General features: G+C 72.4%; 48 protein-coding genes, 1 pseudogene and 1 riboswitch (1 of these 50 only partly in view). Of the genes and pseudogenes, 21 read left to right on the top strand and 28 right to left on the bottom strand.

Annotated elements, in window-relative coordinates; translation table 11 throughout:
* Positions 1 to 286: 286 nt before the first annotated feature.
* From ACIHCL_RS02585 to ACIHCL_RS02560, 6 genes are all read right to left on the bottom strand, one after another.
* On the bottom strand, positions 287 to 1,165 hold the full coding sequence (locus tag ACIHCL_RS02585) for an ECF transporter S component (RefSeq protein WP_399856139.1): 879 nt from the start codon (positions 1,163 to 1,165) through the stop codon (positions 287 to 289).
* On the bottom strand, positions 1,162 to 2,886 hold the full coding sequence (locus ACIHCL_RS02580; protein WP_399856136.1) for an ABC transporter ATP-binding protein: 1,725 nt from the start codon (positions 2,884 to 2,886) through the stop codon (positions 1,162 to 1,164). Before ACIHCL_RS02580 ends, ACIHCL_RS02585 begins: the two co-directional genes overlap by 4 nt.
* Entirely contained in the window at positions 2,883 to 4,355 is a 1,473-nt protein-coding gene (locus ACIHCL_RS02575) for an energy-coupling factor transporter transmembrane component T (RefSeq protein WP_399856134.1), read from the bottom strand. The genes ACIHCL_RS02580 and ACIHCL_RS02575 overlap by 4 nt, the downstream gene beginning before the upstream one ends.
* Positions 4,352 to 5,050, bottom strand: a complete 699-nt coding sequence (locus ACIHCL_RS02570; RefSeq protein WP_399856131.1) for an SCO2322 family protein — start codon at positions 5,048 to 5,050, stop codon at positions 4,352 to 4,354. Before ACIHCL_RS02570 ends, ACIHCL_RS02575 begins: the two co-directional genes overlap by 4 nt.
* Entirely contained in the window at positions 5,047 to 6,330 is a 1,284-nt protein-coding gene (locus ACIHCL_RS02565) for a prenyltransferase/squalene oxidase repeat-containing protein (RefSeq protein ID WP_399856129.1), read from the bottom strand. The genes ACIHCL_RS02570 and ACIHCL_RS02565 overlap by 4 nt, the downstream gene beginning before the upstream one ends.
* A 130-nt stretch (positions 6,331 to 6,460) precedes the next feature.
* Positions 6,461 to 6,534: riboswitch (cobalamin riboswitch) on the bottom strand.
* 340 nt (positions 6,535 to 6,874) lie between these two features.
* Positions 6,875 to 7,915: an MBL fold metallo-hydrolase gene (locus tag ACIHCL_RS02560; protein ID WP_399856126.1), complete on the bottom strand. Its 1,041-nt coding sequence runs from the start codon at positions 7,913 to 7,915 to the stop codon at positions 6,875 to 6,877.
* A gap of 249 nt (positions 7,916 to 8,164) precedes the next feature.
* On the opposite strand from ACIHCL_RS02560, the gene ACIHCL_RS02555 reads away from it, so the two are divergent.
* The 3 genes from ACIHCL_RS02555 (at position 8,165) to ACIHCL_RS02545 (ending at position 10,811) form a co-directional block, all read left to right on the top strand.
* Entirely contained in the window at positions 8,165 to 8,839 is a 675-nt protein-coding gene (locus ACIHCL_RS02555; RefSeq protein WP_399856123.1) for a hypothetical protein, read from the top strand.
* A gap of 257 nt (positions 8,840 to 9,096) precedes the next feature.
* On the top strand, positions 9,097 to 10,578 hold the full coding sequence (locus ACIHCL_RS02550; protein ID WP_399856120.1) for an aldehyde dehydrogenase: 1,482 nt from the start codon (positions 9,097 to 9,099) through the stop codon (positions 10,576 to 10,578).
* Positions 10,578 to 10,811 (top strand): ferredoxin, encoded by a 234-nt coding sequence (locus ACIHCL_RS02545; RefSeq protein WP_399856117.1) that lies wholly within the window; start codon positions 10,578 to 10,580, stop codon positions 10,809 to 10,811. The genes ACIHCL_RS02550 and ACIHCL_RS02545 overlap by 1 nt, the downstream gene beginning before the upstream one ends.
* Positions 10,812 to 11,018: 207 nt before the next feature.
* Here the strand turns inward: ACIHCL_RS02545 and ACIHCL_RS02540 are convergent, their stop codons facing one another.
* Entirely contained in the window at positions 11,019 to 11,333 is a 315-nt protein-coding gene (locus tag ACIHCL_RS02540) for a hypothetical protein (protein WP_399856114.1), read from the bottom strand.
* Positions 11,334 to 11,362: 29 nt separating this feature from the next.
* On the opposite strand from ACIHCL_RS02540, the gene ACIHCL_RS02535 reads away from it, so the two are divergent.
* A complete protein-coding gene (locus ACIHCL_RS02535) occupies positions 11,363 to 11,932 on the top strand; it encodes a hypothetical protein (RefSeq protein WP_399856111.1) in 570 nt (189 codons plus the stop codon).
* 336 nt (positions 11,933 to 12,268) lie between these two features.
* Here ACIHCL_RS02535 and ACIHCL_RS02530 read toward each other — a convergent pair whose 3' ends face one another.
* Entirely contained in the window at positions 12,269 to 12,559 is a 291-nt protein-coding gene (locus ACIHCL_RS02530; protein WP_399856108.1) for a transposase family protein, read from the bottom strand.
* 246 nt (positions 12,560 to 12,805) lie between these two features.
* Between ACIHCL_RS02530 and ACIHCL_RS02525 the strand changes: the two genes are divergently transcribed.
* Positions 12,806 to 13,186 carry a peptidase inhibitor family I36 protein gene (locus tag ACIHCL_RS02525; protein ID WP_399856105.1) on the top strand — a complete coding sequence of 127 codons (381 nt, stop codon included), beginning with the start codon at positions 12,806 to 12,808 and terminating at the stop codon, positions 13,184 to 13,186.
* A gap of 757 nt (positions 13,187 to 13,943) precedes the next feature.
* Entirely contained in the window at positions 13,944 to 14,672 is a 729-nt protein-coding gene (locus tag ACIHCL_RS02520; protein ID WP_399856102.1) for a lytic polysaccharide monooxygenase, read from the top strand.
* Positions 14,673 to 14,949: 277 nt separating this feature from the next.
* On the opposite strand, the gene ACIHCL_RS02515 is transcribed toward ACIHCL_RS02520, so the two are convergent.
* Positions 14,950 to 15,396: a hypothetical protein gene (locus ACIHCL_RS02515; RefSeq protein WP_399856099.1), complete on the bottom strand. Its 447-nt coding sequence runs from the start codon at positions 15,394 to 15,396 to the stop codon at positions 14,950 to 14,952.
* Between the two features lie 103 nt (positions 15,397 to 15,499).
* Positions 15,500 to 17,035, bottom strand: coding sequence for a PHB depolymerase family esterase (locus tag ACIHCL_RS02510; protein ID WP_399856097.1), 1,536 nt, complete (start codon positions 17,033 to 17,035; stop codon positions 15,500 to 15,502).
* A gap of 550 nt (positions 17,036 to 17,585) precedes the next feature.
* Between ACIHCL_RS02510 and ACIHCL_RS02505 the strand changes: the two genes are divergently transcribed.
* Complete coding sequence (locus ACIHCL_RS02505; protein WP_399856094.1) at positions 17,586 to 18,497, top strand: 3-hydroxybutyrate dehydrogenase; 912 nt, start codon at positions 17,586 to 17,588, stop codon at positions 18,495 to 18,497.
* A gap of 29 nt (positions 18,498 to 18,526) precedes the next feature.
* Positions 18,527 to 20,632 carry a helix-turn-helix domain-containing protein gene (locus ACIHCL_RS02500; RefSeq protein WP_399856091.1) on the top strand — a complete coding sequence of 702 codons (2,106 nt, stop codon included), beginning with the start codon at positions 18,527 to 18,529 and terminating at the stop codon, positions 20,630 to 20,632.
* A 64-nt stretch (positions 20,633 to 20,696) separates the two neighbouring features.
* On the opposite strand, the gene ACIHCL_RS02495 is transcribed toward ACIHCL_RS02500, so the two are convergent.
* The 7 genes from ACIHCL_RS02495 to ACIHCL_RS02465 form a co-directional block, all read right to left on the bottom strand.
* Entirely contained in the window at positions 20,697 to 21,581 is an 885-nt protein-coding gene (locus ACIHCL_RS02495; protein ID WP_399856088.1) for an alpha/beta hydrolase, read from the bottom strand.
* Positions 21,582 to 21,586: 5 nt separating this feature from the next.
* Entirely contained in the window at positions 21,587 to 22,741 is a 1,155-nt protein-coding gene (locus ACIHCL_RS02490) for a branched-chain amino acid ABC transporter permease (protein WP_399856086.1), read from the bottom strand.
* Positions 22,738 to 23,625, bottom strand: coding sequence for a branched-chain amino acid ABC transporter permease (locus ACIHCL_RS02485; RefSeq protein ID WP_399856083.1), 888 nt, complete (start codon positions 23,623 to 23,625; stop codon positions 22,738 to 22,740). Before ACIHCL_RS02485 ends, ACIHCL_RS02490 begins: the two co-directional genes overlap by 4 nt.
* Positions 23,625 to 24,413, bottom strand: a complete 789-nt coding sequence (locus tag ACIHCL_RS02480) for an ABC transporter ATP-binding protein (protein ID WP_399856080.1) — start codon at positions 24,411 to 24,413, stop codon at positions 23,625 to 23,627. The genes ACIHCL_RS02485 and ACIHCL_RS02480 overlap by 1 nt, the downstream gene beginning before the upstream one ends.
* Positions 24,410 to 25,213 (bottom strand): ABC transporter ATP-binding protein, encoded by an 804-nt coding sequence (locus ACIHCL_RS02475; RefSeq protein WP_399856077.1) that lies wholly within the window; start codon positions 25,211 to 25,213, stop codon positions 24,410 to 24,412. Before ACIHCL_RS02475 ends, ACIHCL_RS02480 begins: the two co-directional genes overlap by 4 nt.
* A gap of 3 nt (positions 25,214 to 25,216) precedes the next feature.
* Positions 25,217 to 26,461 (bottom strand): substrate-binding domain-containing protein, encoded by a 1,245-nt coding sequence (locus ACIHCL_RS02470; protein WP_399856075.1) that lies wholly within the window; start codon positions 26,459 to 26,461, stop codon positions 25,217 to 25,219.
* Between the two features lie 345 nt (positions 26,462 to 26,806).
* Positions 26,807 to 27,424: a TetR family transcriptional regulator gene (locus tag ACIHCL_RS02465; protein WP_399856072.1), complete on the bottom strand. Its 618-nt coding sequence runs from the start codon at positions 27,422 to 27,424 to the stop codon at positions 26,807 to 26,809.
* 230 nt (positions 27,425 to 27,654) lie between these two features.
* Between ACIHCL_RS02465 and ACIHCL_RS02460 the strand changes: the two genes are divergently transcribed.
* From ACIHCL_RS02460 to ACIHCL_RS02440, 5 genes and pseudogenes are all read left to right on the top strand, one after another.
* The gene (locus ACIHCL_RS02460; protein ID WP_399856070.1) at positions 27,655 to 28,989 is read left to right on the top strand and encodes a glycosyltransferase family 4 protein; all 1,335 of its coding nucleotides are present in this window, start codon (positions 27,655 to 27,657) and stop codon (positions 28,987 to 28,989) included.
* Positions 28,990 to 29,085: 96 nt separating this feature from the next.
* The gene (locus tag ACIHCL_RS02455; RefSeq protein ID WP_399856067.1) at positions 29,086 to 29,886 is read left to right on the top strand and encodes a class I SAM-dependent methyltransferase; all 801 of its coding nucleotides are present in this window, start codon (positions 29,086 to 29,088) and stop codon (positions 29,884 to 29,886) included.
* Positions 29,883 to 30,968, top strand: coding sequence for a prenyltransferase (locus tag ACIHCL_RS02450; RefSeq protein WP_399856064.1), 1,086 nt, complete (start codon positions 29,883 to 29,885; stop codon positions 30,966 to 30,968). The genes ACIHCL_RS02455 and ACIHCL_RS02450 overlap by 4 nt, the downstream gene beginning before the upstream one ends.
* Before the next feature lie 333 nt (positions 30,969 to 31,301).
* Positions 31,302 to 32,327, top strand: a pseudogene (locus tag ACIHCL_RS02445) (PHP domain-containing protein); the annotation flags it as partial.
* 262 nt (positions 32,328 to 32,589) lie between these two features.
* A complete protein-coding gene (locus ACIHCL_RS02440; RefSeq protein ID WP_399856061.1) occupies positions 32,590 to 33,297 on the top strand; it encodes a VOC family protein in 708 nt (235 codons plus the stop codon).
* Here ACIHCL_RS02440 and ACIHCL_RS02435 read toward each other — a convergent pair.
* The 8 genes from ACIHCL_RS02435 to ACIHCL_RS02400 all read right to left on the bottom strand — a co-directional run bounded on the left by ACIHCL_RS02435 (position 33,290) and on the right by ACIHCL_RS02400 (position 41,805).
* A complete protein-coding gene (locus ACIHCL_RS02435; RefSeq protein ID WP_399856058.1) occupies positions 33,290 to 34,297 on the bottom strand; it encodes an LLM class F420-dependent oxidoreductase in 1,008 nt (335 codons plus the stop codon). The genes ACIHCL_RS02440 and ACIHCL_RS02435 overlap by 8 nt on opposite strands.
* A gap of 110 nt (positions 34,298 to 34,407) precedes the next feature.
* A complete protein-coding gene (locus ACIHCL_RS02430; RefSeq protein WP_399856055.1) occupies positions 34,408 to 35,265 on the bottom strand; it encodes a hypothetical protein in 858 nt (285 codons plus the stop codon).
* 186 nt (positions 35,266 to 35,451) lie between these two features.
* On the bottom strand, positions 35,452 to 36,327 hold the full coding sequence (locus ACIHCL_RS02425; protein WP_399856052.1) for an N-acetylmuramoyl-L-alanine amidase: 876 nt from the start codon (positions 36,325 to 36,327) through the stop codon (positions 35,452 to 35,454).
* Between the two features lie 208 nt (positions 36,328 to 36,535).
* Complete coding sequence (locus ACIHCL_RS02420) at positions 36,536 to 37,192, bottom strand: class I SAM-dependent methyltransferase (RefSeq protein ID WP_399856048.1); 657 nt, start codon at positions 37,190 to 37,192, stop codon at positions 36,536 to 36,538.
* Between the two features lie 170 nt (positions 37,193 to 37,362).
* Complete coding sequence (locus tag ACIHCL_RS02415) at positions 37,363 to 37,692, bottom strand: prevent-host-death protein (protein WP_399856046.1); 330 nt, start codon at positions 37,690 to 37,692, stop codon at positions 37,363 to 37,365.
* 389 nt (positions 37,693 to 38,081) lie between these two features.
* Entirely contained in the window at positions 38,082 to 39,446 is a 1,365-nt protein-coding gene (locus tag ACIHCL_RS02410) for a M20/M25/M40 family metallo-hydrolase (RefSeq protein ID WP_399856043.1), read from the bottom strand.
* Positions 39,443 to 40,852 carry a cytosine permease gene (locus tag ACIHCL_RS02405; protein WP_399856041.1) on the bottom strand — a complete coding sequence of 470 codons (1,410 nt, stop codon included), beginning with the start codon at positions 40,850 to 40,852 and terminating at the stop codon, positions 39,443 to 39,445. Before ACIHCL_RS02405 ends, ACIHCL_RS02410 begins: the two co-directional genes overlap by 4 nt.
* Complete coding sequence (locus ACIHCL_RS02400; RefSeq protein WP_399856039.1) at positions 40,852 to 41,805, bottom strand: DUF1177 domain-containing protein; 954 nt, start codon at positions 41,803 to 41,805, stop codon at positions 40,852 to 40,854. The genes ACIHCL_RS02405 and ACIHCL_RS02400 overlap by 1 nt, the downstream gene beginning before the upstream one ends.
* 285 nt (positions 41,806 to 42,090) lie before the next feature.
* On the opposite strand from ACIHCL_RS02400, the gene ACIHCL_RS02395 reads away from it, so the two are divergent.
* Positions 42,091 to 42,924: an IclR family transcriptional regulator gene (locus ACIHCL_RS02395; RefSeq protein WP_399856037.1), complete on the top strand. Its 834-nt coding sequence runs from the start codon at positions 42,091 to 42,093 to the stop codon at positions 42,922 to 42,924.
* Positions 42,925 to 43,166: 242 nt separating this feature from the next.
* Positions 43,167 to 43,895 (top strand): dipeptidase PepE, encoded by a 729-nt coding sequence (pepE, locus tag ACIHCL_RS02390; RefSeq protein ID WP_399856035.1) that lies wholly within the window; start codon positions 43,167 to 43,169, stop codon positions 43,893 to 43,895.
* Here pepE and ACIHCL_RS02385 read toward each other — a convergent pair.
* Positions 43,858 to 45,780 carry an MFS transporter gene (locus ACIHCL_RS02385; protein ID WP_399856032.1) on the bottom strand — a complete coding sequence of 641 codons (1,923 nt, stop codon included), beginning with the start codon at positions 45,778 to 45,780 and terminating at the stop codon, positions 43,858 to 43,860. The two genes, pepE and ACIHCL_RS02385, sit on opposite strands and share 38 nt — an antisense overlap.
* Positions 45,781 to 46,287: 507 nt before the next feature.
* On the opposite strand from ACIHCL_RS02385, the gene ACIHCL_RS02380 reads away from it, so the two are divergent.
* The 3 genes from ACIHCL_RS02380 (at position 46,288) to ACIHCL_RS02370 (ending at position 51,699) form a co-directional block, all read left to right on the top strand.
* Positions 46,288 to 48,471: an acyl-CoA dehydrogenase gene (locus ACIHCL_RS02380; RefSeq protein ID WP_399856030.1), complete on the top strand. Its 2,184-nt coding sequence runs from the start codon at positions 46,288 to 46,290 to the stop codon at positions 48,469 to 48,471.
* A 43-nt stretch (positions 48,472 to 48,514) separates the two neighbouring features.
* Positions 48,515 to 49,960: a lipid-transfer protein gene (locus ACIHCL_RS02375; RefSeq protein WP_399856027.1), complete on the top strand. Its 1,446-nt coding sequence runs from the start codon at positions 48,515 to 48,517 to the stop codon at positions 49,958 to 49,960.
* Positions 49,961 to 50,268: 308 nt separating this feature from the next.
* Positions 50,269 to 51,699, top strand: coding sequence for an MFS transporter (locus ACIHCL_RS02370; RefSeq protein WP_399856025.1), 1,431 nt, complete (start codon positions 50,269 to 50,271; stop codon positions 51,697 to 51,699).
* Between the two features lie 242 nt (positions 51,700 to 51,941).
* Here ACIHCL_RS02370 and ACIHCL_RS02365 read toward each other — a convergent pair whose 3' ends face one another.
* Complete coding sequence (locus tag ACIHCL_RS02365; protein ID WP_399856023.1) at positions 51,942 to 52,580, bottom strand: response regulator; 639 nt, start codon at positions 52,578 to 52,580, stop codon at positions 51,942 to 51,944.
* Positions 52,581 to 53,150: 570 nt separating this feature from the next.
* On the opposite strand from ACIHCL_RS02365, the gene ACIHCL_RS02360 reads away from it, so the two are divergent.
* From ACIHCL_RS02360 to ACIHCL_RS02350, 3 genes are all read left to right on the top strand, one after another.
* Positions 53,151 to 54,023: a MaoC/PaaZ C-terminal domain-containing protein gene (locus ACIHCL_RS02360; RefSeq protein WP_399856020.1), complete on the top strand. Its 873-nt coding sequence runs from the start codon at positions 53,151 to 53,153 to the stop codon at positions 54,021 to 54,023.
* Positions 54,024 to 54,120: 97 nt separating this feature from the next.
* Positions 54,121 to 55,197, top strand: a complete 1,077-nt coding sequence (locus ACIHCL_RS02355; protein ID WP_399856017.1) for a Zn-dependent alcohol dehydrogenase — start codon at positions 54,121 to 54,123, stop codon at positions 55,195 to 55,197.
* 222 nt (positions 55,198 to 55,419) lie between these two features.
* The gene (locus tag ACIHCL_RS02350) at positions 55,420 to 56,373 is read left to right on the top strand and encodes a 3-oxoacyl-ACP reductase (protein ID WP_399856015.1); all 954 of its coding nucleotides are present in this window, start codon (positions 55,420 to 55,422) and stop codon (positions 56,371 to 56,373) included.
* 420 nt (positions 56,374 to 56,793) lie between these two features.
* Here the strand turns inward: ACIHCL_RS02350 and ACIHCL_RS02345 are convergent, their stop codons facing one another.
* Positions 56,794 to 56,973: the final stretch of a hypothetical protein gene (locus ACIHCL_RS02345; protein ID WP_399856012.1), read on the bottom strand. 1,167 nt of this gene lie beyond the right edge of the window; 180 of the gene's 1,347 nt are visible here — the last part of the coding sequence; the start codon falls outside the window, past its right edge; its stop codon occupies positions 56,794 to 56,796.

Here is a 56,973-nt window from a genome sequence, read left to right as displayed (position 1 = left end):
GCTCGTCACTGGCACAGAAAGCTTCCGCCAGGACGGCATTCCGATCCCAGTAATCACGAGGTTCCACGTAGGTGACAACGCTTCTGGCGCCGAGGGGAACGGACGTCAGAGGAAAAAGCGCCTATATGGACCAATGGGTAATTAAGTCGTCCAAGTAACAAGAAACCGTTCTTTTTTGAAAGGTTGACGCGGCGTGAGCCGGGCCGAAAGCCCCGAAAATCGGGGGAGTGGTGGCGAAACGGTGGTCGCCACCCCCGATCGTAGCCGTCAAGGCGCCGTGCGGCCCTCACCCTTCGGAGGCGTCGAACGTGCCCCGTGCATCGAAGGCGGCGCGGCGCGTGGCCCGACGCAGCGCCTTCAGCAGCGTCGAGCCGACGGTCAGGGTCAGGACGACGGTGAGGGCGGCCCGGCCCAGGTCCCAGCCGAGCGAGGTCGCCGCGCAGTAGGCCAGGAAGCGGACCAGGTTCTCCGCCAGCGGATCACCCGCGTGGAACGAGATCCCCGATCCGAGACCGGGCACGATCGTCCAGCCGTACAGGTTCATCACCGTGCCGTACGCGAACGCCGCCAGGAACCCGTACCCGGCCAGCATCAGCAGCTCGCCCCGCCCGCGCAGCCGTTCCGGGCCCGGCAGCATCCCCGCGCCCATCGCGAACCAGCCCATCGACAGCATCTGGAACGGCATCCACGGCCCCACCCCGCCGGTCAGCAGCGCGGACGCGAACATGGTCACGGAACCGAGCACGAAACCGAAACCGGGTCCGAGCACCCGGCCGCTCAGCACCATCAGGAAGAACATCGGCTCCAGCCCCGCCGTACCCGCGCCCAGCGGGCGCAGCGCGGCACCGACCGCGGCCAGCACCCCCAGCATCGCCACCGCCTTCGCGTCCAGCCCGGAGTCCGCGATCGTCGCGACGACCACACCGACCAGCAGCGGCAGCAGCGCGGCGAACAGCCACGGCGCGTCCTGGGAGTGCGCGAGACCGGAGTCCGCGTCGGCCAGCAACGGCCAGCCGAACGCGCCCACACCGATCGCGCTGATCAGCACCAGCGCGGCGATCGCACGCGGCCCCAGCCGCACCGGACGCGCCGGCCGCCCGGCCCGTCCCACAGATGTCCCGCGGCCGTCCGCGACGGGGCTCTCCTCCACGGCCCTTTTGCTCATGACGCGGCCCCCAGCGCGTCACGGACCTGCGGCACGGTCAGCCACTCCTGCGGGGCGAGGATCTTCGCGGTCTGCGGGGCGAACGCCGGGGAGGAGACCACCACCTGTCGGGTCTCCCCGTCCGCGACGACCTCGCCGTCCGCGAGGATCACCACCCGGTGCGCCAGCTCGGCGGCGAGTTCCACATCATGCGTGGCCAGGACGATCGCGTGCCCGTCGGCGGCGAGCCCGCGCAGCACCCCGATCAGCCGGGCCTTCGCCGCGTAGTCCAGACCGCGGGTCGGCTCGTCCAGAAGCAGCAGTGGCGGCCGGGCGGTGAGCACCACCGCCAGGGCGAGCGCGAGCCGCTGGCCCTCGGAGAGGTCACGCGGGTGCGTGTCGTCCGACACACCGGGCAGCAGCTCGGAGACCAGCGCCCGGCAGCTTCCCGCCGCGGCGCCCGCGTCTGCGTCGGCGGCGGCGCACTCGGCGGCGACCGTGTCCGCGTAAAGCAGATCGCGCGGCTCCTGCGGTACGAGCCCGACCCGGCGCACCATTTCGCGCGGCTGGGTGCGGTGCGGGGTCCGCCCGCCGACGAGGACGGTTCCCGTGGTGGGCTCCACCATGCCGACGAGCGCGCCCAGCAGCGTCGACTTGCCCGCTCCGTTGCGCCCCATCAGGGCCACGGTCTCGCCGGCGGCGACGCCGAGCGTGACCCGGCGCAGCGCCTCGACACGCCCGCGCCGCACGCCGAGGCCCTCGACCCGGGCCGGGACGTCGACGACGGGCTCGGCAGCGGCGGCGGCCGGGGGAGCGCCGCGTCCCAGCAGCCGGGCCAGGGCACCCCGCCGTACCGGGACGGCGGGCGCCGAGGGCGGCGCGGGCACGGACGTCCGGGCCGGGGACGGCCTGCCGGGCGGCCGTACCGGCTCCAGACGTTCGCGCAGGTCGGAGGCCCGGCGCCGGGCGTCGCGGACCGACAGCGGCAGCGGCTCCCAGCCCGCCAGCCGGCCCAGTGCCACGACCGGGGGGTGCACCGGGGAGACGGCCATGACGTCGGCGGGGGCGCCCATGACGGGGGCGGCGCCCGGCGACGGCAGCAGGACGACCTGGTCCGCGTACTGCACCACCCGCTCCAGCCGGTGCTCCGCCAGCAGGACCGTCGTGCCCAGGTCGTGCACCAGCCGTTGCAGCACCGCCAGGACCTCTTCGGCCGCCGCCGGGTCCAGCGCGGACGTGGGCTCGTCGAGGACCAGCACCTTCGGATGCGGGGTGAGTACCGAACCGATCGCCACCCGCTGCTGCTGCCCGCCCGAGAGCGTGGCGATCGGCCGGTCCCGCAGCCCGGCCAGACCCAGCAGGTCCAGGGTCTCCTCGACCCGCCGCCGCATCACGTCGGGAGCCAGCCCCAGCGACTCCATCCCGTACGCCAGCTCGTCCTCGACCGTGTCGGTGACGAAGTGCGACAGCGGGTCCTGCCCCACCGTGCCGACCACATCGGCGAGTTCGCGCGGCTTGTGGGTCCGGGTGTCGCGCCCGGCGACCGTGACCCGGCCGCTCAGCGTGCCGCCGGTGAAGTGCGGCACCAGACCGGACACGGCGCCCAGCAGCGTCGACTTGCCGACCCCGGACGGGCCGACCAGCAGCACCAACTCGCCCTCGGGAACGGTCAGGTCGACTCCGGACAGGGTGGGGAGCGCCGCCCCCTCGTACCGCACCGAAACCTGCTCGAACCGGATCACTGGCCCTCCTCGGGACTCGGCCGCGTCCGCACGCCGCCGTCTGCCGTGCGGCGTCCGGCACGCCTGTCCGCCGCGTGGTCGGAGCCGTCCGCGTCCGCCCGCCGCGCAGGCGTCCCCCGGTCCCGCCCCCGGCCGCGCCGGACGCCGCACGGCTCGGCCTCCGGCGGGACGGCGCCGGAGCGGCCGGACGGCCCCGGTACGCCCACCGGCGGCGGCACGGGCGCCACCAGCGCGGGCAGCAGCCCCACCAGCACCGCCGCCGCGGGCCACAGCGGAAGCACCGGCGCGATCAGCGGCACGACCCCGGGGTGCAGCGCCTCCGCGTCGACGCCGCCCGCCCAGATCAGCGCCACCGCCACCACGACCCCCGAACCCGCCACCAGCCAGGCCCGCACGCCCCACCGGTCGGGCCGGTAGCGGGTACGGACCGACCGGGCACCGCCCAGGCGCAGCCCGGCCGCCGCCGCGACGAGCCCGGCGATCAGCAGCGGGAGCCCGTACACCGCGCCCTGCGCGGCCAGCAGCCCGTACGTGCCCGCGCAGACCCCAAGCAGCCCGCCGAGCGTGAGCGCGTTGGTGGTGCGCCGGACAGCGGGCGGGACCTCGGCGGTACGCCCGTAGCCACGCGCGTCCATCGACGCCGCCACCGCGACCGACCGCTCCAACGCGCCCTCCAGGACCGGCAGTCCGATCTGGAGGACCGCCTTGACGCCGCCGGTCGGACGGCCCCGCAGCCGCCGCGCGGTGCGCAGCCGCACCACGTCGGCGACCATGTTCGGCGCGAACGTCATCGCGACGACGACGGCGACCCCCGCCTCGTACAGCGCGCCCGGCAGCGACTTCAGCAACCGGGCGGGGTTCGCCAGCGAGTTGGCCGCGCCGACGCAGATCAGCAGGGTGGCCAGCTTCGCCCCGTCGTACAGGGCGAACACCACCTGCTCGGCGGTGACCCGGCCGCCGATCCGGACGCCCTGCGCCCAGTCGGGCAGCGGCACCTCGGGAAGAGTGAACAGCGGATGCGTCCCGGGGATCGGCGAGCCGAGGAAGACGGAGAAGACCAGCCGCACCGCGATGACGAACAGCCCGATCCTGATGAACGCCCCGTAGGAACGGGCCCACGGCGCGTCCGTGCGCCGCGCCGCGACCACATAGCCCGCCACCCCGACCAGCAGCCCGAGCAGCAGCGGGTTGGTGGTGCGGGAGGCGGCGGTGGCGAGGCCCAGCGCCCACAGCCACCACGCCCCGGCGGGCACGGCGTTGCTCCGGTTCGCCTCGGGGGCGCGCAGCGCGCGGAGCGACTGGGCGGGGTGGGGGACCTGGTGCGGCGGTCGGGCGGTGCCGGTGCCGCGGTGGGCCGGGCCGTCGGCCGTCTCGCCCCCGGCCGCCGGGGTTCCGGCGACCGGGGCGCTCGTCGATCGGCCGTCGGCGGCGGGGTCACCGGTCGCCGGGCCGTGGGGCGAGACGGTCATCCCCGGCGGCGTGCCCGCACGGCCGCGGCGGTGCCGAGGACGAGGACGGCGCCGGCCCCGAGGAGCACTCCGGTGGACGGACCGCCACCCTTGGAGTCCTCGGAGCCGCCGGAGTCGCCGGAGGCAGCGGTGGACGCGGGGGCGGTGGCCTCGGCGGAACGGGAGGACGCGGACCGTTCTTCGTCCGACACCTGCTCGCCGCAGCCCGAGGCCGGGTAGCCGGAGATGGCGCAGAGCAGCGCGTTGCTGTCGTAACGCAGCGGCTTGGCGACCGAGGCGAGGGCCTCGGCGGTGCTCGCGTCCGGGGCGACCAGGGCACACGCGGTCCGGAGCGCGGGCGGGCTCTGGCCGTCCGGGGCGTCCGCCGCCGTACCCGGGTCGATGACGAGTGCGACCCGCTTGGACCCCTTCTCGGCCGGGGTGTTTGCGCAGATCTTCGCGAAGTCGGGGGCGTGACGCGGCCGGGCCGCGTCCTCGGAGTCCTCGCTCACCGAGAACCGGAAGCCCTGCACCGTGCCGTCGTCCGGCCGGACCAGGGCGGGCCCCTGGGTGGCGTACGTCCAGCCGCTGCCGGAGCCCTCCCAGAACGACCAGTACCGGTAGCCGACCGCCTGGGCCGGTCCCGCGCCGAGGACGGTCAGTATCGCGCCCAGGACCACCGCCAGCAGCGCCGCGGCCCCTCCCGACCGCCTCACGACTGCCGGTTCTTCCTGCGACCGCTGATCAGGAAGCCGACGCCCGCGCCGACGACGAGACCGATCCCGATGAACCACCACACGCCGCCGATCACGTCGTCGCCGCTGTGGACCTGGTCCTTCTCGGTGGCCTCGTACCCGGTGTCGGCGGACGGGTCCGGTGTCGTGATGGACGCGGGCCGGGGACCGGTCGCGTTCAGCTTGTCGACCAGGTCCACGCCGCCGAAGTCCCGGGCGTCGTTCCCGGTCGCGTGCGCGGCCAGGACCAGTTGTGCGTAGGCGGCGGGGCCGCCGTGCTCGGCCCAGGCGCCGGAGTTCTTCTTCAGCCAGGACACGGCCTTGGCGGCCTTGTCCTGGTGGCCCGCGGCGGACAGCGCGACGACCGCGTCCGCGGTGTTGCCGACGTCGGGCTGCGGATCGGAGTCCTCGGCACCCGGCATCGGGGCCAGGTCGAGGTGCCCCTTCGTGGCGAGGGCGCCGGCGAGGAAGTGGGCGCCGTTCTGGGCGGCCTGCTCGGGGGTGAGATCGGAGCCGTCGGCCGCAGGGCGGCAGTCGGTCCCCTTGGCGGCGGCGTTGTTGCCGGTGGCCAGCGCCTTGCCCATGGTGCCGAGCACGGCGGCGGCGGTGGCGTCCGCGTTGGCCGTGAGCTTCCCCGCCTTGTCCGGCTGGTAGGCGAACGCGCCGCCGTCCTTCTCACCGCACGGGATCGAGAGCGCGGTCAGCGGCTCGTACGGGGTCTTTCCGTCGGGCGTGGTGATGTCCGCGAGCCGCTGCCCCTGCCGGGCCAGGGCGCCGATCACGAGGGAGGTGGAGTTGGCGTCGCTGGGCTCGCCGGCCGCGTAGCCCCAGCCGCCGTCCTCGTTCTGCACGGACTTCAGCCAGTCGACCGACTTCTTCGCGGTCTCCGCGTGCCCGCCGACCTCGGCCAGCGCCTGCACGGCGACCGCGGTGGCGTTGGTGTCCAGCACCGTCTTTTCGCCGCACGGCTTGGAGACGTCGGGCCGGTACGCGGCGTACGCGCCGCTGTCGCACTGCTGGCCGATCAGCCAGTCCACCGCCTTCGCGGAGGGCGTCACGCCCTCGACCCGCTGCGCGAGGAAGGCCAGCGACTGCCGCCAGACCCCGTCGTAGGTGGGGTCCTTCGTGCCGTACAGCCCGTCGGGCAGTGCGGCGGACGGGGTGGGCGACGGGGACGGCGCCGCGACCGCGACCGGGGCGGCCGCGAAGAGCACGGCGGCCGTGGTGGCGGCGAGGGTTGCCGCGCTGCGGCGTACGGTCATGGCGGGCGGGGCCTCTCCTGTGCGGGGAACCGGGCACAGGCACGCTCACGCACCAGACTCCGACTCCGTATACCTCGACGGTGCCGACCACCGGGGGTCCGGTGGTCCGAGCCGGTCACAACCGCGTCCAGGGCATTCCGACTAGCCGTCCAAGGACGGCTCACGGCTGCGTGGTCAGTGCCGGATTCGCACCGGCTTCCCCCTGTACGGGCATGATGACGACCCGCTCACTCTACCGGGCGGTCCCGGACGGCCCCCGGGGTGTCCGGGGCGCCCGGCAGAGGGCCGGTGCTCCGAGGCGGGAGGAGGGGGGCGGTAGCCCGGGCCGGCCCGCGCGATGCGGGACGTGGGATGAGGATTGCGGGATGCGCGGGCGTATGCGACCCGCACCGCGGACGGATAGCACGCTCCCCGCGAGGGGTGTATGCCACCCGCACCGCGATGCGCGTCACCGGCGCTCACAGCGCGGCGCACGCCACAGGCGCTCACACCGCGAGGCACGTCACCGGTGCTCACAGCGCGATGATGTACGCCACCGACGCGCTCACACCGCGATGTACGTCACGGGGTCGCTCCCCGCCACCGCCTCCGCGCGGCCCAGTTTCACCAGCCGCCGCAGGTGCGCCTCCGCCTCCGAGACGGCGATGTTGCGCGAGCCGTGCGGGATCTGCTCCCACGGCCGGTTCCACTCCATCCGCTCGGCCAGCTCCCACGGGGTCAGCGGGGCGGCCAGCAGCCCGAGCAGCCCGGTCAGCCGCTCCTCATGGTGTTCGAGGAGCTCGCGTACCCGCCCGGCCGCGTCCGGGAACGCGTACTGATGGGCGGGCAGCACCTCCGCCACCCCGAGCCGTCCCACGCGTTCCAGGGAACCGAGGTAGTCCCCGAGGGGGTCGGTCACCGTGTCGTCGTCCGGGTCCTCGTAGAGCCCGATGTGCGGGCTGATCCCCGGCAGCAGATGGTCGCCGGAGAACAGCCGCCCTCGCCCGGGCAGACCGGTCGGATGGTTTTCCTCCAGATGGAGGCAGACGTGCCCGGGGGTGTGGCCGGGCGTCCAGACCGCCCGCAGCCGCCGTCCGGCCAGGTCCAGCAGCTCGCCGGGCACGATCTCCCGGTCCGGCAGCGCGGACCGCGCCCCGGGCAGGGTGCCCATCCGTCCCCGGCCCGCCACCGCGGCCCGCAACGGCGCCAGGTGCGCCTCGGGCGCGCCGACCGCGGTGAGCTTGGCCACGAGGTAGTTCAGCCAGGTGCCGGGCTCCGACTCCCGGGTGCGGCGCACGATCTCGGCGTCCGCCGCGTGCATGGCGATCCAGGCCCCGGACGCCTCACGCACCTGGCCGGAGAGACCGTGGTGATCGGGGTGGTGGTGGGTGATGACGATGCCGTGGATGTCGGTGACGTCCATGCCGACGGCGGTCAGCCCGGCGGTGAGCGTGTCCCACGCCTCCGGATCGTCCCACCCGGTGTCGATCAGGACCGGCCCGCGATCGGTGTCGACGACGTGCACCAGGGTGTGGCCGAGCGGGTTGTCCGGGATGGGCACCTTGACGCTGTGGACGCCCCCGCCGTGGTCGGTCACCTGCGTCATGGGTTTCCCCTCTCCCCACCGCCCGGCCGACTCACCGGACGTACGACTGAACGGTGCGTGGTGCGTGGTGCGCGGTGCGCGGTGCGCACGCTGCCCACTGTAACGAGAACTTGTTCCAGTGGTAGCCCCGGTCAACCACCATGAGCTCGCGCTGTGCGTCACACGCGCCGCGCACGGCCGGCAGCAGCGACGATGGACGCGAGGTCCGTCCCGGTTGTCGCAGTGGGCAGGAGAGGAATGTCTCCCGGAATGTATGAAGAACTGGCCGACTCCACAGAATTTCGTGCGCGGCTGCGGCACGTGTACTGGATCGGCGGTGGGAGCGGCGCGGGCAAGTCGACGATCAGTCGCCGAGTCGCCGAGCGCCGCGGTTGGCGCCTCTACGCGACCGATGACGTGATGGGGGACCACGCTCGACGGACCACGCCCCAGGAGGCCCCCTTCCTGCACGAGTTCATCGCCATGGACATGGACGAGCGGTGGGTGAGCCGGTCTCCGGAGACCATGCTCGAAACGTTCCACTGGTTTCGCGGGGAGGGCTTCGGCCTGATCATCGAGGACCTTCTTCGCCTGCCGCGGGAACCATGTGTCCTCGTGGAGGGCTTCCGGCTGCTGCCGCACCTGGTGAAACCTCTGCTCACCGTTCCCGAGCAGGCTGTCTGGCTTCTTCCCACACCGGAATTCCGCCGGGCCGCCTTCCGGAGCCGGGCCGTGCCGGGGGAGGGGTTCGTAGGGCGGACCAGCGATCCGGTGAAGGCGGACCACAACCTCGCCGAACGGGACAGCATGTTCACCGCGCGCCTTCAGTCGGAGGTCGAGCGCCTTCGGCTGCGCGCCATCCGGATCGACACCACCTTGGCCGAGGACGCCCTCGTCGAGCAGGTGACCACGGCCTTCGGGCTCCCGCACCGACCGGCACGATGAAGCCCGGCCCGAGTCCCGGCCCGTGCCCTGGCCTGCGTCCTGGACTGCGTCCCGACCTGCGTCCCGGCCTGTGTTTCGGGCGGGCTGCTCGACCAGGCCGGGGGACCTCACCTGCTCCAGCGGCGCTGTCACGCGGTGAGAGATGCCTGCCATGGCCCGTGGACTCCTGGAACTGGAACTGGTATCAGTTTTGACGCCCCATCAGACACCTGCTCATCAGATATCCTCGTAACGCCGGTTCGCGGGAGGCAGCAGCCATGACCGAGCTTGTCGAACACGGAAAACTGTTCATCGGCGGGGAGTTGGTCGATCCGCTGGGCCGCGAGGTCATCGAGGTCGTATCGCCCCACACCGAACAGGTCATCGGCCGGGTGCCGCACGCCTGCGAGGCGGACGTGGACCGGGCCGTGGCCGCCGCGCGGCGGGCGTTCGACGAGGGGCCCTGGCCGCGCACGCCCCTGGACGAGCGGATCGCGGTGGTGACCAGGATCAAGGACGCGTTCGCCGCCCGGTACGAGGAGATCGCCCGGGTCATCAGCGCGCAGAACGGCACCCCGTACACGTCCAGCGTGATGGTGCAGGCGCTCTCCGCGATGATGGTGTGGGACGCGGCGATCACCGTCGCCCGTACCTTCCCGTACGAGGAACGGCGGGACGGGGCGCTGGGCCCCCTGCTGGTGCGCCGCGAACCGGTGGGAGTGGTCGCGGCCGTGGTGCCGTGGAACGTCCCGCAGTTCACCGCCGCCGCCAAGCTCGCGCCCGCGCTGCTGGCCGGGTGCTCCGCCATTCTCAAGACGTCGCCCGAGTCCCCGCTGGACGCCTATGTCCTGGCGGAGATCGCCGCCGAGGCCGGGCTGCCCGAGGGGGTGTTGTCGATCCTGCCCGCCGACCGGGAGGTCAGCGAGTACCTGGTCGGACACCGGGGTGTCGACAAGGTGTCGTTCACCGGGTCGGTGGCCGCGGGGCGCCGGGTGATGGAGGTCGCCTCCCGCAACCTCACCCGGGTCACGCTGGAGCTCGGCGGCAAGTCCGCCGCGGTGATTCTCCCGGACGCCGACCTGGACACGGCCGTCGCCGGAATCGTCCCGTTCGCCTGGATGATCAACGGTCAGGCGTGTGTGGCCCAGACCCGCATCCTCGTCCCGCGCTCCCGCTACGACGAGACCGCCGAGGCGTTCGCCGCCGCGGCGTCCGCGCTGAAGGTCGGCGACCCGCTCGACCCCGCCACCGAACTGGGCCCCCTGGTCGCCGAGCGCCAGCGGCGGCGCTCGCTCGACTACATCCGGATCGGCCAGGACGAAGGTGCCAAGATCCTTGCCGGGGGCGGCCGTCCGGTCTCCCAGGAACGCGGCTGGTACGTCGAGCCCACGCTCTTCGGGGACGTCGACAACGCCATGCGCATCGCCCGCGAGGAGATCTTCGGTCCGGTCATCTGCCTCATCCCGTACGACGACGAGGACGAGGCGGTCCGCATCGCCAACGACTCCGACTACGGCCTCAGCGGCAGCGTCTGGACCGCCGACACCGAGCACGGCATCGACATCGCCCGCCGGGTCAGGACCGGCACGTACAGTGTGAACACGTTCAGTCTCGACATGCTCGGGCCGTTCGGTGGGTACAAGAACTCCGGCCTGGGGCGGGAGTTCGGGCCTGAGGGGTACGGCGAGTACTTCGAACACAAGATGATCCACCTGCCGGCCGGTTACCAGGCCGCTGGCGGCACCGAGGGAGGCGCGTGATGGGGGACCGTTGGGCCGTGGAGGTCGACCGGGGGGTCTGTATCGGCTCCGGGATGTGCGTGAGCTACGCCCCGGACGCGTTCGCGCTGGACTCCGCCCGGCAGTCGCGGCCCGCCGCTTCGGAGACCGACGCCGATGAACACGTCCTCGCCGCGGCCGAGGGATGCCCGGTCGAGGCCATCATGATCACGCTCGCCGGCTCGGGGGAGGCGGTGTTCCCGCCGGACGAGTAGGGACCCCTGGTCCCTTGCCGCGAGGTGAGGGACGGCGCGGCACCCGCAGGACGTGGACGCCCTGAATCGGTGCGGTCCGGAAGAAGCGACGGGCTTCCGTCCGCTCAGACCTGAAGGTTCTGCATCCACTTCCCACATGGGTGGGCCCGTGCCGGAACGCAACCGGCACGGGCCACTTCGTCCACGCGCTGCCAGGGGCAGGCCGGATCAGCTCAGGGACTGCAAGCTCTGCCATCCCGAAGTACTCACGGAGACTCCGCTGCCCGAGATGTTCGAGTGGAAGCAGAGCTGTGTGTCGCCTCCGGTCGCCCAGATGTCAGCCTTGGCGTCGCCGTCGGCATCCGGGACAGCCGTGAGCAGAGGGCGGTTGGCGCGGGACCAACCGCTCCCGATGACGACGGAGGCCGGGCCATGGCCGAGCCCCTCGCCCGAGTATCCCGTTCCCTCGTAAAGGCGCAGTTCCAGAGCCCCCGCGTCCCAGGGCTTTTCGTGATTGCGAAGGTGCTCCAGGCTGTGGTGCATCGATCAGGGGCTTGCGGGAGGAAACCAGCATGGAGGAGCTGCGCGGCAGCTACAGGGTGCACTTCGGGCTGGCGTTGGTGCTCTGCGGAGTCGATCTTTTGTGTATGGTCTCGACCTGGCTGCCCGGTGAGTACACCGTGCCGAGGTGGCTTGTGCTGGGCTTGTCCGTCGCGGTGTTCCCGGTCTTCGCCGTCGCGTTCATCCGCAGCTTCATCACCGGAGCCGGGGTCCAGCTGATGGGCCAGAGCAATGCCACCCGGTTCATTAGGTATGTCCTGGTACTGCCACCCGCCCTCAAGCTCACCTACGCGTTCGTCATCTGCCTGGCCGCGCTTGGCTTTGCAACCGGTACCGGCGCAGCCGAGGATGTAAAAGCAGACGCGTCAGGCTATTACTACACTTACTGGGACAAGACTGCGGACCCTCAGCACAGCGCCAGGGTGGAGCTCACCGAGCCCGAGTACTACGAGGCGCTGAAGAGCCAACTCCGGGTCTTCAGCGCAGGGGGAGCTGTGTTCCATGCGTTCAGCAGCTTTCTGGTCCTGGCCTCCGCGTCAGCGGCTGCCGGCCATGCCCGAACGGCTGCGGAGCGTTCGTAGGGCTCTGCGGAGCAGCCCAGGTGGACCTGAAGTCCGGACAAACTCTTGCGAGTTCGCTGAATGCCTTGTCGGTGGCGGCACCCGGCAGCGGTTCGGCATGGTCGCTCGACGTCCGTTTGTGATCACGCGAGGCCGAGGAGTGTGAGCGGGTGTTGTGGGTCGCGGGCGTTGCGGCGGAGGGTGGCGGAGATGTTGGTGACTCCTGTTCATATCAGGGCGCCGATGGCCAGGTTGCGCAAGGCCGCCATTGTTCGCGATGCGTTGCCGGTCCGAAGCCGGGAGGCGTCCTCGGCAAACGTGGTGTCGCGGACATGATGCGAGGCCTCGATGTTCCAATTACCGCGGATCAGATGGGCGAGCCGGGCCGGCCTGGTCGGCGGTGATCGCCGCGTCGAGCGCGTCGCCGTCGATGTGCTGCGGTATCCGGCGCACGGTCACCTCGCTGGGTGCTCGGTAGGGCCGGTCCGGATCGCGCAGCGTGGCCCCGCAGCGGAGAAGGCGCAGGTCAGGGGCGTCGACGGCCCACTCGGCGATGGCGGTGAGGGAGTTTGTTCCGGCCAGAACCGAGCAGGCGGCCAGGGCCAGGACGTACGACAGCGGGTGGCGTCGGCTCCGTAGGCGGCGCAACCCTGGGACGGCGGTGGCCCGCCGTATGGACCAGGGGCGTCCCTGAAGAGGCGCTGGAATATCACCTGTTCGTGTTGACCGGTGCCACCTCTTGAAATCCTGAGAAGCCCCTGAAATCAAGAGGAGAAACCTTTATCCGGGGGATGGTCCGCTCCGAGTGAGTATTGCCAGCCGGTCTGCGGCATTCCTACGCTGCCCGCGGTTGACTCTATGCGGTTGACCACGGAAAACGAAACGGAGAAAAGTATGGTCCGATTCAAAAGCTTCTCCTCGCGTCTGTGGACCGCCGCGGCCGTCCTGGCGTTCACTGCGGGCACCGCCTCCATGACCGCGAGCCCGGCGGCAGCCGACTCCGACCAGTGCCCGTCCGGATCTTTCTGTGTATGGGAGCAATCCAGCTATCGGGGCGACTTCCGGCACTACACCTCGTCGAACCCCAACGTCGGCGACTACATGAACGACCGCATGACCTCTTACTGGAACCGCACTGGTAAAACGGTCAGCGTCTACGAGCACTCCAACTACGTCGGGTGCATGTTCACGATTGCGCCGGGAAAGTCCGAAGCGGCCGTGGCCTCGCACTTCAATGACAAGATGACCTCTCTTCGCATCGGCAGCGGCTGCTGACACCGCCCGAAGACGACGGTGTCCACCGAACCGGAACCCGCACCGGTGAGCTCCCCGTGAGCCCGTCGAGCCCCAGTCCGAACCGGGCTGGGGCTCGACGGCCGTGTGGGTTACGACAGCTCTCGTGGATCAAGACGCCGCCGCCGGTGGGGCGATGAGCGCGTCGGCCGCCATGCGATCGGTCCGGGCGGCCCGAAGGTCTCGTGTGATGGACGCCGTGACGACCGCCCCTTCGGCCAGGAGGCACACGGGCCGGCCGGGGCGTCGGTGGCAGCGTTGACGATGCGTGGGCTCCAGGTCGAGGCATGAACGCCGGCTATGTCCCGAAGGGCGGCAAGGGGGTCTGGCGGCGGACTCCCGGGAAGGGCCCGGAGTTCCAGGTCTTCCCCCCTGATGGACCTCGCACGTTCGCGAGGTGAGCCGTCCCGGTGCTTGATCAGAAACGGGGAAAGTTCCCTTGACCTGCGGCGATAGGGCGTGCTGGGGGGCCTGTTGGCGGCTGTCGGCCTGCTTGCCGGCAGCCACGGAACGCGAATCGGTCCGCCGACGCCGTCGGCGGACCGTCATCCAGGGTCGAGGCCAGGTCGGTAGCCTCCGGAAGTTTCGGTCGACGGGGCATTCGCGAAGTTGGTCCGCTCGGGCGGCAGTTCGGTGAGCGCTATCTCTTGACCGGGTCCCGTTCGCGACTATGGTCTAGACCTAGCGCACCTCGGGTCTAGACCAAATCTCGCCAAACGTATCGAAGGAAGTGCATGTCATGAACACGAAAAGACGGGTGGCCGTCGCCGTCGGTGCCCTGGTCGCTCCGCTGCTCGCCGTCAGCCTTCCGGCCAGCTCCGCCAGTGCCCACGGATGGGTGACCTCGCCCAACAGCCGCCAGGACCAGTGCGCCGCGGGTGTCGTCCAGTGCGGTCAGATCAAGTATGAGCCGCAGAGTGTCGAGGGGCCGAAGGGCCTCAAGAGCTGTAGCGGCGGCAACGCACAGTTCGCCGAGCTGGACGACGACAACAAGGGCTGGCGCGTCACCCCCGTCAGCTCCACGTACACCTTCACGTGGCACCACACCGCGCGGCACGCCACCTCCAACTGGCAGTACTTCATCGGCAACACGAAGATCGGCGAGTTCGCGGGCAACAATGCCCAGCCCGCTCCCGACGTCAGCCACGCGGTGAACTTCGGCAGCTTCACCGGCAAGCAGAAGGTGCTCGCCGTCTGGAACGTGGCCGACACCGGCAACGCCTTCTACTCCTGCATCGACGTGAACATCGGCGGCACCGGTGGCGGGGGCGGCAACGGTGGCGGTGGCGACACCGACCCGGACAACTGCACCGCGACGGCCTGGAGCTCCAACAGGGTCTACACCGGTGGCGACACCGTCTCCCACAAGGGCCGCAACTGGCGTGCCAAGTGGTGGGTCCAGGGCGATGAGCCCGGCACCACCGGCGACTGGGGCGTCTGGGAAGACCTCGGGGCCTGTCCTGCCTGATCCCGCATGACAAGGTCCGTCGTGCGCTCGGCGGAGCGCACGCCGGACCGGTGAACGGGGGCCGCCACGGCCCCCGTTCCGCGCTGGTGCCGTTTCCGGCAACGCTTGGCCCCGCCACGACGCCCGGCGCTTTCCCAAGCTCTCGCCTCCACTAGGGCAGGGGAGACCCCCATGGCCAAAGCCGACGTAGCCCATCCCTGAGCTCTCGACTTCGTTCAGGCAGGGGAGACTTCATCCGTGGGAGGGATGGAAGCCCCGAGTCCTGCCAGCTGGAGGGTTACATCGACCGGGTCGGGGGAGGCGGTGTTCCCGCTGGAGGAGTGGCGACTGCGGGGCGCAGGTGCCTTCGGGCGAAAGGTGCGGTTCCCAGGACGAGTGCGGCGAAGGCGGTCAGGCGTTGCAGGCCCGGCTGGTCCAGGAAGGTGCTGTGCTGGATGCCGTATGCCGCGTACCAGTTGGCGGCGAGGTCTGTCGCCATGATGAGGGCGGCCAGGTCGATGCCGGTACGTCGTCCCCGGAGCAGGAGCAGCGCCGCCAGGGTGTCGAAGAGGGCCAGGGAAGACCAGTACAGGTTCAGCCAGTCCGGGGCCCAACCGTAGGGGTGGAGACCGTGCCGCAGCAGGTCGGAGAGGTGGGCGACGCTGCCCACGCACAGCAGGCCGGCCGCGTACGCGCAGACCAGCGCCACCACCCAGCGCGGGGCGTGGCGGGTCCATGTGGTCATGCCGGGATTGTTCCAGCATCGGCCGCGGGGGCCGGAGCGGGTGTCGGGAGGCGGCCGTGCGCGGCACGCACGACCGCCTCCCGGAGGGGGGCGAGGGGGGTGCTCAGGACGTGCAGCCCGTGTCCGCGATCTCGAAGTAGCCTGCCGGGGACTCCCGCAGGGTGTGGGTGATGAAGATGTTGAACAGGCCCATGTTCTGGTTCGAGCCGTTGGCGTAGACGTAGCCGAGCGTGGTGCGGGCCCTTCCGGCCGCCACGTGTGCGTAGTTGCTCGCCGTGAAACAGCGGGCGGGGGCGGAGCCGGTCGTGGTCGCCGTCACCTGGGCCGAGGCCGGGCCGGGGGCGTCCGAGGCGTCGACGGCGGTCACCGTGTAGCGGTAGGCGGTACCGGCGGTGAGGCCCGTGTCGGTGTACGTCGTGGAGGCGGGGGAGGCGACCGGCGTGCCGTCGCGCCGGACCGTGTACGAGGCCGCGCCCTCGACGGCGGTCCAGGAGAGCGAGACGCTGTCCGGCGTGACGTCTGTGACCCGCAGGCCGGACGGGGCGGGGAGTTGATCGCCGCCGCCTCCGGGCGCTCCCTGGTCCAGGCCCCAGAAGACGCCCGTGTGGTACGTGGAGCAGATGGCGTCCAGGAAGTACGCGGCCGTCGAGCCGCACTGTTCCGCGCCCGTGCCGGGGTTCACCGCCAGGCCGTGGCCCATGCCGGACACCGAGTACGTCTGGACGGCCGGTTTCCCGGAGGCGTCGTCGTACGTGCTGCGCGTCGTGTTGCCGGGGAGGGCGTCCGTGGACGACGGGGTCTGGCCGATGCCCCAGACGTCGGTCCACTGGTCGCGCAGGGCCGTGGCGTTGGCCGGGTAGACCGTGTAGTCGGCCGTGCCCTGCCAGATCGCCACCCGGGGCCAGGGGCCGGAGTAGCCGGGGTGGGAGTTGCGGACCTTGTCGCCCCACTGCGCGGGCGTCAGCTTCACCGTGCCCGTCTGGCAGGCCGATGCGCCCGCCTGGCTCGTCGCGCACTGGGCGGGCAGGCCCGAGGCGATCGAACCGCCCGCGAAGACGTCCGGGTACGCGGCCAGCAGGTCGGCGGCCATGCCGCCGCCCGCCGACAGGCCGGTCACATACACCCGGTTCGCATCGGAGCCGTAGCGCTGCTTCGCGTGTTCCACCATCTGCGCGACGGACGCGGCCTCGCCCCGGCCCCGGTCGCTGTCGGCCGGATCGAACCAGTTGAAGCAGGACAGCGCGTTGTTGGCCGCTGTGGTCTGCGGGAAGACCACGGCGAAGCCCCAGAGGTCGGCGTACTTCGGCCAGCCCGAGTTGGTGTAGTAGGCGTCGGCGGTCTGGGCGCAGCCGTGCAGGGCCACCACCAGGGGCGCGTCCGCCGGCAGTCCGGCCGGGACATACGCGAACATCTGGAGGTTGCCGGGGTTGGAGCCGAAACCGGTGACCTGTTGCAGGCCACCGGCCGCCGCCATGGTCGACGTGGGGGCCTCGGCGGCCGACGGCGAGGCGGTTGCGGCCTGCGGGGCGGCTGCCGCGGGGCTCGTCGTCGCCGTGGCGAGAGTCGTCGCCGCGGCGAGGGCGAGCGCGGCGGTGGGGGCGACGCGCCGGAGCAGGCGTCGCAGGATCGATGGGCGCACGGGTGCCTCCCTGTGCTCGATGGCCCGGGGGTATTCCGGCCGTCCGGACGGTACGAGGGCGTGTACGTGGACGTGTCGTTACGGGTGAGTCCTGCGGGGCGGACGCTACGAGCCGGTGTCCGCTACGCCCATGGGCCCGGCGGACATTCCCGGCTTCCCGCTGTGTGCCCGGCCGCCCTTGCGCGTGTCGACAGCGAGTGCGCTTCACCGCGCAGACCCGCTGTCGGCAGAGCCTGGCCGCGGTGGACCGGGAGCTGATCGCGGAGCAGCGGGCGACCCTGGCCGCGGCCCGTTGCCCCCCTCGGGGCTCGGCTGCCCGGCTGGTGACGGTGCCGGGTCGGACGTGCGGCAGTCCTGGGCCGGGTCGGGTCGGACGTGCGGCCCCAGGTCGGGGCGGACCGGAGCGGGCCGGGCCGATGCCGGGCTCGGGTCCGACCCACGGCCGTCCCGGTCCGGGCCCGCACCATGTACGTCGCCACCATGCCGGGGTGCGTCGGTATGTGTACCGGCCCCGTGTGACACGGGCTCCGGCCTCCCTACGGTGACGGCCATGGAGACTCCTCAGCGCCCGGACCGCGGGCCCGACCGGCACACCGCCCCGAACTTCGCCCCGGATACCGATCCGAACTCCGTTCCGGATGCCGCCCCGAACTCCGTCACGCGCGCCGTGCCGGACGCCGCACCGTCCGCCGCCGGGGGCGCGCCCCCGCCGGTGGACCGGCCGCTCGCCGGGCGCACCGCCCTGGTGACGGGGGCCGCGAGCGGGATCGGGCGGGCCTGCGCCCAGGCCCTGGCTGCCGCGGGCGCCCACGTCCATGTGGTGGACCGTGCCGCCGAGGCCGCCGCGGAGGTGGCCGGGGCGATCGGCGGAACGGTGTGGGTGGCCGACCTTTCCGTTCCGGAGGCGGTGGACGCGCTGCCCGCCGACGCGGACATCGTGGTCAACAACGCGGGGCTCCAGCATGTCGCCCCCGTGCACGCGTTCCCGCCGGAACGGTTCGCGCTGATCCAGCGCGTCATGGTGGAGGCTCCGTTCCGCATCTTGCGCCGCACCCTTCCGAGCATGTACGAACGCGGCTGGGGGCGGGTGGTCAACATCTCGTCCGTGCACGGTCTGCGGGCCAGCCCCTACAAGTCGGCCTATGTGGTGGCCAAGCACGCGTTGGAGGGGCTGAGCAAGGTGGTGGCGCTCGAAGCGGCGGAGCACGGGGTGACGAGCAACTGCGTCAACCCCGGCTACGTACGCACACCGTTGGTCGAGAACCAGATCGCGGACCAGGCCCGTACGCATGGCATCTCTCCGGAGGAGGTGGTGGGCCGGGTGATGCTGCAACGCAGCGCGATCAAGCGGCTGATCGAACCCGACGAGGTTGCCGAGTCCGTGCTGTGGCTCTGCGGACCGCACACCGGGCACATCACCGGCACGTCACTCGCGATGGACGGCGGCTGGACCGCCAACTGACCCACCGATCCCTATGAATTCCGGCCGCCATGTCTGATCCGTCCCAGCCCGCCGAGCCCACCGGCTCCGCCGAGCCCGGTGCCGCCACCGCCACCGCCAGCACCTCCGCCGAGCCCGGTGCCGCCACCGCCTCCGCCGCGCCCCATCTGCGGCGTCTCCTCGACCTGCTGGCCGACGACGCCCCCGCCGAGGCGCTGGGCGCCGTCTCCTCGCAGGCGCGGGCCGCCGGGGTGGCGGCCGGTGATCTGGCGGAGGTGGAACGGGCCACCACCACCGCCCTGCGGATCAGGGGCGCCCTGCGCCAGCACCGGCGCCGGGAACTCCAGCTCACCGCGCTCTTCGACACCGCGGGCGATCTGGCCGCCTCCCGCGAGCTGGACGATGTGCTGAAGGCGATCGTCCGGCGGGCGCGGATGCTGCTCGGCACGGACACCGCGTACCTCACGCTCCCCGACGAGGAGGCGGGGGACACCTATATGCGGGTGACCGACGGTTCGGTGTCGGTGCTCTTCCAGCAACTGCGGCTGGAACTGGGCAACGGGCTCGGCGGGCTGGTGGCGCAGACCGCCCGCCCGTACGCCACCCACGACTACCGCACCGACGACCGCTTCCGTCACACCCGCAACATCAACGCCGGGGTGCTGGACGAGGGCCTCGTCGCCATCCTGGGCGTCCCCCTGCTCCTGGGTTCCAGCCGCGGTGGCACGGCCAAGGTCATTGGCGTGCTGTTCGCCGCCGACCGCGCGCCCCGGGTGTTCAGCCCCGACGAGGTCGCCCTGCTGTGCTCGCTCGCCGCGCATGCCGCGATCGCCATCGACACCGCCCGCGCGCTCGCCGACACCCGTTCCGCCCTGGACGGACTGGCCGAGGCGAACGCGGAACTGGCGGAGGCCAACGCCGCGGTGCGGGCGCACTCGGCGGCCATGCGACGGGCCGAGGAGGCCCACGACCGGCTGACGGACCTGGTGCTGCGAGGCGGGGACGTCAAGGACGTCGCCGCCGCGGTCGCGGCGCTGCTGGACTCGCCGCTCACGATCCACGACCCCGGCGGACGGCCCCTGGCGGCCGTCCGGCCCGATGGCGAGGACTTCGCCGCCGACAGCACGGACGCCGGATGGCTGGCCGAGACGGCGGAGGAGTCCCGCACGGGCGCTCGCGCCGTGCACCGCGACGGGCGGTGGATCTGCGCCGTCCTCGCGGGTCGGGAGCTGATGGCCGGACTGGTGCTGCACCGGCGCGCACCGCTCGACGACTCGGACCGGCGGCTGTTCGAGCGGGCCTCGGTGGTCACCGGGCTGCTTCTGCTGCTGCGGAGCACGGTGGCCGAGACCGAGAACCGGGTGCGCGGGGAGCTCATCGGCGATCTGCTGACGGACGCGGGGCGCGATCCGGCCGGTCTCGTCGAACGCGGCCGGCGCCTCGGCATCGACCTCGAACGGCCGCACCTCCTGCTGCTGGCCGACGGCGGTGCACGGGGGAGGCTGGCCCCGGCCGCGGTGCGCTACCTCTTCGGCGGCGGCAGCCAGGGGGTGAGCGCCGAACACCAGGGAAACGTCGTGCTGTTGACCGCCTTCGACGACGACCCGGGGTCGGGTGCCGGTGGCCCGGGGGCGGGCGCCGACGGCGGCGGGCCGGACGCCGCCGTCGCGGCGCGGGCGGCGGCGGCCCAGCTCGGGCAACTGGTCCAGGCACCGGTCACCGTGGCCGCCGCCGGGCCCGCCCGCGGGGTCCGGGAGCTGGCCGCCGCGTACGAAGAGGCCGTCCGCTGCCTGCGCGCCATGCGGGTCCTGGGGCGCGCGGGCGAGGGAGCGTGCGTCGGCGAACTCGGCTTCCTGGGCGTGGTCCTGGGCAACGGGCAGGACGTCGACGGCTTCGTGCGGGCGACGCTGGGGCCGCTGCTGGAGTACGACGAGCGGCGCGGCACCCATCTCGTACGGACCCTCCGGGCCTACTTCGGGGCCGGAGGCAGCCTGGTCCGGGCCAAGGACGAACTCCACGTCCACGTCAACACGGTGGTGCAGCGGCTGGACCGGGTGCACGTGCTGCTGGGCCACGACTGGAACGAACCCGGGCGGGCGCTGGAAATCCAACTCGCCTTGAAACTGCATCAGTTGGTGGGGGATCGGGAGAGGTGACCCGTTCCGGGAAGTCCGGCCGGAGGCGTTCGACGCCACCGGCCGGACAGGTCCTCGTCCCGCGTCAGCGGGCGCCGCACAGCTCCAGCAGGTGCCGTACGACCTCCCCGGCGCCCTCCTCGCCGGTCAGCACCGTGTAGTGGTTGACATCCGCCACCCGCACCGGCGTCACCCGCGTGCCCCCGAGGTCGGCCGCCGCCAGGCGGTTCTCGTCGTACAGGCCCTGCTCCTCGTCCATCAGCCCGCGCGGCGCCCACAGCAGCGTCGCCGGGGCGGGCAGCTTCCGGATCGCCGTCAGCACCTCCTCGTCGAAGAGGCCGATGCCGTCGGTGCGGACCGCCTCGATCCGGCAGGTGGAGCGCAGGGCCGGTTCCTCGCCGGTCAGATCGCGCTGGATGTAGGCGTCCACCTCGTTGGACCAGGAGTCCGCGAACGCCGGGTGCGCCTGCCAGAACGCGCGGTACGCGGCCCGGTCCGGGAAGGTCATCGACAGCCGGTCCATGGCCGGGCCGATCACCGCGGTCATCAGCTCGTCCGGGGACAGGTGCGTGGGCGCGGGGAAGCCGATCCCGCCGTCCACCAGCAGCAGCGGCCCGAACCGGTCCGGGTGCCGTACGGCGGCCAGCGCCGTCACGAACGCCCCCATGGAATGGCCCGCCAGCACCACCCGGTCCAGGCCCAGCGCCCCGGTGAGGGCGGCGATGTCGTCGGCGTGCGTGGCGATGCCGTACGGGCCGGGCAGCGCGGCGCTCCCGGCCCGGCCCCGCAGGTCCGGGGCGAGGAGCGTGGCCCGGCCGTCCAGCAGCCGGGCCACCGGACCCCAGGACAGGGCGTTGGAGGTGATGCCGTGCAGGGCGACGACGACCGGGGCGTCCGGTTCCCGGGCCGCCCAGCGCAGGACCGCCAACTCGCCTCCGGCCACGGGGACCTGAATCTCTTCGTACGGCATCACGACTATCCGTTCTCCTTCCGGGCGGGGGCCGGGGACGGGGTTGCGGCCGATCCGCGGCGCGCGGCGGCCAGCCGGGCGGGCAGCCGGGCCAGGCCGCCCGGCAGCAGGTGTACCACGGCGATGAACAGCACACCGAGCAGGAACAGGGGCTGGGACAGCGGCACCCGGAGCACCGCGGGCAGGTCCGCGACCGCGCCCGATCCGGCCAGATCGCCGAGCCGGTGATCGGCCCAGGTGTACAGGATGCCGCCGACCATCGGGCCCCAGCGGGTGCCCGATCCGCCGAGCACCACCATCACCAGCAGCGAGAGGGTGAAGTCGGAGGTGGTCGTCTGCGGGGTCGAGCCGCCGGTGAGCAGCAGGTGCACCAGGCCGCCCAGCGCGGCCAGGGCCCCGGCCAGGACGAACGCCGTCAGTTTGAACCCGTACGGCTTCAGCCCGAGCACCTCCACCCGGCGCTCGTTCTCCTTGATGCCCTCCCAGACCCGCCCGGTGGGGGAGCGGACCGCCCAGTGGACGACGGCCAGGGTCAGGACGAGATAGCCGAGCGCCACCCAGTACAGGTTCGCGGTGTGGTCGATGCCCACCAGCCAGGACGGCAGCAGTTCGGCCGGGGCGGCCCGCCCCTCCTCGCCGCCGGTGAGACCACCGGGGTCGCGGGACACCAGGATCGAGCCCGCCTGGGCGAAGGCCAGCGTCACCATCGAGAAGCCGATGCCGGTGACCCGCAGGCTCACCGACCCCAGGACCAGCGCGAGCACCGTCCCGGAGCAGAGGCCGAGCAGCGCGGACACCGCGAACGGCAGACCCGCCTGCAGCAGGAACAGGTTGGTGGCGTAGCTGCCTGCGGCGAAGTACAGCGCATGCCCGAAGGAGAGCAGCCCGGTGCGGCCGAGCAGCAGGTCGTATCCGGTCGCCAGGGCGCCGAACAGCAGGCAGGTGGCCAGGAGTTGGAGACTGCCCGGACTGCCGACCGGGCCGTCCAGGAGGCCCGGCAGCGGCAGCGCGCTGAACGGTGCGACGAGCAGTGCGAGCAGTGCGGCGGCGGGCCACCAGCGGCGCAGTGCCCGGACCGGGTTCCCGGCGGCGGACGGTCCCGCGGGCCGGCCGTGGTGGCTGTCGGCGGTGCGGTCGGGTGTCTCGGTGACGGCGCTCATGCGAGCCTCCCGGTCAGTCCGCGCGGCCGGACGAGCAGCAGCGCGGCGAGCAGGACGACGACGGCCAGGTCGCCGAGGCCCGCTGCGGTGTAGTAGTTGGCGAACTGCTGGACCAGGCCGATGACCACGGACGCCACCGCGGCACCGGTCACCGAGCCCATGCCGCCGGTGACCACCACGACGAACGCGAAGATCAGCAGTGAGGTCCCCTGGTGGGGGTCGACCGAGCCGAAGTACAGGCCGCCGAGCGCCCCGCCGAGCGCGGCGGCGCAGCCTCCGATCGCGAAGACGAGGGTGAACGCCCGGCGCACGTCGATGCCGAGCGCGGTGACCATCGCCCGGTCCTCGACCCCGGCGCGCACCACCAGGCCGTGCCGGGTGCGGCCGAGGAACAGCCGCAGCGCCACCAGGACCACGACCGCCGCGGCGACCAGCACCAGCCGGTTGACCGGCACTTGGGCGCCGAGCAGTTCGAAGGTGCCCGACAGCGCCTTCGGCCCCGGGAAGGTCCGGGCGTCCGAGCCCCAGATCCCCGACAGCAGCGCGGGGACGGCGAGCCCCACCCCGACCGTGGCGAGCACCTGCTCACGGGGCCGGGTGTAGAGCGGGCGGACGACGGTGAGTTCCAGCAGCACGGCGGCCGCCGTGCCCACCGCCGTACCGAACAGCACCGCGAGGACGAAACCCGCCCCGCCGGGCCCGGCGCCGGGCAGGTTCCCGGACGCCGCCCACCAGGTGCCGTACGCGCCGATCGAGAGCAGCGCCCCGTGCGCGAAGTTGAGCACGTCCATCAGGCCGAAGATCAGTGAGAGGCCCGACGCGACGAGGAAGTAGAGCGCCCCCAGACCGAGTCCGGTCATGGTGAGCAGTACGACGGTGGACATCAGGAATCCGCCTCCACGGAAGGTGAATCCGCCTCCATGGGCGGTGAATCCGCCTCCACGGAGGCGGCGTGGGGGGCCGGGCCGTGCCCCACGCCCAGCAGCCGCCGCGCCGCCTGCGCGTCGGCGAGCAGTTCGGCGGCCGGGCCCTGGTGGGCCGTGCGACCGTCGGCGAGCACCGCGCAGTGCACGGCCAGGCGCCGCACGACGGCGAGGTTCTGCTCCACCAGCAGCACCGGCACCGCGTCGGCGGCCCGCTCCAGCACCTGGGCGACCTCGGTCACCACCTTGGGCGCCAGGCCCTTGGTGGGTTCGTCGGCGATGATCAATCGGTTGCCGTTCAGGAGCGTGCGCCCGATCGCCACCATCTGCTGCTGACCACCGGACAGCGTCCCAGCCAACTGCCGCTCCCGACGCTTAAGTTCGGGGAAAAGTTCATGGACGAGCGGGTACGCGGGCTCACCCGCACCGGGGCGCTCGGCCAGCCGCAGGTTCTCCGCCACGGTCAGCCCGGCGAAGATCCCCCGGTCCTCCGGGGCGTAGCCGACGCCCAGCCGCACCACGGTGTGGGTGGGCATCGACACGGTCTGGGTCCCGTCCAGCCGCACACTGCCGGTGCGCGGGACGAGACCGAGGACGCCGCGCACGGTGGTGGTCTTCCCGGCGCCGTTGCGGCCGAGGAGCGCGGTCACCCCGTGCCGGGCGACGTCCAGGTCCACGCCGTGCAGGATGTGCCGGCCGCCGATCAGGACCCGCAGGTCCCGTACGGCGAGCAGGGGTCCGGTCGTCACAGCTCCTCCCCGAGGTAGGCCTGCTGCACGGTCGGGTCGGCGGTCACGGCCTCGGGGGTGTCCAGGGCCAGCAGACTGCCGTGGTGCATCACGGCGAGCCGGTCGGCCAGCCCCAGCAGGACGTCCATGTGGTGCTCGACCATCAGGACGGTGCGGCCCTCGTCCCGGTGCAGGGTGCGGATCAGTTCGGTGAGCGCGGGGACCTCCTCCGCGCTCACCCCGGCCATCGGCTCGTCCAGCAGCATCAGCCGCGGTTCGCCGACCAGCAGCACCGCCAGCTCCAGCTTCCGCTTCTCGCCGTGCGAGAGTGCGGACGCCAGCGCGCGCTCCCGGTGGCCGAGACCGGTGCGCTCCAGTACGTCGGCCACCTCGGCGGTGTACGGGGAGGCGCGCCGCCACAGCCGGTACGAGCCGCCGCGGGCTGCCTGCGCGGCCAGTCGGACGTGGTCCGCGACGGACATCCCCGGCCAGAGGCTCGACGTCTGGAAGGTGCGGCCGATGCCGCGCCTCGCCCGCTCGTGCGCGGGACGGCCCGTGATGTCCGCGCCGTCCAGTTCGATGGTGCCCGTGGTGGCCGGGGCCAGGCCGCTGACCAGGTTGAACAGCGAGGTCTTGCCCGCCCCGTTGGGGCCGATGAAGGCCAGGAACTCGCCCTCGCGGACGTCCAGGGAGACGTCCTCGACGATCGTCGCCCCGCCGACGCGCCAGCCGAGGCCGGTGAGCCGGAGCACCGGAGCGGTGGCCGGGGCGCCACCCGGGGCGTCGCCCGGGTGGTGCGCGGTGGTGTGCGGTCCGGGCATCGGTCAGCCCGCCGAGGGCTTCGCGGGCGGTGCCACCTCGTCCATCGGCTCGGTGGACACCAGCCGCGGCTTCGCGTCGCCGTCCTTCCCGTCGAGCCTCGCGACGAACATCGGCTGGAGCAGGGCGTGGTCCTCGGCGCGGACCCGCACCTCGCCCTTCACCCCGTCGAAGGTCCAGTCCTCCAGGGCTTTCACCATCGCGGCGGTGTCGGTGGCGCCGCCCTTCTCGACGGCCCGCACCACCATCTGGGCGGCGGTGAACCCGTCGGGGGTGAACAGGTCCGGGGTGCCGCCCGCCTTGGCGACCGCGTCGAGCATGGCCTTCTCCACGGCGTTGTCGCCGCCCGCGCCGGGGAAGTAGTGGGCGAGGAACGACACCTTGGCACCGGCGTCCCCGAAGACCGGGTACGAGGCGTTCCCGGCGAGGCCCGTCACGACCTTGCTCGCCGCCGGTACGCCCTGCTGGTCCAGTGCCGTCCACAGGGCCGGTGCCGTGGAGCCCGCCCAGGCGACGAAGACCAGGTCGGGTGCGCCCGCCTTGACCTGCCGGGCGAACGGGGTCAGGTCGGTGGCGCTGGGCGGGGCCAGCACGGATCCCACCTTCGCGCCGCGGGCGCCCAGGACCTCCTTCACCGCGGCGACGTTGGCCTGACCGAAGGTGGAGTCCTGGGCCAGCACCGTGACCTTCTTGCCCTCGGCACCGCCGAGCATCGCCCCGGCGGTGAGGATGTCCTGGTAGGACTGCCGACCCGAGCGGAAGGTGTAGTCGTTGATCCCGGTCACGGCGTCGGTGGCGGCCGGCCCGCTGATGTAGAGCACCTTGTTCTGGGCGGCGAGCGGCGCCATCTGGAGCGCCACCCCGGAATCGGTGGTGCCGGCCAGCACCTTGTAACCCTTGCCGATCAGGTTCTTGGCCGCCGAGACCGCCTTGCCGGGGTCGCCCGCGTCGTCCTGCTCGGTGACCTCGATCCGGTGACCGGCGATCTTCCCGGTGCCCTTGGTCGCGTAGTCCAGGCCCGCCATGAACCCGTCGCGGTACTGCTTTCCGTAGTCGGCGAGCAGCCCGGTGCGGGAGTACACCAGACCGACCTTCACGCTCCGGTCCTTGGCGTCCCCGCCGGACTCTCCCTCGCCCGCCTGGCCGGCGGCGGTGCACCCGGCCAGCAGCAGGCCGGCCGAGGCCAGTACGGCGACGGCGGACAGTGATCTGGGGCGGCGGCGGGCGGTGCCTGTGGCTGTGCGACGCATGATGACCGGCTCCTCGGCGAGTTCATGGGATGTCGCCGAACCGTATGAACACCGCGCCGCCGTCGACATGGTGCAGAGCACCCCACCTGACGCGGCGGACATGTGGCGGCCGCACATGGGCGGCGGCCGGCGTCGCGGGACGCCGACCGGCCGGCGGGCGCGGGGCGCGGGCCACGGGGGCGCCGGACCGTCGGGTCGTCGGGTCGTCGGGTCGTCAAGCGTCCTGGTGCGCCGCCGGGTTGCCGCACCCGGGCGCGTCCACTGGGCCGCGCCCGGGTACCTGACGAACCGTCAGGAGATGTGCGTGCGCGAGGGCCGTCGGGCGGTGTGCGCGTTCCGGGCCCGTCAGGCGGTGTGCGCGCGTTCCGGGGCCGCCAGGTCGATCAGCCGGCACACCGTCTCGATATCGATCTTGACCTGGGCGATCGACGCCCGCCCCGACAGCCAGGTGATCAGCGCCGAGTGCCAGGTGTGCTCGATGACCCGGACCACCGAGAGCTGCTCCGGCGTCGGGTCCTCCAGCCCCATCGCGTCCAGGATGATCGCCGTCGTGATCCGCGAGACGGTGTCCACCTCCGGGCTGACGCCGCGGTCGGCGAAGGTCAGCGCCCGCACCATCGCGTCCGCCAGATGCGGCTCGCGCTGGAGTGCCCGGAACGCCCGCATCAGGGTGTCGGCCACCCGCTGCGCCGGGCGCTCCCCGGACGGCGGTCGCTTGTGCAGGGTCGTGTGCATCTGCTGGAGCTGGTCCTGCATCGTGGCGACCAGCAGATGGATCTTGGAGGGGAAGTAGCGGTACAGCGTGCCGAGGGCGACCCCGGCGGCCTCGGCGACCTCGCGCATCTGCACCGCCTCGAACCCGCCCCGGACGGCGAGCCGGGTGGTGGCGTGCAGGATGCGGCGGCGGCGGGCCTCCTGGCGCTCGGTCAGGGGTGGCGATGCCGGTCTGGCTCCCGCGGTCATGTGTCCCCCATCCATGGCGTTCGTCCGCGACCGGAAGGAGGTGCTCGGTCTCCCGGCGGCGCACAGCATGCCAGGGCGCCGGTCGTGGCGCGAATCACCCGATCCGGCCGTTGCACCGACGCTACCTGCCGGTAGATTCGTAGCTCATTGAACGGACCGGTCTGAAACTTGTTCTAGATTAGCGTGAGCGGTTACGCTCCGGCGAAAACGCAGTGAGAAGGGGGCCGAGTGTGACCGCCGAGGCCATAGAGACCGGCCCCCGCGCGAGCGGCGACCCGTCGGGAAATGCCGACGAACGACCCTTGCGCATCGCACTCCTCACCTACAAGGGCAATCCTTTCTGCGGCGGCCAGGGCGTCTACGTGCGCCACCTCAGCCGCGAACTCGCCCGCCTCGGCCACAGCGTCGAGGTGATCGGCGCCCAGCCGTATCCGGTGCTCGACGAAGGCGTCCCGCTCACCGAGCTGCCGAGCCTGGACCTCTACCGCCAGCCGGACCCGTTCCGCACCCCGAAGCGCGACGAGTACCGCGACTGGATCGACGCCGCCGAGGTCGCGACCATGTGGACCGGCGGCTTCCCCGAGCCGCTCACCTTCAGCCTGCGGGCCCGGCGCCATCTCGCCGCCCGCCGCGGCGACTTCGACGTCGTGCACGACAACCAGACCCTGGGCTACGGCATGTTGACGGACCTGGGTGCGCCCCTCGTCACGACCATCCATCACCCCATCACGGTCGACCGGCAGTTGGAGCTGGACGCCGCCGAGACCCGCCGTCGGCGTGCCTCGGTCCGCCGCTGGTACGGCTTCACCCGCATGCAGAAGCGGGTCGCACGCCGACTGCCCTCCGTCCTCACCGTCTCCGGCTCCTCCAAGCAGGAGATCGTCGATCACCTCGGGGTGCGCGAGGACCGGGTCCACGTCGTCCACATCGGCGCGGACACCGACCTGTGGTCGCCCGACCCGTCCGTCCATGAGATACCCGGCCGGATCGTCACCACCTCCAGCGCCGACGTCCCGCTGAAGGGCCTCGTCCATCTCGTCGAGGCGCTCGCCAAGGTCCGGACCGGGAACCCGCGGGCGCATCTCGTGGTCGTCGGCAAGCGGGCCGAGGACGGACCGGTCGCGCAGGCCATCGAACGGCACGGGCTCCAGGACGCCGTGGAATTCGTCAAGGGCGTCAGCGACGTCGAACTCGTCGACCTGGTGCGCGGAGCCCAGGTGGCCTGCGTGCCCTCGCTGTACGAGGGCTTCTCGCTGCCGGCCGCCGAGGCCATGGCCACCGGCACGCCCCTCGTCGCCACCACCGGCGGCGCGATCCCCGAGGTGGCCGGACCGGACGGCGAGACCTGCCTGTCCGTTCCGCCCGCCGACCCGGGAGCACTGGCCGACGCGCTCGTCCGGCTGCTCGACGACCCGGACCTGCGGGCCCGGCTCGGCGCCGCGGGCCGCGCCCGGGTGCTGTCCCGGTTCACCTGGAAGCAGGCGGCCATCGGCACCGTCGCCCGCTACCGCGAGGCGATCGCCGCGGCCCGTGCCGGTACCGCCCTCGCCGGCGGCGACCGTTGACCCCGGCACCCGCGTCCGCGGCCGCCTCGGCCCCCCTGCTCCGTAGCCCCGCCCACTGATCCCCGCCGATCCCTCCGACCGCGAAAGCAGGCACCCGTGCTGACCGTGGACTTCACCCGCTTCCCGCTCGCCGCAGGCGACCGGGTGCTCGACCTGGGCTGCGGCGCCGGACGCCACGCCTTCGAGTGCTACCGGCGTGGCGCCCGGGTCGTGGCCCTCGACCGGAACGGCGAGGAGATCCGCGAGGTCGCGAGGTGGTTCGCCGCGATGGAGGAGGCCGGGGAGGCCCCCGAGGGGGCCACCGCCACCGCGATGGAGGGCGACGCGCTCAACCTGCCGTTCCCCGACGAGTCCTTCGACGTCGTGATCATCTCCGAGGTCATGGAGCACATCCCCGACGACAAGGGCGTGCTCGCCGAGATGGTCCGGGTCCTGAAGCCGGGCGGCCGGATCGCCGTCACCGTCCCGCGCTACGGCCCCGAGAAGGTCTGCTGGGCGCTTTCCGACGCCTACCACGAGGTCGAGGGCGGGCACATCCGCATCTACAAGGCCGACGAACTGCTCGCGAGGATGCGCGGCGCCGGTCTCAAGCCGTACGGCACCCACCACGCCCACGCCCTGCACGCGCCGTACTGGTGGCTCAAGTGCGCGTTCGGCGTCGACAACGACAAGGCGCTGCCGGTCCGCGCGTACCACAAGCTGCTGGTCTGGGACATCATGAAGAAGCCCGCGCTCACCCGGGTCACCGAGCAACTGCTCAACCCGGTGGTCGGCAAGAGCTTCGTGGCGTACGCGACCAAGCCGCACCTCCCCGTGGCCGGGAACGCCGCCGCCGGTCCGGCCGCGACGACCGGCACCGCCGTCGCCGCCGAGGACCTGTCCAGGGCCGAGGCGTGACCATTCCCGAGCAGACCGAGCACCTCGTCCTGCCCGGGGTCCTCACCGCCGAACAGGCCGCCGAGACCGTCTCCGCCCTCCTCGCCGTGCAGCGTGAGGACGGCGCACTGCCCTGGTTCCGGGGCCACCACCTCGACCCGTGGGACCACGTCGAGGCCGCCATGGCCCTGGACGCCGCGGGCGAGCACGCTGCCGCGGAACGCGCGTACGCGTGGCTGGCCCGGCACCAGAACGCTGACGGTTCCTGGTACGCCGCCTACGACGACGGGGACCCGGAACGGCCGACCGACCGCAGCGCGGAGACCAACTTCTGCGCATACGTGGCCGTCGGCGTCTGGCACCACTACCTGGCCACCGGCGACGACGCGTTCGTCGACCGGATGTGGCCGACCGTCCACGCCGCCGTCGAGTTCGTACTGCGCCTCCAGCGGCCCGGCGGCCAGATCGGCTGGAAGCGCGAGGCCGACGGGACACCCGTCCACGACGCGCTGCTGACCGGCTGCTCCTCCATCCACCAGGCGCTGCGCTGCGCGCTCGCCCTCGCCGAACGGCGCGAGGAGCCGCAACCCGACTGGGAGTTGGCGGCCGGGGCCCTCGGCCACACGATCCGCGAGCACCCCGAACGCTTCCTGGACAAGAGCCGCTACTCGATGGACTGGTACTACCCGGTCCTCGGCGGCGCGGTCACCGGAGCGGCGGCCCGGGAGCGGATCGAGGAGGGCTGGGACCGCTTCGTCGTTCCCGGCCTCGGGGTGCGCTGCGTGCTCCCCAACCCGTGGGTGACCGGCGGCGAGAGCTGCGAACTCGCCCTGGCGCTCTGGGTGGTGGGCGAGTCGGACCGCGCGCTGGAGATCCTCCAGTCCATCGGGCACCTGCGTGCCGAGGGCGGCCTGTACTGGACGGGGTACGTCTTCGAGGGCAACCGGGCGTTCTGGCCGGAGGAACTCACCACCTGGACCGCCGGTTCACTGCTGCTCGCGGTCGCCGCGCTCGGCGGCGACGAGGCCACCACGACCGTGTTCGGCGGAGAGCGGCTGCCGCACGGACTGGAACCGGACTGCTGCCACGCCCCGTCGCTGTAGCGGCCGGGCACCGGGCACCTGACCACGACGACGGTGACCGGCCTACGCTGAGCCGTGCCGAGGCCCGGGAGGACCGTGACGCCGCGCGGCCCGCTCACCGGGCGCGATGCTCGTCCTCGACCGGCGCCTGTCGGCCGACAGCGGCTGGGGCGAGCTGCTGGCGGACGCGGTGCTGGTGGGCTTCGGGCCGGAGCGCGCCACCTGTGGCGTGCGGGCGGCGCGGTGCTGGGTCAAGCTGGAAGGGACAGCCCGTGGTGCGGGCGCCGGATGGCCGGATGCCGGATGGCCGGGATGCCCCGCACCGCCGCGTCCGGCAGCCCTGTGGAGGTGCCGATGGAGCCCGTGCGCGCCCTGAAACGGATCGCCTTCCTGCTCGAACGCGACGGTGCCGACACCTACCGCGTACAGGCGTTCCGCACGGCCGCCGACGCGGTGGCGGGCCTGGCGGACGGCGAGGCGGCACGACGCGCCGCGGACGGCTCGCTGGAGTCGATCAGGGGCATCGGACCCAGGACCGCCGAGGTGGTCCGCGAGGCGCTGGCCGGGAAGGTGCCCGGCTATCTGGCGCGTCTGGAGGAGTCGGCCGCCACCGCTCCGCGCCCCGAGGGCGGCACGGCCCTCCTCGCCCTGCAACGCGGCGACTGCCATCTGCACTCCGACTGGTCCGACGGCGGCAGCCCGATCGAGGAGATGGGCAGCACGGCCGCGGAACTGGGCCACGCGTGGGCGGCCCTCACCGACCACTCTCCCCGGCTGACCGTGGCGAACGGACTCTCCCCGCAGCGGCTGCGCCGGCAACTGGACGAGATCGCCGAACTCAACGCCCGGTGGGCGCCGTTCCGGCTGCTCACCGGCATCGAATGCGACATCCTCCCCGACGGCTCGCTCGACCAGGACGACGACCTGCTGGAACGGCTGGACGTGGTGGTGGTCTCCGTCCACTCCCAGCTGCGGATGGACGCCGCGACGATGACCGGGCGCCTGATCGCCGCCGTCCGCCACCCGCGCGCGGACATCCTCGGCCACTGCACCGGCCGACTGCTCACCGGTCGCGGTCGGCCCGAGTCGCGCTTCGACGCGGACCGGGTCTTCGCCGCGTGCGCCGAGGCGGGAACGGCCGTGGAGATCAACAGCAGGCCCGAACGGCTCGATCCGCCCCGCCGCCTGCTGCGCCGCGCCGTCGACGCCGGTGTGCTCTTCGCCATCGACACCGACGCGCACGCGCCCGGCCAGCTGGACTGGCAGATCCACGGCTGTGCCCGCGCCGAGGAGTGTGGTGTCCCTGCGGAGCGCGTGGTCACCACATGGCCGGTCGACGAGTTGCTGGCCTGGACGAGCGAGGGCGCGGTGCCGACCCGGATCCGCGCCGGGACGGGATGCGGCGCGGACGAGGCGGACCGGGCGGACCGGGCGGACGAGACGGAACGGGCGGACCGGGCGGACCGGGCGGACGAGACGGACCGGGTGAAGAGTCGGGCGGACCGGGCCGCGGGCGGCACGGCCGGCACGACGGCGGGACGGCGCCGGACGACAGGTACGCCCGCGCGGCGCCGGGAGACGGATGCCCGCGGGGCGCCGGGCGGGAGCGTTCGCGCGGTACCGGGACAGGAGCGGTGAACCCATGACGGCCACACGTGTGCGAGGTATCGACCACATCGGAGTGACGGTCCCCGATCTGGAGACCGCCACCCTCTTCCTGGCCAGAGCGTTCGGCGCCGTGGTGCTGTACGACACCCTGCGTCGCCGTGACGGGCCACGCGGCGGACCGGACGTCGAGCGGCGGCTCGGGGTCCCGGTCGGCACCCAGCAGCTGGCGGTCAGGATGCTGGCCATCCCGGGCGAGGACATGGGCGTCGAGGGACCGGGGATCGAGCTGTTCGAGTTCGAGGGCCCGCGCCGCGAACCCCCGGCGCGGCCCTGCGACTTCGGCTGGCAGCACGTGGCGTTCTACGCCGACGACCTGGACGAGGCCGTACGGGACTGCGTGGCCGCCGGGGCCACCCTCCTCGCAGGGCCCCAGCCGCTGCCCGGCCCCGAGGCAGGTGAGCACAACCGGTTCGCGTATCTGCGCACCCCGTGGGGCAGCACCCTGGAACTCCTGACGTATCCGGACCCCCAGCCCTGGGAGCGTGCCGCGGCCCGGTCGCGTGCCCGGCCGGCGCAGCCCGCACGCCTGCCGCGGCTCGAAACCGCGGGCCGCACGGGTTGCTGGCCCACCGACCCGGACCGGCCGGGCCGAGGGCGTTCCGAGCCCCGGGTCCCCGTGGCGGCCACCGCGGCGGAGGTCTGGCCCACGGACCCGGACCGGCCGCCGGGAAGCGTCAGCTGAGATCCGCGAGCACCCGCAGCGTGTGCGGATCCGGCGCCGTCACCAGCAGGTCGGTCACCGGCCCCGCACGCCACAGCTCCAGCCGTTCCGCGATCCGCCGCCGCGGACCGACCAGCGAGATCTCGTCGGCGAACGCGTCCGGCACGGCCAGCACCGCCTCCTCTCTGCGCCCTTCGAGGAAGAGCCGCTGCACGCGCCGGGCCTCCTCCTCGAACCCCATCCTCGCCATCAGATCGGCGTGGAAGTTGCGGGCCGCGTGTCCCATCCCGCCGATGTAGAAACCGAGCATCGCCTTCACTGGCAGCAGGCCCTCGGCCACGTCGTCGCAGACCCGCGCACGGGCCATCGGCGCGATCATGAATCCCTCGGGCAGGCCCGTGAGCGATGCCTCGTACACCTCGGGGCGCATCGGCGACCAGTACAGCGGCAGCCAGCCGTCGGCGATCCGCGTGGTCTGCGCGATGTTCTTCGGTCCCTCCGCCCCGAGCAGCACGGGGAGCCGGGCGCGCAGCGGGTGGGTGATGGACTTCAGCGGCTTGCCCAGACCGGTACCGTCCGGGCCGCCGTAGGGGTGGGAGTGGAAGCGCCCGTCCAGCACGACGGGCGCTTCGCGGGCGAGGACCTGCCGGACGATGTCGACGTACTCGCGGGTCGCGGTCAACGGACTGCGGGGGAACGGCCGTCCGTACCAGCCCTCCACCACCTGCGGCCCGGACAATCCCAGACCGAGCATCATCCGCCCGCCGGAGAGATGGTCGAGGGTGAGCGCGTGCATGGCGGTCGCGGTCGGGCTGCGCGCCGCCATCTGCGCGAGGGCGGTGCCCAGCCGGATGCGGGAGGTGTGGGCGGCGATCCAGGTCAGCGGGGTGAACGCGTCGGAGCCCCAGGCCTCCGCCGTCCACACCGAGGCGTACCCCAGCTCCTCCGCCTCCCGGGCGAGCTCCAGATGGCCGGGGTCCGGGCCGCGGCCCCAGTAACCGAGCGCGAGTCCGAGCCGCATGCCGCCACCTTCCCGGATTTCTGATAGCCCGTCAGATATCTGGTGCGAGGGAGGGTACGACAGTGGCCCCCTGCCCGGAAGGGCCTGGGGCCACTGTTCGGCACGAGGGCTCAGCCGCGCTGGATGCCCGTGGTGTCCTGGAGCACGCCGCGACGGCCGTCCTGGGTCTGGGCGACGAGCGCCGAACCGCGCTGTTCGACCGCGAGGTACCAGGTGCCCGGCGTCAGTTCGGCGATCGGCGACGGCGAACCGTCCTCGCCGTACAGCGGACGCGCCACCGGCACCGCGAACCAGAACGGCGCGAAGTCACCGGCCGGAGCGCCGCCCGCCTGGCCCGCCGGCGGCTGACCGGCCTGCGCCTGCCCCGCCTGAGGCTGGCCCGCCTGGGGCTGACCGGCCTGCGGCTGCGCGCCGTACGTCGGCTGCTGGCCCTGCTGCGCGCCGTACGCCTGCTGGGCGCCGGGGTAGCCGTACCCCTGGCCGGCGGCCTGCGGCTGGCCGCCGTACGGCGGCTGCACGGCCTGCGGGTTCGGGCTCGGCGCACCCATCAGCGGTGCCCGGAGGGCGGGGATCAGCGGGGTGCCGACCGCGCCGAACGCGAGCAGGGCCGCGCCCAGCAGGCTGAGGATCAGGCCGGCGCCCGGGTTGCTGGAGTCGATCAGCGTCCAGAACGCCGTCCACAGCACGAAGACGCTGAACGCGGCACCGAGCTGGCCGAGTTCGAAGCCGACGACCTTGCGGTTCGGCATGGTGCGGCCGACCACGACGAGCGCCGCCGCGATGATGCCGCCCAGGAAGATGCTCATGAGCAACGAAAGCGCGTCCCAGGCGTTCGGGGCCGAGTAACTGGAACAGTTGAGACCCGCGGGGCATGTGTAACTGCTGAGCCGGAGGAAAGAGGCGATGAACAGCACCACCGCTGCTCCGATCACCACGCCGTCGCCTCTAGTGAGGGAGCGCATATTCACGTGAAGGTCCTTCGTCGATCGTCTCGTCGGGGTGGTTGCCGTCGCCGCCGGCGGGCGGTCACGGCGCGAAGCTCGGGAAGCGGCTCCCCATCGTACGGATGAATCTATCGTCTGCCCGGTCGGGTTGTGCGTGGGCTGGGAAGCGGGGTGTACTTCTCCCCGGTTTCGTCTCGGAACTTCCTCTTGCTACCCCTTCAGATAACTGCTGATGCCGTCAGCGATGCCCTGCGCCGCCTTCTGGCGCCAGCCCGCGCTGGTCAGCTGGGCGGCGTCCTTCGGGTCACGCATATTGCCGCATTCGATGAACACTTTGGGCACGGTCGACAAATTCAGCCCGCCCAGATCCTTGCGGACGTCCAAACCGGTTTTGTCGCCGATGTAATTGGAGGGTGTGCTTCCGGTGGTGCGGAGGAAGAGTTCGGCGATACGGGCGCCCAGGTCGCGGGACGGCTCGACGATCTTCGAGGTGTCCGCCTTTCCGGCGCGCACCGGTCCGGGGAGGATCACATGGAAGCCCCGGTTGCCGACCGCGGAGCCGTCCGCGTGCACCGACACCACCGCGTCGGCCTTCGCCTCGTTGCCGATCCGGGCCCGCTCGTCGACGCACGGCCCGTACGGGCGGTCGCCGTCCTGCGTCAGCACGACCTTCGCCCCCTGCGCCCGCAGGAGGTCGCGCATCCGCCGGGACACGTCCAGGGTGAACAGGGCCTCCGCGTAACCGGTTTCGGTCGACGTACCGGTGGTGTCGCACTCCTTGCGCCCGCTGCCGATGTCCACCTGACGGTTGATCTCGCGCGTGTGCAGGTAGTTGTCGGGGTTGTGCCCGGGGTCGATGACGACGGTCTTCCCGGCCAGCGGCCCGGACACCGACCGTCCCTCGGGCCGCGAGGACGCGGCGGAGGCGCCGTCACCGCCCGGACCGGGCCCGCCCAGCTGTCCGGAGGGACCGCCGTCGGCGCCCGCGCCGCAACCGGCGGCGGTCAGGCTCAGGCATACGGCTGCGAGCACGGCGGACAGGGGCCGGCGGTGCGGGGTGGGGGGAACGCTCTTGTCGTACGGCACCACGCGATGCTATCGGGGGACGTCCCCGGCCGCCCGGCGTGCACGCCCCGGGCCGTCAGCGGCCGTCGGCACCGGGCCCGGGTGCCCGGACCCGCCCGGGGTGTCCGTGCCGTCCCGCTCGTCGGGCCGGTCCGCCCCTGCGGTTCCCGGTCGTCCGCGCCGGTCGGCCCTCTTCCACCGCCGCCCCTGCCGCTTGCCGCCCCCGGGTTCAGAACCCCGGCCCCGTACGCCGCAGCACCCGCAGCGAGTCCGTGACCGACACCTCGGTGAACGCACCGGAGGCCAGCGCCCGCAGATAGATCCGGTACGGGGCCTGCCCGCCGTCCGCCGGATCCGGGAACACGTCGTGGATCACCAGCAGCCCGCCCTCGGCGACATGCGGCGCCCAGCCCTCGTAGTCGCCGTTCGCGTGCTCGTCGGTGTGTCCGCCGTCGATGAAGACGAGGCCGAGCTTCCGGTTCCAGACGGCCGCGACCTGCGGGGAACGTCCGACCATGGCCACGACGTGCTCTTCGAGCCCCGCCGCGTGCAGCGTCCGGCGGAACGTCGGCAGCGTGTCCATCCGTCCCACCTCCGGATCCACGACGGTCGGATCGTGGTACTCCCAGCCCGGCTGCTGCTCCTCGCTGCCCCGGTGGTGGTCCACGGTCAGCGCCGTCACCCCGGCCGCCCGGGCGGCTTCCGCGAGCAGGATGGTGGAGCGCCCGCAGTACGTCCCCACTTCGAGGATCGGCAGCCCCGGCGCGGCGCCCTCCACAGCGGCCCGGTACAACGCCAGCCCCTCCACCACCGGCATGAAGCCCTTGGCGCTCTGGAAGGCGGCGAGAATCTCCGGCGACGGCTCGGCGGCGGACTCGGCGGTCACGGGTTCCTCCTGGTGGGCGCGGTGATGCGGGGGCGGGTACGCGTTCGACGGCGCCCCATCGTGCCGTACGCCTCCGTCGACGGCGTCGGCGGGGGCGTACGGGGCCTGGGCCGGGGCGGGGGCAACCGACCCGGCCTATCGGTCGTGGAGCACGCAGCAGCGGGCCGTACTCACTCACGTACGACAGTGGAGGCGCGGTCCCCGTGCCTCTGCTCCGGGGTGGCATCTTGGTCCGCCCGGAAGGCATCCAGAGAGATGCCACGAGCGGTGCGGGACCTCGCGACGAACTCACCGCGAGGGACGCTCGCCCGCTTCGGCGCAATGGGGGGCGAGGCGCCGATGTCATGTCCGTCTCGCCCGGTTTCTGCGGCCTTCGCGGGCACGGTGGTCGTGCCGTATTCGAGCGCCTCGTAGTCCGTTCGCCGGTCCGTGCGCGCCTTCTCGGACGTGCCGACGAGGGTGCCCGCGAACATCCTGCCGTCCACGACGACGAGGCGCACTTCGTACTGCTTCGGGATGGCAAGGCGAGAGGGCAGCGTTGAGCGCTACGACGAGGCGTTCACCGACCTATCCGCAGACACTGTCGCCTGACCGCAGCTGACGGTGCCTGAACGGAGTGAACGAAGGTCCCCCGTCACGGGTTGGCGGGGGACCTTCGTCGTGTCGGGCGGAATGAGCGGGCGTCCGCCCATGCGGGACGGCGTCCACCGGGGAAAACCTTCGACACACCGTGCGCCCGTCCGGCAGCCTGCCCGGAATGAACGTGCCCGTGATACCCGGCGCGGTGCGCCCGTGATGCCGTACGCCCCCACCGGACGGGGTGTCCGGCGGGGGCGCACGAGGGGTGAAGCCCGGGTCGGGGCATCCCGGCAGGGCTGCGCCAGGGAGGTCAGCAGCTCTGCCAGAGTCGGGTCATGACCCGGACGCCGAACCGCAGGCCCTCCAGCGGAACGCGTTCGTCCACGCCGTGGAAGAGGCGGCCGTAGTCCAGGTCGTGCGGAAGCTTGAGGCCCTTGAAACCGAAGCAGCGGATGCCGAGGTGGGTGAACGCCTTGGCGTCGGTGCCGCCCGGGTTGCAGTACGGGACCGGGTGGCCGTCCGGGTCCTCGGCGCGTACCGCCTCGCACATGGCGTCGACCAGCGGGCCGTCGAACGTCGTCTCCATCGCGATGTCGTGGTTGACCCACTCGCGGGTGACCGAGGGCAGGACCAGCCGGTCGATGGTGTCGATCAACTCCTGCTCGTGACCGGGCAGGAAGCGGCCGTCCACCCGGGCGGTCGCCTTTCCGGGGATGACGTTGGTCTGGTAACCCGCGTTGAACATGGTGGGGTTCGCGGAGTTGCGGAGCACCACCTGCATGAAGTCCGCGACCGGGCCCAGCCGTTGGAGACTGCCCTCGATGTCGTTCTCGTCGAACTCGACTCCGTAGAGGCGGGCGGCCTCTTCGAGGAGGGCACGGACCGGTTCGATCAGGCGGATCGGGAAGGTCTCCCGCCCGATCCGGGCCAGCGACTCGGCGAGGTCCGTGACCGCGTTCTCGTCGTTGGGGGAGGAGCCGTGGCCGGCCCGGCCGGTGGCGGTCAGCTCCATCCAGGCCATGCCGCGCTGGGCGTTCTCGATCGGGTAGAGGCGGCGGGTGCCGTCGATCGCGAAGGAGAAGCCGCCGCCCTCGCCGATCGCCTCGGTGACCCCGGCGAACAGCTCCGGGCGGTGCTCGACCAGCCAGTGGGCGCCGAACTTGCCGCCCGCCTCCTCATCGGCGAGGAAGGCGAGGACCAGGTCGCGGGAGGGCCGGGTGCCGGTGCGGGCGAAGTGGCGGGCGGTGGCCAGCATGACGGCCACCGTGTCCTTCATGTCGATCGCGCCGCGCCCCCAGAGGTAGCCGTCGCGGATCTCGCCGGAGAACGGCGGGACCTGCCACTCGGAGGCGTCGGCGGGTACGACGTCCAGATGGCCGTGGACCAGCAGGGCGCCGCGTTCCGGGTCGGTGCCCGCGATCCGGGCGATGACGCTGGCGCGGCCCGGGGCCGATTCGACCAGTTCGGACGCGATGCCCACCTCGGCGAGGCGGTCCACCACCCAGTCGGCGCAGGCGCGCTCGTCGCTGGTGGGGTTGGAGGTGTCGAACCTGATCAGCTGGGCGCAGAGTTCGACGACCTCGTCCTGGGCCAGACCGGAGGCCGGGACGAGCCCGGGGGCCGGCGCGGGGTCGGCGGCCGGGACGGGAGGGGCGGTGGGGTCGGGGGTGGTCATGCTGCTCCCACAGGGGTTGTCTCAGGGGTGGCCGGAGCGCCGGCGTCCGCGTCGTCCAGGGTGGAGGTGCCGTACGGCTTCACCCAGCCCAGCAGGCCGAGGACGCTGTACAGGACGAAGGCGGTGATCAGCGAGTTCAGGGCCGGGATGCCGCCGTCGTAGAACTTGCCGACGCAGAACGCCGCGATCCAGATGACGAGGGACATCGGTACCCAGGTCGGCGAGGTCTTCGGCAGGGTCTCGGACTCCCGCGTGTCGTCCAGCGGCTTGCGCATCCGCTTCACGACCCAGTACTCGGCCACGATGATGCCGCCGATCGGCGGGATCGCGACGCCGAGCACGGACAGGAAGTCGGTGAAGTGGGTCATGATCCCGACGGCGGACAGGACGGTGCCCGCGATGCCCAGGACGATCGTGATGAAGCCGCGGTGCAGCCGCTTGCCGAAGACGACCTGGAAGAAGTTGACGACACCCAGCGACGAGCCGTAGAGGTTCCAGTCGTTGATCTTCGCGGTGGACATCAGGACGACGATGACACCGAAGGCGCCGGAGGTGGAGAGCACGATGTGCGACACCTCGTTGCTCTTCACCAGGTGGCCGAGGAGCACACCGGTCATGCCGACGATGTACTCGGAGAGGATCATCGACGCGGAGCTCTGCAGGAAGACGTGCGAGCCCTTGCGGTTGTAGCGGGTCATCTCCGGGGCCACGATCGCGCCCGTCATGTAGCCGCCCGCGATGGCGGTGGCGGCGACGGCCAGCGGGATCGTCGGGCCCGGGGCGGGCGAGTTGATCAGGTCGCCGATGGAGTGATCCTTCAGCGTCGAGATGACCGACCAGGCGACCATCGCGAAGAAGAGCGGCGTCACGATCTTGGCGAAGACGGCCATGTAGCGGAAGCCGAAGATCACCAGGGTGGTGATGGCGGCGCCCGCCAGCGCGCACCACATCCAGGACGGTCCGCCGATCAGCGCCGAGACGCTGTTGCCGAAGATCGTGTTCTGCACGCCGAACCAGCCGACCAGGCTGACCGCGATGACGAAGCTGACCAGCGCGGAACCGTTGCGGCCGAAGCCCACCCAGCGGGTCAGCATCGGTGTCGCCAGGCCCTCGCGCATCCCGGCCAGCCCGATCGCGAAGATCACGACCTCAAGGATCACCGCGCCGAGCGTGAAGGCGAGGAAGGCGTCCCCGAACGACATCCCGACACCGATGGTGGCGCCGAGGGTGAACTGCGAGATCGATCCGGACTGGGCCAGCCACTGGAGCAGCATCGACCAGAAACCGAAGCGCTTGTCGCGCGGGACGCGGGAGAGCGAGTAGTCGTCGCTGCCGATGTTCTTCGCCTCGGGGGCGCCGTCTCTCGCCGCGTGGTTCGCGGTCTCGGCCTGCGGATTGGCTGCCATCAGGACTCCTGGGGGGTACGGCCGAGGGTCTGCAGGTGAGCCAGCGACCCGTAGCGGCTGACGAGGTTGTCGAACTCCACCGCGTCGTGGAAGTCCAGGTGGCCGCCGCCGTAGGACTTGGCGACCTCCACGGCGTAGCGGGCGGCGGACGCGATGTCCGACTCGTGGCTCGCTCCCGTGGCACAGCCGGGCACCGCGGCGGCCGAGGTGATGGCCAGGCCGACGACCGGGGCGGCCGTCGCGGTGGCGGGCTGAAGGATCGAATTGATGTGGTGTGCACCGTTACCGTACGGGGTGATGTCCTGCGTGGTCACGGGATACGTGACCAACGGCTCACCGGTCACCACGGCCAGCAGTTCGCCCAGCGACTCGCTGACCCGCAGCACCCAGCCCTCCTTGACGGTGGGGGACAGGGCGAGGCCCTTGTGGTTGATGATGCGGTTGCCCTTGGTGGTGTCGATGGAGAGCACGGCCTCCATCGCGTCGGTCACCTCGTGCCGGTTCATGGTCGCGATGTCCACGGGCGAGCCCATGAACGGCACCGGGTCGTGCGGCTCGGTCGGCGCGTTCGGGCAGATATGGGTGGCGACGACGACATCGCCGGGCAGCACGTCGCCGCGGCGGCGCATGTCGAGCAGCTTGGCGGCGGTGGCGAGCGCGGCGACCGCCCCGTCGGCGTCGGAGACCATGCCGGTCACGTCGGGCCGGGCACCGATGCCGCCGAGCCGGCCCACCACGCCCAGCGTGCGGGCGTCGCCGCCGGAGGCGCGCCCTCGGGCGCCCGGGATGCGGACCAGCACGAAGTCCGTCGAGCCCCGCTCGCCGGTGACCGTGGTGACCTGGGCGGACGCGCCCTCGGGTCCGCTCACGGAATCCAGGTACCCGGCTACCGCTTTGCCGTCGACCCGGGGATCGTCCAGGAGGTCGACGATGTCCAGCACGTACTTCAACATGGGGGGCCTTTCTCATTCATCCGGACACCCGGGGCCACTTGTCCGGATGTCCGGTCCCACGGGGCCGGGCACCCGGGATCCCGCCCGTCCCGGCACCTGGGACGGTGCGCGATCCGGGCGCCGGGGTCCCGCTCGTCCGGGCACCTGGGACGGTGCGATCCGGGCACCCGGGCCCGTGCCCGAAGGGGAAAAGGGGCGAGGCGGGGTGCTCAGGCAACATTCGGGATCAGATAGCGTTGAGCGCAACAGTTTCCCGTTATTTGCAATTGACGTCTGAATGGTGAGATGACGATGGCGGATTTCGACCTCGACCGGCGCACCCCCGCCGGGGCGCTGCAAACCGTCGACCGGGCGCTCCTCGTCCTGCTCGCCTTCGAACGGACGCGGCCCGACTGGGGCGTCACCGAGGTCGCCGCGGAGTTCGGCTGGGACACCTCCGTCGCCCAGCGGCTGCTCGCCACCCTCGCCGGGCGCGGCTTCCTCGTCTCCGACCCCGTCACCCGCCGCTACCGCATCGGCCCCGCCGTGCTGCGCCTGGGCCGGCTGTGGGAGCGTTCCGGATCACTGGAGCTGCTGGCCGGGCCCGTCCTGGAGGAACTGCGCCGGGTCACCGGGGACACCGTGCTGTTCTGCCTGCCCGACAGCTTCCACATGCGGTGCGTAGCCGCGGAGGAGGGGGTGGCCGGGCCGCTGCGCTACTACCCGTTGGTGGGCGAGCTCTACCCGGCGCACGCCGGCGCGACCAGCAAGTCGTACTACGCGTTCCTGCCCGACGAGCAGCGCCACCGGCTCTTCCGGGGGCGCCCCATGGCCCGCTTCACCGACCGGACGGTCACCGACCCGGACCGGCTGGAGGAGGAATTCATCAGGATCCGCTCCCAGGGCTACGCCTGGACGGTCGGTGAGTACGACACCGGCATCGCGACCGTCGCCGTGCCGGTCTTCCTCGGCCGCGAGCCGTACGGAAGCCTGAGCCTCGGAGGTGCCGAGGAACTCTTCCGGGGCGCGCCCGAGGACCGGATCGAGCCCCTGCGCCACGCCGCCCAACTGCTGGAGAAGCGCCTCACTCAGCCCCCGCAGCGCCCCAAGCCGCGCACCAGGCGCCCGCGCGCCACCTGACGACCCGGACGCGGGCCCGGTCCGGAAGGCATCCCCGCCCGGAAGAGATCCCGGCGCGGGCAGGCATCCGACCCGGAGGAGAGCCGGAAGGGTCCGGACGACTCCGAACGGGCCGAACGGGCCGAACGGGCCCCGCAGGCCGAAGAGGCCGAAGAGCCCCACAGGCCCAACAGACTGAACAGGTCGAAGAGACCCGCAGGTCGAAGAGACCCGCGGACCGAAGAGAATCGAGAGGACCCCTGGTGAATCTGCTCCTGCTCTCCAACTCCACGCAGTACGGCCGTGGATACCTGGAACACGCCCTCGACACCGTCACCGCGTTCCTGCCCTCCGGCGCCCGGCTGGCCTTCGTGCCGTACGCACTCGCCGACCACACCGCGTACACCGCGCGCGTCCGCGACGCCCTCGCGCCGTCCGGCATCACCGTGCGAGGCGTGCACGAGAACGCCGACCCGATCGCCGAACTCGCCGCTTCCGACGCCGTGTTCATCGGCGGTGGCAACTCCTTCCGGCTGCTGAGCGCCCTGTACCGGACCGGGCTGCGGGACGCCGTGGCCGAGGCGGTGGGCGACGGGCTGCCCTACATGGGCGCCAGCGCCGGTACGAACATGGCGGCGCCCACCCTGCGCACCACCAACGACATGCCCATCGTGCAGCCGCCGTCCTTCGAGACGCTCGGGCTGGTTCCGTTCCAGATCAACCCGCACTACCTCGACCCGGACCCGGAGAGCACCCACAAGGGCGAGACGCGCGAGGAGCGGATCACCGAGTTCCTGGAGGAGAACGACGTCCCGGTGCTCGGCCTGCGCGAGGGGTCGTGGCTGCGGGTCGACGGACGCCAGGCCCAGGTGTGGGGCGCCCACCCCGCCCGGCTGTTCGTCCGCGGCGCGCAGCCGCAGGAGCTTCCCGTCGGGGCGGACGTCTCTCATCTGCTCACGACGACACCGCGGTTCGACGTGCCGGCGCGCTGACGGCCCCTGGCGCGCTGACGGCCCCCGGTGCGCTGGTGGTCCCGGGCACGCTCCCGCTGCCCGGCATGCCTGCGCTCCCCGGTACGCCGAAGGTCCCCGGAGCGCCGACGGTCCCCGGTGCGTTGGCGGTCAGCGCCAGATCGGCGTCGACCGGCAGCCCGTTGCCCGGATAGACCACGGAGCGGGCGTGCGGGGCATATCCGGTGGCCGAGCCGGCCAGGACGAAGGTGCCGCCGTACGGGGCGGACAGCGCGTAATGGCCGTCCTCGTCCGTCACGGTGAGACCGGCCTGATGCCCCCGGCGGTCGATCAGGGTGACGTTGGCGCGGGCCACCGGTGCGCCGCCCCCGTCCAGCACCCGGCCCCGGAAGCCGCCCGAACCGGCGACGGCCCGGGACGCGCTGGGTGCCGGGACCGGCACGTCGTCCGCGCCGCCCGCCGGCTGCGTGGGCCGTGTCGCCTCGCGCTGCGACGGCAGGAGCGCGGCCAGTACCAGCCCGACCGCCACCGCGCCCGTCGCGATCAGGAAGGACGCACGGAACCCCTCCATCGAGGGCACCGTCGCCCCGCCCGCCCGTACCGAGGTGTTCGCCAGCACCATGCCGATCACGGCGCTCGACACCGAGGTGCCGATCGATCGCATCAGGCTGTTCAGGCCGTTGGCCGCACCCGTCTCGGACGGGTCGACGGCCCCGTTGATCAGCGCGGGCAGCGAGGAGTAAGCGAGTCCGATGCCGGCCCCGATCACCACCGCGACCACCACCGTCTGCCAGGCGGCACCCATCAGCCCCTGGCCCGCCCCGTAACCGACCCCGATGACCAGCATGCCGAGCATCAGCGACGCCTTGGGGCCGCGACGGGCGGACAGCCGGGCGTACAGCGGCGCCACGAACATCATCGTCAGACCGAGCGGCGCCACGCACAGTCCCGCGACCACCATCGACTGCCCGAGGCCGTACCCCGTGGCGGTCGGCAACTGGAGCAGCTGCGGCAGGACCAGCGACACCGCGTAGAAGGCGACCCCCACCGTGATCGAGGCGAGGTTGGTCAGCAGTACCTCGCGTCGGACCGTGGTCCGCAGATCGACCAGCGGCCCCGGGGTGCGCAGCTCGAACAGGCCCCACAGCACGAGGACCAGCGGGGCGGCGGCGAGCAAGCCGAGCGTGGTGCCAGAGGTCCAACCCCAGTCGCTGCCCTTGGTGACGGGCAGCAGTAGGCAGACCAGCCCGAGCGAGAGACCGAGCGCGCCGACGAGGTCGAACCGCCCGGGGGCGCGCAGCGTCGTCTCCGGTACGGCGAGGGCGGTGAGCGCCATCGACAGCGCGCCGAGACCGGCCGCGCCGAAGAACAGGGTGTGCCAGTCGAAGTGCTGGGCGACCAGTGCGGCGGCGGGCAGTGCCAGCCCGCCGCCCACCCCGATCGAGGAACTCATCAGCGCCAGCGCCGATCCGAGCCGCTCACGGGGCAGTTCGTCGCGCATGATGCCGATACCCAGGGGTATCGCGCCCATCGCGAAGCCCTGGAGCGCCCGCCCCACGATCATCACCACGAGATCGTCGGTGAAACCGCATATGAGAGAGCCGACCACCATCACGGCCAGGCTGGCGAGCAGCATCTTCCGCTTGCCGTGAAGATCGCCGAGCCGCCCCATGATCGGGGTGGCCACGGCGCCCGCGAGCAGGGTCGCGGTCATCACCCAGGTGGCGTTGGACGGGGAGGTGCGCAGGTAGGCGGGCAGGTCCTTGATGACGGGGACGAGCAGGGTCTGCATCACGGCGACGGTGATGCCCGCGAAGGCGAGGACGGGGACGACCCCGCCGTTCGCGCCGCGTGTCTGTCGGGAGGGGAGCTCGTCGGTGCGCTGTCCGCTGGACGTTTCTGGCATGCGTGCGGCCTCCGGGCGGCATGGTCGGGGGCGGTGATCGGGAAAGGGGCGTGCGGCTACGACGGCGGGCGGCATCTGCCACCGAGTCCGTGCACGGTGAAACGCCACCAAGTGCGTGCAGGGTGAAACTTGCCATGGGCGCGCGGTATTCCGGTGAATGCGGTACGAACCGGGTATGGCCGACCAGTTGGCCGGAACCGCATGGCCCGAGGGCCGATACGCGGGCGGTGCCGCCTGGACGGAGTCCCCCGGCCGATGCCATGAACGACGGTCGCTGGGCTGCCGGTTCGGCCGTCGCATGCCCAGGCGACTCGACTCGGCCGAATGCGGCTCGACCCGATGCGGCTCGACCCGATGCGGCTCGCCCCGATGTGACTCGACCCGATGCGGCCCGGCCCCGGTCCGACCGGCTCGGCACCCCGCAATCAGATATCTGACCTTCCGTCAGAATGGAACGTGTTCTACTCTGGCCGCCGTTCCAGTGGCTGCGAACCGGCGAGGATCCGCATGGGCATCGGAATCAGCGAAGAACACAGGGAGTTGGCGCAGGCAGTTCGGGGGTGGCTGGCCCGCTCCGTGCCACCGGAGGAGGTGCGCAAGCTCCTCGAAGCAGAGGCCCCCATGGCCCCCGGTGTGCGCCCCGGGTACTGGGACGGGCTTGTGGAACAGGGCCTGCTCGCCGTCCATCTGCCCGAGAAGTACGGGGGTGGGGGCGGCCGACTCCTCGATCTGACCGTGGTCCTGGAGGAAACGGGCCGAGCCGCACTCCCCGGTGCCCTTCTCGCGAGCGTCCTCGCCTCCGCCGTACTGCATGCGGCGGGCGTCGGCGCACCGGTGCGCGAGCTCGCGTCCGGCCGTCGCGTGGGTGCAGTCGCCCTGGGGCCCGGCACCCTCACCGCCGAGGAGCGCGAAGGTGGCCATCTGCTCGACGGCACGGCCCCGCCCGTCCTGTCCGGGGCCGATGCCGACCTCCTCCTGCTCCCCGCCGAATCGACCGCCGGAACCCTCTGGTTCGCCGTCGACGCCACCGCCGAGGGACTGACCGTCCGCCCGCACCGCGGCGTGGACCCGACCCGCCCCACGGCCGAGGTCCGCGCGGAGGGGGTGCTCGTTCCGGCGGAGCGTCTGGTGCCGACGGACACGGCGCACGTCCGCGATCTCGCAGCCGTGCTCCTGAGCGCCGAAGCGTGCGGGGTCGCGTCCAGGGCGCTCGACACCGCCACCGAATACGCCAAGATCCGCGAGCAGTTCGGCCACCCCATCGGGCGGTTCCAGGCCGTCAAGCACCTCTGCGCCGAGATGCTCGTCCGGGTCGAACGGGCCCGTGCCCTGGTATGGGACGCGGCCCGCGCCGCCGAGGAGCCGGACACCGGAGCCGCCGCGCGATCGCTGGCCGCCGCCCTCGCCGCCTCGGAGGCCCTCGACGCCGCCCTCGGCTGCGCCAAGGACTGCATCCAGATCCTCGGCGGCATCGGCTTCACCTGGGAACACGACGCCCACCTCCATCTGCGCCGGGCCGTGGTCGCCCGGCAGCTGCTGGGCCCGGGTGACGCCCACCGGTTGCGGGCCCTCCGGCTCGCCGAGGGCGGGGCGCGCCGCGAACTCGTCCTAGAACTCCCCGCCGAGGCCGCCGCCCACCGCGCCCAGGCGCGCGAGGCCGTCGCCGCCGCACGCGGCCTGGACCCGAGGTCCGCCCGCCGCGCCCTCGCCCCCACCGGCTACGCCGCCCCGCACCTCCCCGCCCCGTACGGACTGGGCGCAAGCCCCGTACACCAGCTGGCCGTGCAGCAGGAGCTGAGGGAGCAAGGGGTGCGACTGAGCGATCTCGGGATCGCCACCTGGGTCATCCCCTCACTCCTCGCCCACGGAACCCCCGAGCAGCAGGAGCGCTATCTGCTGCCCACTCTGCGTGGCGAACTCCAGTGGTGCCAGCTGTTCTCCGAGCCCGGCGCGGGCTCCGACCTGGCCTCGCTCCGCACGAGGGCGGAGCGTACGGACGAGGGCTGGCGGGTCAACGGGCAGAAGGTGTGGACGAGCGGCGCGCGTTCGGCCGACCACGGAATCCTGCTGGCGAGGACCGATCCCGACGCCCCCAAGCACCGGGGCATCGGCTACTTCCTCGTCGACATGAAGAACACCGAGGGCATCGACATCCGCCCGCTGAGGGAGATCACCGGCGACTCCCTCTTCAACGAGGTGTACTTCGACGACGCCCTGCTGCCCGCCGACGCCGTCGTCGGCGCTCCCGGCGACGGCTGGCGGGTCGCCCGCAACACCCTCGGCAACGAACGCGTCCACATGACCGACCAGTTGACGTTCGACACGGGGTTGGAGGCGCTGATCGCCCGTTCCGGCGAACTCGACGACACCTGCCGTGCCCGGATCGGTGCCCTCGCCGCCGAGGCCCATGCACTCGCCTGTGTCTCGCTGCGCACCACCCTGCGGCAGGTGTCCGGACTCGAACCCGGCGCGGGGGCCTCCGTACGCAAACTCGTCCAGACCACCCACCAGCAGAGGGTCGCCGAACTGGCCCTGGAAGTCCTGGGCCCGGCCGGGGCGACCGCCGAGGGGGCGGCCGAGCGGGCTGTGCACGGCTTCCTGATGTCCCGGTGCCTGACCATCGCGGGCGGTACCACCCAGGTCCAGCTCAACGTCGTCGCCGAGCGCATCCTCGGCCTCCCGCGCGACTGAGTGGCGGCTGCCGCGCGGCCGAAGAAACGGAAGGGGACCGTCCATGAAGGCGCAGGAAACGCCCGAGACGCACAAGAGGCAGGAGACGCTGGAAACGCTGGAGACGGAGAAGGCCCAGAGAGCTGAGGGAGAACAGAAGACGCGCAGGACACGGAAGACGCAGAAGAAGCAGGAGACATCGAAGGCATCCCGGATGTCCGAGGCGACCACGGTGTCCGGGGTGACCACGGTGTCCGAGGCGACCACGGTGTCCGCGACGCGCAGGCCGTCCAGGCCGTCCAGGCCGTCCAAAGCGTGCAAGGTGTACATCGTCGGTGTGGGGATGACGAAGTTCGAGAAGCCCGAGTCCCGCGACTGGCAGTACTGGGACATGGCGAGGGAAGCCGGGACGGCGGCGCTCACCGACGCCGGGATCGATTACGCGCGGGTGCGGCAGGCGGTCGTCGGCTACTGCTTCCAACCGTCCACCGCCGGGCAGCGGGCCGTGTACGAACTGGGCCTGACCGGGGTGCCCGTCTACAACGTCAACAACAACTGCGCCACCGGGTCCACCGCGCTCATGATGGCCCGACAGCTCGTCGAGGGCGGTCTCGACGACTGCGTTCTCGCCCTCGGCTTCGAGAAGATGAGCCGGGGTGCGCTCGGCGGCGGGGCGGACGGCGGCGCCTCGGGCTTCAAGACGTCGCCCGTCGCCCGGCACTACGGGATCATGGCCGCCGCCCACGGCTTCGGGATGAGCCCGCCCACCGCCCAGATCTTCGGCAACGCGGCCCGTGAGTACATGGACCGCTACGGGACGACCGAGGCGCAGCTCGCCGCGGTCGGCGCCAAGAACCACCGGCACTCGGTGAACAACCCCTACGCCCAGTTCCAGGAGCCGTACACGGTCGAGGAGATCCTCTCCGCGAAGACCATCCACCGCCCGCTCACCAAGCTCCAGTGCTCACCGACCTCCGACGGATCGGCCGCCGCCATCGTCGTTTCGGAGCGCTTCGTCGAGAGCCATGGTCTGGGCGACCGGGCGGTCGAGATCGCCGCCCAGGCCATGACCACCGACACCGAGGCGTCCTTCGCGTCCGGCACCTGCGTCGACGCGGTGGGCCGGCCGATGTCGCGGGACGCCGCGCAGCAGGTCTACGAGGAGTCCGGGCTCTCGGCCGCCGACCTCGACGTGATCGAACTGCACGACTGCTTCTCCATCAACGAACTCCTCACTTATGAGGCGCTCGGTCTGTGCGGCGAGGGCGAGTCCGGGAAGCTCGTCGACTCGGGGGCAACCACGTACGGCGGCCGATGGGTGGTCAACCCGTCCGGCGGGCTGATCTCCAAGGGGCACCCGCTCGGCGCCACCGGACTCGCCCAGGCCGCCGAACTGACCTGGCAGCTCAGGGGCGAGGCGGGGGAGCGGCAGGTGGAGGGCGCGCGGATCGGCCTCGCCCACAACATCGGGCTCGGCGGGGCGGCGGTGGTGACCCTGCTGCGGCGGTAGCGGGAGGCCGGTGCGTGTGCGGTCGGTGCGTGTCCCATCGTGCGCACGCACCCGTCGGCCCCTGCCCGGTACGTGTACGCGCGCCCGGTCCGCCCCGGCCCCGTACGGGTACACGACGGGCCGACCCGGCCCGGTACGGGCACACGGCGGGCCCGGTCCGTCCCGGCACCGGTGCACGGGCGGGTCCGGTCCGTCCCGGTTCGGTGCGCTCGGGCTGGCCGGTCCGTTCTCGTCCGGTACGGGGCCGCGGCGGGTCCGGAGCCGGGCGGTCGGTATACCGATGTACGAGGCGCGGGGCGGCTGCGAGGATGACGACCATGCCTGACGTCACGACACCCGCGCCCCCGCGAACCGGATCGCACCCCCGTACCTGGGCGGCGGTGCTCGCCGCCTGCGTCGGGCAGTTCCTCGTCGTGCTGGACGTTTCCGTCGTCAATGTCGCCCTGCCCTCCATGCGCGCCGACCTGGGGATGGGCTCCGGCGGACTGCAATGGGTACTCAACGCCTACTCCATCGCGTTCGCCGGATTCATGCTGCTCGGCGGGCGGGCAGCCGACATCTACGGCCGCAAGCGGATGTTCCTCACGGGCCTCGGCCTGTTCACCGCCGCCTCCCTGGCCGGCGGCCTCGCCCAGGAGGGCTGGCAGCTGCTGGCCGCCCGCGCCGCGCAGGGGCTCGGTGCCGCCGTGCTCGCCCCCGCCACCCTCACCCTGCTGACCACCGCGTTCCCCGAGGGCCCGGCCAGGACGAAGGCGATAGGAACCTGGATGGCCGTCGGCGCGGGTGGCGGCGCGGCCGGCGGGCTGATCGGCGGGGTGCTGACCGACCTGCTCTCCTGGCGGTGGGTCCTGCTGATCAACGTGCCGATCGGGGCGCTCGTCCTGGCCGGTGCGGCACTGCGGCTCGCCGAGGGCCGGTCGGGCGAGCGGCGTGGGATCGACCTTCTGGGAGCGGTCCTGGTCACGGCGGGCCTCGCCTCCGTCGCGTACGGCATCGTGCAGACCGAGGAGGCGGGCTGGACGGCGGCGCGGGCCCTGCTGCCGCTGGTCGGCGGGGTGGCCCTGCTCATCGCGTTCGTCGTGGTGGAGGCCCGGAGCGCGGAGCCGCTGATGCCGCTCAGGGTGCTCAAGGCGCGGGCGGTGACATCGGCGAACGCGGCGATGTTCATCGTCGGCTCCGCCACGTTCTCGATGTGGTACTTCATGACCGTGTACGCCCAAACAGTGCTGGGCTACTCCCCGATGAAGGCCGGATTCGCGCTGCTGCCCACCTCGCTGGCCGTCGTCCTCGGCTCGAAGTGCGCACCCCGGATCATGGCCCTGATCGGTGCGAAAAGACTGGCGTTCATCGGTACGGCCGTCGCCGCCGCGGGCTTCGGCTGGCAGTCCACGATGGGCGTCGACGGCTCGTACCTCACCTCGGTCTGCCTGCCCGGCATCCTGATGATGGCCGGTGCCGGGCTGGCCTCCACCCCGCTCGCTTCGCTCGCCGTCACGGGAGCGGCTCCCGGTGAGGCGGGCCTCGTCTCCGGCCTCGTCAACACCTCCCGCACCATGGGCGGCGCGCTCGGTCTCGCCGTGCTCTCCACCGTCGCCGCCGCACGCACGGCGGGCGGCACCGGGCCCGAGGAACTGACCGCCGGTTACGCGCTGGCCTTCCGCACGGCCGCCACGGTCCTGCTCGGCGGGCTGGCGCTGATGGCGGTCTGGCTGCCGCGCCACCGGTCCGGGACGCGCTGAGCGGCTTCGAGAGGCGCGCGCCGGGTCGTGCCGTGGTGGGCGACGACCGGAGGTGCGCGCCGGGCCATGACACGGTGGCGGGTGGTGAATCGGGGGCGCGCGCCGGCTCGGTAGGGGCGGGCTGATCGGGGGCGCGTCGGCTCGGCTCGGTACGTGCTGGGCGAGGGCCGGGTGTTGTGCGCGCCGGTTCGTGACGCGCCGGCGGGCGGTGGTGGTGCGCGCGCCCGCCGCCAGCGGTTCCGCTAGAGCCACCCCTGCTGACGGGCCTCCCGGACGGCTTCCATCCGGTTGCGTGTCCCCGTCTTGCCGATGGCCGACGACAGGTAGTCCCGTACCACCGACTCGGACAGTCGCAGCTCCGCCGCGATGTCGGCGACCGTCGCCCCGTCCACGGAGGCGTTGAGCACATCCCGCTCCGGCCCGGTCAGCGGGCTGGGCCCGGCATCGAGCGCGGCGGCGGCCAGCGCCGGGTCGACGACCGTCTCGCCGATCAGCACCCGGCGGATCGCGGCGGCGAGCTCCTCGACCGGGCCGTCCTTGACCAGGTACCCCGCCGCCCCGGCCTCCATCGCCCGGCGCAGATAGCCGGGCCGGCCGCACGTGGTGAGGATCAGCACCCGGCAGTCCGAGACCTCCTCGCGCAGGTCGGCGGCGGCGTCCAGGCCACTGCGCCCCGGCAGTTCGATGTCCAGCAGCGCCACATCGGGGCGTGACCGCAGTGCCGCGTTCACGACCTCGTCCCCGGCGGCCACCTGGGCCACCACCTCGATGTCCGGCTCCATGCCGAGCAGCAGGGCGAGCGCGCCGCGTGTCATGCCCTGGTCCTCGGCGAGCAGGACTCGTACACACTTCGCGGGCCGTCCACCGGGCATGTCAGTCATACGGCCAGCGTCCCAGACCGGGGGCGGGCCCGGGGTGCAACCAGGGTGCACGACGGCGTGCCCTCGCGGCCCGCGGTGGGGGCACGGGGTCATCCGCCCGGCCCGGTGCCGACGCCGTACGCACCGCCGGACGCCTGTGCGTGCGCCGCATGACCGTGACGGCCTTCGGCGCGTTGCTGCCGTGGAGGTTGAGTCGCCTCGTCCGCCTCGTCCGCCTCGTCCGCCTCGTCCGCCTCGTCCGCCTCGTCCGCCTCGTCCGCCTCGTCCGCCTCGTCCGCCTCGTCCGGCCTGTTCAGCCCGTCCGCCGGGAGTTCCGCCGGACCGGCAGGGACACGCGGACGGACTTCGTGATGCCGAATGTCATGGCGTCGGTCCGCGGGCGGGGCCGCTCAAATCTGACGCTCCGTCAGCAATGGTCTTCCCAACGTCTGTGCGCTGCGTTATACATGGGAACCATCGGCTGGAACACGTTCTAGAACGGGCGTGACGGCCGGTCCCGCACGGCCTCGGCGCGGTCGACGGTGCGGACGGCCGTGCCGAGGTCTCCCACTGTCAAGGAGCAGCATTCCCATGCCCATCGATGCCGAAAAGGCGATTGCCGCCGAACCCCGCTCCACCCGGATCGGCTGGGGTCACAAGGACATCCAGCTCTACCATCTCGGCATCGGCGCGGGCTCCGGTCCCGCCGGAGCCGACGCCGCCACCGACCCCGCCGAACTGCGCTACACCCTGGAGGACCGGCTCCAGGTGCTGCCGTCCTTCGCCACGGTGGCGGGCGGGGGCATGGGCGTCGTCGGCGGGCTCTCCTCGCCCGGCATCGACATCGACCTCGCCGCCGTCCTGCACGGGGGGCAGAGCATCCGGGTGCATCGGCCGATCCCCGTGACGGGAGCCGCCGTGCAGACCTCGAAGGTCGCCGCGGTGTACGACAAGGGCAAGGCGGCCGTCCTGGTGCTGCGCACCGAGGCCGCGGACGACGAGGGCCCGCTGTGGACCAACGACGCGCAGATCTTCGTACGCGGTGAGGGCGGCTTCGGCGGTGAACGCGGCCCGTCCGGGCGGTCCGACCCGCCCACCGGCGAACCCGACCACATGGTGCAACGGCCGGTCCGCCCGGACCAGGCCCTGTTGTACCGCCTCTCCGGGGACTGGAACCCGCTCCACGCCGACCCCGAGTTCGCCCGGCTGGCCGGCTTCGACCGGCCGATCCTGCACGGACTGTGCACCTACGGCATGACGCTCAAGGCCGTCACCGACACAGTGCTCGGCGGCGACGTGACCCGCATCCGCTCCTACCGCACCCGATTCACCGGAATCGTCTTCCCCGGCGAGACCCTCCGCATCCGGATGTGGACCGGCGAGGACCGGGTCCGGGTCGAGGTGAGTGCCGTCGAGCGGAATGACGCCCCGGTGCTCGGCGACACCCTCGTCGAACACTTCTGAACCGATTCCGAGAGGTCCCACGGGCCCTGGCACGGGGCCCACGACACAGGGCCCGCTGGACGCGTACCCGGCCCGGGCCCAGGAGGGGAGCCGCACCATGCGCGCAGCCGTACTGCACGAGATAGGCCAGGACAGGCTGGAGGTCCTCGACGACGTCGAGGCGGTGGGCTTCGGTCCCGGAAAGGTCCGGATCCGGGTCAGGGCGACCGGGCTGTGCCACTCCGACCTGTCCGCGATGAACGGGGTGCTGCCCCAGCCCGCCCCCTTCATCCCGGGCCATGAGGGGGCGGGCGAGGTCGTCGACGTCGGTGACGGCGTCACCGGGCTGAACACGGGGGACCGGGTGCTGGTCTGCTGGCTGCCCGCGTGCGGGGCGTGCCCGTCCTGCAAGCGCGGGCAGACCCACCTCTGCCTGGCCGGCTTCATGAACGCGGGCACACCCAACTTCAAACGCCCCGGCGGGGACGTCTTCGGCTTCGCGGGCACCGGCACCTTCACCGAGGAGGTCGTCGTGGGGGCGGGCTGCGCGGTCCCCGTCCCCGACGACGTCCCGTTCGAGATCGCCGCGCTGATCGGCTGCGGTGTGACCACGGGGCTGGGCGCGGCCATCAACACCGCACAGGTGGAAGCCGGTTCGTCGGTCGCCGTGATCGGCTGCGGCGGCGTCGGGATCTCGGCCGTCCAGGGGGCCCGGGTGCAGGGCGCCGCCCAGATCGTCGCCGTGGACCCCGTCGAATCCCGGCGTGCGGCGGCGCTGCGGTTCGGTGCGACCGAGGCCGTGTCCCCCGACGAGTTCGCCGACGCCCGGCAGCGGATCACGGGGGGCGAGGGTTTCGACTATGTCTTCGAGGTCGTCGGCAAGTCGGCCACTGCCCGTACCGCGTACGAGAACACCCGGCGCGGCGGCACGCTCTGCATCGTCGGTGCGGGCGCGCTGGACGACCATTTCCAGGTCAACATGTTCGAGCTGTTCTTCGACGAGAAGCGCATCCTGCCCTCCATGTACGGCGGGGGTGATGTGCTCCGCTCCTACGCCCGCGCCATCGAGCTCTGGCGGGCCGGCCGCATCGACCTCGAATCGATGATCACCCACCGGGTGAGTCTGGACGGCATCAACGACGCCCTCGACCAGATGCGGACCGGGGCGTCGCTGCGCACCTGCGTCGAGCTCTGATCCTCTGGCCGTCGCGGCGGCCCCCGCTGTCCCGTGGCCGCCTGTGCCCGGCCCGCCCGCTCGCCGGACCCGGCGCCGCTCCGTTCCCGATCCGGTCCCGCTTCGCGACCCGCTTCCGGCCCGGCCCCCGATCGGGGCCCCGGCCCCGGCGCCGCTTCGGTCCCGTACCCCGCTCCCTCCTGCCCCGTACCCCGCTCCCTCCTGAGAGGTTCCGAGTATCCGATGTCACTTCCCCTGTCACTCCCTCTGGACGGTCTGAGCGCGATCGTCACGGGCGCGGGCCGCGGCCTCGGACGCGCCGAAGCGCTGGAACTGGCCCGGCTCGGCGCGTCCGTCGTCGTCAACGACTACGGACGCGCCGGACGCGACGGTTCCGGCGAGACCTCCGCGACCCCGGCACAGGAGGTGGTCGAGGAGATCCGCGTGGCGGGCGGCCGGGCGGTCGCGCACCTCGGTGACGTCTCCGACCACGACGCGGCCCGCTCCCTGGTGGAGCTGGCCGTCGACACCTACGGAAAGCTCGACATCCTGGTCAACAACGCGGGCATCCTGCGCGACCGGATGATCTTCTCGATGACCGAGGACGAGTGGGACTCCGTCATCAGGGTCCACCTCAAGGGCCACTTCAACACCACGCACTTCGCGGCGGCGCATTGGCGCACCCGCTCCAAGGAGTCCGGCGGCCCGGTGTACGGGCGGATTGTCAACACGTCCTCGGAGGCGTTCCTGGCGGGTTCGGCGGGCCAGCCGAACTACGCGGCGGCCAAGGGCGGCATCGTCGGCCTCACCACGTCCACGGCTCTCGCCCTGGCCAAGTACGGCGTCACCGCCAACGTCATCTGCCCGCGGGCCCGCACGCGGATGACCGAGGACGTCTTCGCGGGCTTCCAGGAACCGGAGGGCGGCAGGCTCGACCCGCTCGCGCCCGAGCACGTCTCGCCGCTGGTCGGCTACCTGGCCTCGCCGGCCGCGGCCAGGGTCAACGGGCAACTGCTCGTCGTGCACGGCGGCATGGTCGCGATCGTCGAGCGGCCCAAGGTGGCCGCGAAGTTCGAATCGTCGAAGGAGACGTTCTCCTTCGACGAACTGGACGAGTCGATCTCGCCGTACTACGCGGACCGCCCGCCGAACGAGACCTTCGCGGCGGCGGAGGTGCTCGCACTGAAGCGGGGCTGACCGGTCCGGACACGGAAACGGTCGGCCGCGTATCGGAAAGCCGGAAACGGGTGGGCCCCGGAAGCCGAGAACGGCTCCCGGGGCCCACCCGTCCCTCGTTGTCGTTCCGTGCGGTCAGGCCGCCCGGTCGTCCCCCTCGGAGGGGCGGCGGTGGCGGCCGTGAGGCTGTACCGTCGTGTCGTCCGTCGACACATTCCCTCGGTGCTTTCCGGAGCCGCCGGCTTCGGCCCGTTCCGCGTCCGCATGCTGCGGTCGCGTCTGGGTCGTGTCGGTTCGGGCTTCAGACATGTGGGAAGTCACCCCGTCGTGATCGCTTACGTGCTTGTGTGTGAGTGTCACCAGGGCCGAACACGCCACCGCAACACGACACGGCCGCCTCCGGCGACCGCAGAAACGGCTGCGTGGCCCAGACCAGAAATCTTAACCAGGCATCACGCGTCCCACGAGGGGTGCCTGCCCCAGTGGAACCGGCCTGCACACGGGAAGATGCACGGCACCGGCGGACGGTTCCCCACCGCTTTCCGCGCCCGCTCCGGGACCCCAGCCCGAGCCGGGGCCGACTGCCGCCCGCGCGCCCGGCGGCACGCCCCCCGGAAGCTC

This window comes from Streptomyces sp. NPDC052042 (assembly GCF_044548345.1).
In the GTDB taxonomy this organism is placed as follows: domain Bacteria; phylum Actinomycetota; class Actinomycetes; order Streptomycetales; family Streptomycetaceae; genus Streptomyces.
The sequence above is the reverse complement of the archived record's forward strand: the minus strand, read 5'-3'. Positions and strand labels throughout refer to the sequence as shown.

What these genes read in the sequence shown, in the direction of transcription:
- ACIHCL_RS02470 (WP_399856075.1), bottom strand. Translation starts at nt 26,461, where the DNA reads ATGCGTCGCACAGCCACAGGCACCGCCCGCCGCCGCCCCAGATCACTG.
- ACIHCL_RS02540 (WP_399856114.1), bottom strand. Translation starts at nt 11,333, where the DNA reads ATGCACCACAGCCTGGAGCACCTTCGCAATCACGAAAAGCCCTGGGAC.
- ACIHCL_RS02475 (WP_399856077.1), bottom strand. Translation starts at nt 25,213, where the DNA reads ATGCCCGGACCGCACACCACCGCGCACCACCCGGGCGACGCCCCGGGT.
- ACIHCL_RS02500 (WP_399856091.1), top strand. Translation starts at nt 18,527, where the DNA reads ATGTCTGATCCGTCCCAGCCCGCCGAGCCCACCGGCTCCGCCGAGCCC.
- ACIHCL_RS02400 (WP_399856039.1), bottom strand. Translation starts at nt 41,805, where the DNA reads ATGTTGAAGTACGTGCTGGACATCGTCGACCTCCTGGACGATCCCCGG.
- ACIHCL_RS02550 (WP_399856120.1), top strand. Translation starts at nt 9,097, where the DNA reads ATGACCGAGCTTGTCGAACACGGAAAACTGTTCATCGGCGGGGAGTTG.
- ACIHCL_RS02545 (WP_399856117.1), top strand. Translation starts at nt 10,578, where the DNA reads ATGGGGGACCGTTGGGCCGTGGAGGTCGACCGGGGGGTCTGTATCGGC.
- ACIHCL_RS02360 (WP_399856020.1), top strand. Translation starts at nt 53,151, where the DNA reads ATGCCCATCGATGCCGAAAAGGCGATTGCCGCCGAACCCCGCTCCACC.
- ACIHCL_RS02365 (WP_399856023.1), bottom strand. Translation starts at nt 52,580, where the DNA reads ATGACTGACATGCCCGGTGGACGGCCCGCGAAGTGTGTACGAGTCCTG.
- ACIHCL_RS02485 (WP_399856083.1), bottom strand. Translation starts at nt 23,625, where the DNA reads ATGTCCACCGTCGTACTGCTCACCATGACCGGACTCGGTCTGGGGGCG.
- ACIHCL_RS02535 (WP_399856111.1), top strand. Translation starts at nt 11,363, where the DNA reads ATGGAGGAGCTGCGCGGCAGCTACAGGGTGCACTTCGGGCTGGCGTTG.
- ACIHCL_RS02505 (WP_399856094.1), top strand. Translation starts at nt 17,586, where the DNA reads ATGGAGACTCCTCAGCGCCCGGACCGCGGGCCCGACCGGCACACCGCC.
- ACIHCL_RS02435 (WP_399856058.1), bottom strand. Translation starts at nt 34,297, where the DNA reads ATGCGGCTCGGACTCGCGCTCGGTTACTGGGGCCGCGGCCCGGACCCC.
- ACIHCL_RS02355 (WP_399856017.1), top strand. Translation starts at nt 54,121, where the DNA reads ATGCGCGCAGCCGTACTGCACGAGATAGGCCAGGACAGGCTGGAGGTC.
- ACIHCL_RS02575 (WP_399856134.1), bottom strand. Translation starts at nt 4,355, where the DNA reads ATGACCGTCTCGCCCCACGGCCCGGCGACCGGTGACCCCGCCGCCGAC.
- ACIHCL_RS02370 (WP_399856025.1), top strand. Translation starts at nt 50,269, where the DNA reads ATGACGACCATGCCTGACGTCACGACACCCGCGCCCCCGCGAACCGGA.
- ACIHCL_RS02465 (WP_399856072.1), bottom strand. Translation starts at nt 27,424, where the DNA reads ATGACCGCGGGAGCCAGACCGGCATCGCCACCCCTGACCGAGCGCCAG.
- ACIHCL_RS02565 (WP_399856129.1), bottom strand. Translation starts at nt 6,330, where the DNA reads ATGACCGTACGCCGCAGCGCGGCAACCCTCGCCGCCACCACGGCCGCC.
- ACIHCL_RS02380 (WP_399856030.1), top strand. Translation starts at nt 46,288, where the DNA reads ATGGGCATCGGAATCAGCGAAGAACACAGGGAGTTGGCGCAGGCAGTT.
- ACIHCL_RS02525 (WP_399856105.1), top strand. Translation starts at nt 12,806, where the DNA reads ATGGTCCGATTCAAAAGCTTCTCCTCGCGTCTGTGGACCGCCGCGGCC.
- ACIHCL_RS02555 (WP_399856123.1), top strand. Translation starts at nt 8,165, where the DNA reads ATGTATGAAGAACTGGCCGACTCCACAGAATTTCGTGCGCGGCTGCGG.
- ACIHCL_RS02385 (WP_399856032.1), bottom strand. Translation starts at nt 45,780, where the DNA reads ATGCCAGAAACGTCCAGCGGACAGCGCACCGACGAGCTCCCCTCCCGA.
- ACIHCL_RS02585 (WP_399856139.1), bottom strand. Translation starts at nt 1,165, where the DNA reads ATGAGCAAAAGGGCCGTGGAGGAGAGCCCCGTCGCGGACGGCCGCGGG.
- ACIHCL_RS02495 (WP_399856088.1), bottom strand. Translation starts at nt 21,581, where the DNA reads ATGCCGTACGAAGAGATTCAGGTCCCCGTGGCCGGAGGCGAGTTGGCG.
- ACIHCL_RS02520 (WP_399856102.1), top strand. Translation starts at nt 13,944, where the DNA reads ATGAACACGAAAAGACGGGTGGCCGTCGCCGTCGGTGCCCTGGTCGCT.
- ACIHCL_RS02440 (WP_399856061.1), top strand. Translation starts at nt 32,590, where the DNA reads ATGACGGCCACACGTGTGCGAGGTATCGACCACATCGGAGTGACGGTC.
- ACIHCL_RS02375 (WP_399856027.1), top strand. Translation starts at nt 48,515, where the DNA reads ATGAAGGCGCAGGAAACGCCCGAGACGCACAAGAGGCAGGAGACGCTG.
- ACIHCL_RS02350 (WP_399856015.1), top strand. Translation starts at nt 55,420, where the DNA reads ATGTCACTTCCCCTGTCACTCCCTCTGGACGGTCTGAGCGCGATCGTC.
- ACIHCL_RS02490 (WP_399856086.1), bottom strand. Translation starts at nt 22,741, where the DNA reads ATGAGCGCCGTCACCGAGACACCCGACCGCACCGCCGACAGCCACCAC.
- ACIHCL_RS02410 (WP_399856043.1), bottom strand. Translation starts at nt 39,446, where the DNA reads ATGACCACCCCCGACCCCACCGCCCCTCCCGTCCCGGCCGCCGACCCC.
- ACIHCL_RS02395 (WP_399856037.1), top strand. Translation starts at nt 42,091, where the DNA reads ATGACGATGGCGGATTTCGACCTCGACCGGCGCACCCCCGCCGGGGCG.
- ACIHCL_RS02405 (WP_399856041.1), bottom strand. Translation starts at nt 40,852, where the DNA reads ATGGCAGCCAATCCGCAGGCCGAGACCGCGAACCACGCGGCGAGAGAC.
- ACIHCL_RS02515 (WP_399856099.1), bottom strand. Translation starts at nt 15,396, where the DNA reads ATGACCACATGGACCCGCCACGCCCCGCGCTGGGTGGTGGCGCTGGTC.
- ACIHCL_RS02560 (WP_399856126.1), bottom strand. Translation starts at nt 7,915, where the DNA reads ATGACGCAGGTGACCGACCACGGCGGGGGCGTCCACAGCGTCAAGGTG.